This is a genomic window from Streptomyces anthophorae (assembly GCF_049310305.1).
Classification (GTDB): Bacteria; Actinomycetota; Actinomycetes; order Streptomycetales; family Streptomycetaceae; genus Streptomyces.
The window spans coordinates 9283291-9337229 of sequence record NZ_JBLWQQ010000001.1 but is presented as its reverse complement, the minus strand read 5'-3'; the positions used below and the strand labels follow the sequence as shown (position 1 = coordinate 9337229).

At 71.4% G+C, this 53939-nt stretch carries 58 protein-coding genes (2 of these 58 only partly in view); 21 read left to right on the top strand and 37 right to left on the bottom strand.

What is annotated here, in order from left to right; all coding sequences use genetic code 11:
• Positions 1–413 carry the 3' end of a LacI family DNA-binding transcriptional regulator gene (locus ACNYS0_RS42640; protein ID WP_422482314.1) on the top strand. The gene continues 565 nt to the left of window position 1, outside the view, so 413 of the gene's 978 nt are visible here — the last part of the coding sequence; the start codon falls outside the window, past its left edge; it ends in the stop codon at positions 411–413.
• Between the two features lie 12 nt (positions 414–425).
• Here the strand turns inward: ACNYS0_RS42640 and ACNYS0_RS42635 are convergent, their stop codons facing one another.
• The 5 genes from ACNYS0_RS42635 to ACNYS0_RS42615 are packed head-to-tail and all read right to left on the bottom strand — an operon-like array spanning position 426 to position 5201.
• Positions 426–1256 carry an MOSC domain-containing protein gene (locus tag ACNYS0_RS42635; protein ID WP_422482312.1) on the bottom strand — a complete coding sequence of 277 codons (831 nt, stop codon included), beginning with the start codon at positions 1254–1256 and terminating at the stop codon, positions 426–428.
• A gap of 14 nt (positions 1257–1270) precedes the next feature.
• Positions 1271–2257 carry an aliphatic sulfonate ABC transporter substrate-binding protein gene (locus tag ACNYS0_RS42630; RefSeq protein WP_422482310.1) on the bottom strand — a complete coding sequence of 329 codons (987 nt, stop codon included), beginning with the start codon at positions 2255–2257 and terminating at the stop codon, positions 1271–1273.
• A gap of 52 nt (positions 2258–2309) precedes the next feature.
• The gene (locus ACNYS0_RS42625; protein ID WP_422482916.1) at positions 2310–3092 is read right to left on the bottom strand and encodes an ABC transporter ATP-binding protein; all 783 of its coding nucleotides are present in this window, start codon (positions 3090–3092) and stop codon (positions 2310–2312) included.
• A 29-nt stretch (positions 3093–3121) separates the two neighbouring features.
• Positions 3122–3934 (bottom strand): ABC transporter permease, encoded by an 813-nt coding sequence (locus ACNYS0_RS42620; RefSeq protein WP_422482308.1) that lies wholly within the window; start codon positions 3932–3934, stop codon positions 3122–3124.
• Positions 3935–3953: 19 nt separating this feature from the next.
• On the bottom strand, positions 3954–5201 hold the full coding sequence (locus tag ACNYS0_RS42615; RefSeq protein WP_422482306.1) for an ROK family transcriptional regulator: 1248 nt from the start codon (positions 5199–5201) through the stop codon (positions 3954–3956).
• Between the two features lie 312 nt (positions 5202–5513).
• Between ACNYS0_RS42615 and ACNYS0_RS42610 the strand changes: the two genes are divergently transcribed.
• The 4 genes from ACNYS0_RS42610 (at position 5514) to ACNYS0_RS42595 (ending at position 8499) form a co-directional block, all read left to right on the top strand.
• Positions 5514–6836: a family 43 glycosylhydrolase gene (locus ACNYS0_RS42610; RefSeq protein ID WP_422482304.1), complete on the top strand. Its 1323-nt coding sequence runs from the start codon at positions 5514–5516 to the stop codon at positions 6834–6836.
• 109 nt (positions 6837–6945) lie between these two features.
• Positions 6946–7152, top strand: coding sequence for a DUF2180 family protein (locus ACNYS0_RS42605; protein WP_422482302.1), 207 nt, complete (start codon positions 6946–6948; stop codon positions 7150–7152).
• A complete protein-coding gene (locus ACNYS0_RS42600; protein WP_422482300.1) occupies positions 7152–7598 on the top strand; it encodes a Fur family transcriptional regulator in 447 nt (148 codons plus the stop codon). The genes ACNYS0_RS42605 and ACNYS0_RS42600 overlap by 1 nt, the downstream gene beginning before the upstream one ends.
• A 142-nt stretch (positions 7599–7740) precedes the next feature.
• A complete protein-coding gene (locus ACNYS0_RS42595; RefSeq protein ID WP_422482298.1) occupies positions 7741–8499 on the top strand; it encodes a class I SAM-dependent methyltransferase in 759 nt (252 codons plus the stop codon).
• Here the strand turns inward: ACNYS0_RS42595 and ACNYS0_RS42590 are convergent.
• The 4 genes from ACNYS0_RS42590 to ACNYS0_RS42575 form a co-directional block, all read right to left on the bottom strand.
• Positions 8480–9493, bottom strand: coding sequence for an MASE1 domain-containing protein (locus ACNYS0_RS42590; RefSeq protein WP_422482296.1), 1014 nt, complete (start codon positions 9491–9493; stop codon positions 8480–8482). The genes ACNYS0_RS42595 and ACNYS0_RS42590 overlap by 20 nt on opposite strands.
• A gap of 101 nt (positions 9494–9594) precedes the next feature.
• A complete protein-coding gene (locus tag ACNYS0_RS42585; protein WP_422482294.1) occupies positions 9595–10440 on the bottom strand; it encodes a PP2C family protein-serine/threonine phosphatase in 846 nt (281 codons plus the stop codon).
• A 104-nt stretch (positions 10441–10544) separates the two neighbouring features.
• Positions 10545–11984, bottom strand: a complete 1440-nt coding sequence (locus ACNYS0_RS42580; protein ID WP_422482292.1) for an MFS transporter — start codon at positions 11982–11984, stop codon at positions 10545–10547.
• A gap of 66 nt (positions 11985–12050) precedes the next feature.
• On the bottom strand, positions 12051–12560 hold the full coding sequence (locus ACNYS0_RS42575) for a nucleoside deaminase (protein ID WP_422482290.1): 510 nt from the start codon (positions 12558–12560) through the stop codon (positions 12051–12053).
• Between the two features lie 150 nt (positions 12561–12710).
• Here ACNYS0_RS42575 and cynR point away from each other — a divergent pair, with 150 nt between their 5' ends.
• From cynR to ACNYS0_RS42560, 3 genes are all read left to right on the top strand, one after another.
• Positions 12711–13652 (top strand): transcriptional regulator CynR, encoded by a 942-nt coding sequence (gene cynR / locus ACNYS0_RS42570; RefSeq protein ID WP_422482288.1) that lies wholly within the window; start codon positions 12711–12713, stop codon positions 13650–13652.
• An 87-nt stretch (positions 13653–13739) separates the two neighbouring features.
• Complete coding sequence (locus ACNYS0_RS42565) at positions 13740–13817, top strand: 50S ribosomal protein bL37 (protein WP_370443954.1); 78 nt, start codon at positions 13740–13742, stop codon at positions 13815–13817.
• Between the two features lie 177 nt (positions 13818–13994).
• Positions 13995–14321 carry a hypothetical protein gene (locus tag ACNYS0_RS42560; protein WP_422482286.1) on the top strand — a complete coding sequence of 109 codons (327 nt, stop codon included), beginning with the start codon at positions 13995–13997 and terminating at the stop codon, positions 14319–14321.
• 14 nt (positions 14322–14335) lie between these two features.
• On the opposite strand, the gene ACNYS0_RS42555 is transcribed toward ACNYS0_RS42560, so the two are convergent.
• On the bottom strand, positions 14336–15154 hold the full coding sequence (locus tag ACNYS0_RS42555; RefSeq protein WP_422482284.1) for a phytanoyl-CoA dioxygenase family protein: 819 nt from the start codon (positions 15152–15154) through the stop codon (positions 14336–14338).
• Between the two features lie 147 nt (positions 15155–15301).
• Here ACNYS0_RS42555 and ACNYS0_RS42550 point away from each other — a divergent pair, with 147 nt between their 5' ends.
• On the top strand, positions 15302–16201 hold the full coding sequence (locus tag ACNYS0_RS42550; protein WP_422482282.1) for a helix-turn-helix domain-containing protein: 900 nt from the start codon (positions 15302–15304) through the stop codon (positions 16199–16201).
• A 16-nt stretch (positions 16202–16217) separates the two neighbouring features.
• Here the strand turns inward: ACNYS0_RS42550 and ACNYS0_RS42545 are convergent, their stop codons facing one another.
• Both ACNYS0_RS42545 and ACNYS0_RS42540 read right to left on the bottom strand, forming a co-directional pair.
• The gene (locus ACNYS0_RS42545) at positions 16218–18170 is read right to left on the bottom strand and encodes an oxidoreductase (protein WP_422482280.1); all 1953 of its coding nucleotides are present in this window, start codon (positions 18168–18170) and stop codon (positions 16218–16220) included.
• Positions 18171–18249: 79 nt separating this feature from the next.
• Positions 18250–18828, bottom strand: coding sequence for a TetR/AcrR family transcriptional regulator (locus ACNYS0_RS42540; protein ID WP_422482278.1), 579 nt, complete (start codon positions 18826–18828; stop codon positions 18250–18252).
• Positions 18829–19103: 275 nt separating this feature from the next.
• Here ACNYS0_RS42540 and ACNYS0_RS42535 point away from each other — a divergent pair, with 275 nt between their 5' ends.
• Positions 19104–20627: a glycoside hydrolase family 18 protein gene (locus ACNYS0_RS42535; RefSeq protein ID WP_422482276.1), complete on the top strand. Its 1524-nt coding sequence runs from the start codon at positions 19104–19106 to the stop codon at positions 20625–20627.
• A gap of 2 nt (positions 20628–20629) precedes the next feature.
• Here ACNYS0_RS42535 and ACNYS0_RS42530 read toward each other — a convergent pair whose 3' ends face one another.
• Genes ACNYS0_RS42530 through ACNYS0_RS42520 form a run of 3 tightly spaced genes read right to left on the bottom strand, consistent with a single transcriptional unit; the run spans position 20630 to position 23657 of the window.
• The gene (locus ACNYS0_RS42530; protein WP_422482274.1) at positions 20630–21454 is read right to left on the bottom strand and encodes a carbohydrate ABC transporter permease; all 825 of its coding nucleotides are present in this window, start codon (positions 21452–21454) and stop codon (positions 20630–20632) included.
• Positions 21455–21459: 5 nt separating this feature from the next.
• On the bottom strand, positions 21460–22410 hold the full coding sequence (locus ACNYS0_RS42525; protein WP_422482272.1) for a carbohydrate ABC transporter permease: 951 nt from the start codon (positions 22408–22410) through the stop codon (positions 21460–21462).
• 14 nt (positions 22411–22424) lie between these two features.
• Positions 22425–23657 carry an ABC transporter substrate-binding protein gene (locus ACNYS0_RS42520; RefSeq protein WP_422482915.1) on the bottom strand — a complete coding sequence of 411 codons (1233 nt, stop codon included), beginning with the start codon at positions 23655–23657 and terminating at the stop codon, positions 22425–22427.
• Positions 23658–24024: 367 nt separating this feature from the next.
• Between ACNYS0_RS42520 and yicI the strand changes: the two genes are divergently transcribed.
• Positions 24025–26247: an alpha-xylosidase gene (gene yicI / locus ACNYS0_RS42515; protein WP_422482270.1), complete on the top strand. Its 2223-nt coding sequence runs from the start codon at positions 24025–24027 to the stop codon at positions 26245–26247.
• A 7-nt stretch (positions 26248–26254) separates the two neighbouring features.
• Here the strand turns inward: yicI and ACNYS0_RS42510 are convergent, their stop codons facing one another.
• The 3 genes from ACNYS0_RS42510 to ACNYS0_RS42500 all read right to left on the bottom strand — a co-directional run bounded on the left by ACNYS0_RS42510 (position 26255) and on the right by ACNYS0_RS42500 (position 28740).
• Positions 26255–27109, bottom strand: a complete 855-nt coding sequence (locus ACNYS0_RS42510; protein ID WP_422482268.1) for an aldo/keto reductase — start codon at positions 27107–27109, stop codon at positions 26255–26257.
• An 85-nt stretch (positions 27110–27194) separates the two neighbouring features.
• On the bottom strand, positions 27195–27956 hold the full coding sequence (locus tag ACNYS0_RS42505; RefSeq protein WP_422482266.1) for a sulfite exporter TauE/SafE family protein: 762 nt from the start codon (positions 27954–27956) through the stop codon (positions 27195–27197).
• 58 nt (positions 27957–28014) lie between these two features.
• Entirely contained in the window at positions 28015–28740 is a 726-nt protein-coding gene (locus ACNYS0_RS42500) for a GntR family transcriptional regulator (protein ID WP_422482264.1), read from the bottom strand.
• Positions 28741–29121: 381 nt separating this feature from the next.
• On the opposite strand from ACNYS0_RS42500, the gene ACNYS0_RS42495 reads away from it, so the two are divergent.
• Positions 29122–29862: a hypothetical protein gene (locus ACNYS0_RS42495; protein WP_422482262.1), complete on the top strand. Its 741-nt coding sequence runs from the start codon at positions 29122–29124 to the stop codon at positions 29860–29862.
• A 78-nt stretch (positions 29863–29940) separates the two neighbouring features.
• Complete coding sequence (locus tag ACNYS0_RS42490) at positions 29941–30594, top strand: dihydrofolate reductase family protein (protein ID WP_422482260.1); 654 nt, start codon at positions 29941–29943, stop codon at positions 30592–30594.
• Between the two features lie 28 nt (positions 30595–30622).
• On the opposite strand, the gene ACNYS0_RS42485 is transcribed toward ACNYS0_RS42490, so the two are convergent.
• A complete protein-coding gene (locus ACNYS0_RS42485; RefSeq protein WP_422482258.1) occupies positions 30623–31861 on the bottom strand; it encodes an NADH:flavin oxidoreductase in 1239 nt (412 codons plus the stop codon).
• A gap of 26 nt (positions 31862–31887) precedes the next feature.
• On the bottom strand, positions 31888–32481 hold the full coding sequence (locus ACNYS0_RS42480; RefSeq protein WP_422482256.1) for a TetR/AcrR family transcriptional regulator: 594 nt from the start codon (positions 32479–32481) through the stop codon (positions 31888–31890).
• Between the two features lie 147 nt (positions 32482–32628).
• Here ACNYS0_RS42480 and ACNYS0_RS42475 point away from each other — a divergent pair, with 147 nt between their 5' ends.
• The 4 genes from ACNYS0_RS42475 (at position 32629) to ACNYS0_RS42460 (ending at position 37175) form a co-directional block, all read left to right on the top strand.
• On the top strand, positions 32629–33597 hold the full coding sequence (locus ACNYS0_RS42475; protein WP_422482254.1) for an LLM class F420-dependent oxidoreductase: 969 nt from the start codon (positions 32629–32631) through the stop codon (positions 33595–33597).
• A gap of 7 nt (positions 33598–33604) precedes the next feature.
• The gene (locus ACNYS0_RS42470; protein WP_422482252.1) at positions 33605–34219 is read left to right on the top strand and encodes a cysteine hydrolase family protein; all 615 of its coding nucleotides are present in this window, start codon (positions 33605–33607) and stop codon (positions 34217–34219) included.
• A 175-nt stretch (positions 34220–34394) separates the two neighbouring features.
• Complete coding sequence (gene malX / locus ACNYS0_RS42465) at positions 34395–35987, top strand: maltose/glucose-specific PTS transporter subunit IIBC (protein WP_422482250.1); 1593 nt, start codon at positions 34395–34397, stop codon at positions 35985–35987.
• A gap of 3 nt (positions 35988–35990) precedes the next feature.
• On the top strand, positions 35991–37175 hold the full coding sequence (locus ACNYS0_RS42460; RefSeq protein ID WP_422482248.1) for a MalY/PatB family protein: 1185 nt from the start codon (positions 35991–35993) through the stop codon (positions 37173–37175).
• Between the two features lie 9 nt (positions 37176–37184).
• Here ACNYS0_RS42460 and ACNYS0_RS42455 read toward each other — a convergent pair whose 3' ends face one another.
• From ACNYS0_RS42455 to msrA, 3 genes are all read right to left on the bottom strand, one after another.
• Positions 37185–37367, bottom strand: coding sequence for a hypothetical protein (locus ACNYS0_RS42455; RefSeq protein WP_422482246.1), 183 nt, complete (start codon positions 37365–37367; stop codon positions 37185–37187).
• Positions 37368–37437: 70 nt separating this feature from the next.
• Complete coding sequence (locus ACNYS0_RS42450) at positions 37438–39165, bottom strand: MFS transporter (RefSeq protein ID WP_422482244.1); 1728 nt, start codon at positions 39163–39165, stop codon at positions 37438–37440.
• An 87-nt stretch (positions 39166–39252) separates the two neighbouring features.
• Positions 39253–39762 (bottom strand): peptide-methionine (S)-S-oxide reductase MsrA, encoded by a 510-nt coding sequence (gene msrA / locus ACNYS0_RS42445; RefSeq protein WP_422482242.1) that lies wholly within the window; start codon positions 39760–39762, stop codon positions 39253–39255.
• A gap of 252 nt (positions 39763–40014) precedes the next feature.
• On the opposite strand from msrA, the gene ACNYS0_RS42440 reads away from it, so the two are divergent.
• Both ACNYS0_RS42440 and ACNYS0_RS42435 read left to right on the top strand, forming a co-directional pair.
• Positions 40015–41379: an FAD-dependent oxidoreductase gene (locus ACNYS0_RS42440; RefSeq protein WP_422482239.1), complete on the top strand. Its 1365-nt coding sequence runs from the start codon at positions 40015–40017 to the stop codon at positions 41377–41379.
• Positions 41380–41515: 136 nt separating this feature from the next.
• Entirely contained in the window at positions 41516–41932 is a 417-nt protein-coding gene (locus ACNYS0_RS42435; RefSeq protein WP_422482237.1) for a 5-carboxymethyl-2-hydroxymuconate Delta-isomerase, read from the top strand.
• Between the two features lie 22 nt (positions 41933–41954).
• Here the strand turns inward: ACNYS0_RS42435 and ACNYS0_RS42430 are convergent, their stop codons facing one another.
• The 10 genes from ACNYS0_RS42430 to ACNYS0_RS42385 all read right to left on the bottom strand — a co-directional run bounded on the left by ACNYS0_RS42430 (position 41955) and on the right by ACNYS0_RS42385 (position 49308).
• Complete coding sequence (locus ACNYS0_RS42430) at positions 41955–43322, bottom strand: FG-GAP repeat domain-containing protein (RefSeq protein WP_422482235.1); 1368 nt, start codon at positions 43320–43322, stop codon at positions 41955–41957.
• Positions 43323–43416: 94 nt separating this feature from the next.
• Positions 43417–44013, bottom strand: a complete 597-nt coding sequence (locus tag ACNYS0_RS42425) for a bifunctional 4-hydroxy-2-oxoglutarate aldolase/2-dehydro-3-deoxy-phosphogluconate aldolase (protein WP_422482233.1) — start codon at positions 44011–44013, stop codon at positions 43417–43419.
• Positions 44014–44042: 29 nt separating this feature from the next.
• Entirely contained in the window at positions 44043–44306 is a 264-nt protein-coding gene (locus tag ACNYS0_RS42420; RefSeq protein ID WP_422428625.1) for an HPr family phosphocarrier protein, read from the bottom strand.
• Positions 44303–45406: a DgaE family pyridoxal phosphate-dependent ammonia lyase gene (locus ACNYS0_RS42415; RefSeq protein ID WP_422482231.1), complete on the bottom strand. Its 1104-nt coding sequence runs from the start codon at positions 45404–45406 to the stop codon at positions 44303–44305. The genes ACNYS0_RS42420 and ACNYS0_RS42415 overlap by 4 nt, the downstream gene beginning before the upstream one ends.
• Before the next feature lie 25 nt (positions 45407–45431).
• The gene (locus ACNYS0_RS42410; RefSeq protein WP_422482229.1) at positions 45432–46175 is read right to left on the bottom strand and encodes a DUF4310 family protein; all 744 of its coding nucleotides are present in this window, start codon (positions 46173–46175) and stop codon (positions 45432–45434) included.
• A 13-nt stretch (positions 46176–46188) separates the two neighbouring features.
• Positions 46189–46977 carry a DUF4311 domain-containing protein gene (locus ACNYS0_RS42405; RefSeq protein ID WP_422482227.1) on the bottom strand — a complete coding sequence of 263 codons (789 nt, stop codon included), beginning with the start codon at positions 46975–46977 and terminating at the stop codon, positions 46189–46191.
• 4 nt (positions 46978–46981) lie between these two features.
• Positions 46982–47317 (bottom strand): DUF4312 family protein, encoded by a 336-nt coding sequence (locus tag ACNYS0_RS42400; protein WP_422482225.1) that lies wholly within the window; start codon positions 47315–47317, stop codon positions 46982–46984.
• Positions 47314–47682, bottom strand: coding sequence for an SFCGS family glycine-rich protein (locus ACNYS0_RS42395; RefSeq protein ID WP_422428630.1), 369 nt, complete (start codon positions 47680–47682; stop codon positions 47314–47316). Before ACNYS0_RS42395 ends, ACNYS0_RS42400 begins: the two co-directional genes overlap by 4 nt.
• A 24-nt stretch (positions 47683–47706) precedes the next feature.
• Complete coding sequence (locus tag ACNYS0_RS42390; protein WP_422482223.1) at positions 47707–48102, bottom strand: hypothetical protein; 396 nt, start codon at positions 48100–48102, stop codon at positions 47707–47709.
• A gap of 45 nt (positions 48103–48147) precedes the next feature.
• Positions 48148–49308, bottom strand: coding sequence for an amidohydrolase/deacetylase family metallohydrolase (locus tag ACNYS0_RS42385; protein ID WP_422482221.1), 1161 nt, complete (start codon positions 49306–49308; stop codon positions 48148–48150).
• A gap of 181 nt (positions 49309–49489) precedes the next feature.
• On the opposite strand from ACNYS0_RS42385, the gene ACNYS0_RS42380 reads away from it, so the two are divergent.
• Positions 49490–50236, top strand: a complete 747-nt coding sequence (locus ACNYS0_RS42380) for an IclR family transcriptional regulator (RefSeq protein ID WP_422482219.1) — start codon at positions 49490–49492, stop codon at positions 50234–50236.
• 60 nt (positions 50237–50296) lie between these two features.
• Here the strand turns inward: ACNYS0_RS42380 and ACNYS0_RS42375 are convergent, their stop codons facing one another.
• The 3 genes from ACNYS0_RS42375 to ACNYS0_RS42365 all read right to left on the bottom strand — a co-directional run bounded on the left by ACNYS0_RS42375 (position 50297) and on the right by ACNYS0_RS42365 (position 51658).
• Entirely contained in the window at positions 50297–50581 is a 285-nt protein-coding gene (locus ACNYS0_RS42375; protein ID WP_422482217.1) for a hypothetical protein, read from the bottom strand.
• Between the two features lie 112 nt (positions 50582–50693).
• Complete coding sequence (locus tag ACNYS0_RS42370; protein WP_422482215.1) at positions 50694–51164, bottom strand: SsgA family sporulation/cell division regulator; 471 nt, start codon at positions 51162–51164, stop codon at positions 50694–50696.
• Positions 51165–51451: 287 nt separating this feature from the next.
• The gene (locus tag ACNYS0_RS42365) at positions 51452–51658 is read right to left on the bottom strand and encodes a hypothetical protein (protein WP_306321985.1); all 207 of its coding nucleotides are present in this window, start codon (positions 51656–51658) and stop codon (positions 51452–51454) included.
• A 130-nt stretch (positions 51659–51788) separates the two neighbouring features.
• Here ACNYS0_RS42365 and ACNYS0_RS42360 point away from each other — a divergent pair, with 130 nt between their 5' ends.
• Positions 51789–52262, top strand: a complete 474-nt coding sequence (locus ACNYS0_RS42360) for a peroxiredoxin (RefSeq protein ID WP_327665890.1) — start codon at positions 51789–51791, stop codon at positions 52260–52262.
• Positions 52263–52268: 6 nt separating this feature from the next.
• Here ACNYS0_RS42360 and ACNYS0_RS42355 read toward each other — a convergent pair whose 3' ends face one another.
• Positions 52269–53939 carry the 3' portion of an iron ABC transporter permease gene (locus ACNYS0_RS42355; RefSeq protein WP_422482213.1) on the bottom strand. Its footprint extends 384 nt past the window's final position, so 1671 of the gene's 2055 nt are visible here — the last part of the coding sequence; its start codon lies off the right edge, out of view; it ends in the stop codon at positions 52269–52271.

The following is a 53939-nucleotide window of genomic DNA, read 5'->3' as shown; positions in this document are numbered from 1 at the left end:
AGCGGCGGGCCGCGCTCACCGCGCAGGCCGCGGAAGCGGGCGCCCGCATCCATGTGCTCGGGCCGCTGCCGCCCACGTTCGACGCGGGGATCGAGGCCTCGCGGACCCTGCCCGATGCCGCCACGGCCGTCCTCGCGTACAACAGCTATCTCGCGCTGGGCCTGCTGCACGGGCTCGGTGCGACGGGGCGGAGCGTTCCCGGGGACATCAGCCTGGCGGCGGCCGACGACCTGAGCACGCTCGGCGCGACGACTCCGCCGGTGACCGCGCTGGATGTGCCGCTGCGGGAGGTCGGCACGCTCGCCGTCACCCGCCTGCACGAACTGGTCGACGGGCAGCGGCGCACGGTGACGTCCCGGGTGCCCGCGGCGCCGGTGCTCCGCGCGTCGACGGCGCCACCGCGGGTGTCCTGAGGGAGCGACCGCTCAGTGGGTCGACGCCGCCGGTGCCGCGTCCATGTCCACGTCCACGTCCACGTCCAGCGTGTCGCCGACCTTGATCCGGCCCGGTGTCAGCACGTCCGCGTACACGCCGAACAGGACGCCCCGCCCCAAGGTGCTCTGCCCCAGGCCCCGGTAGCCCTTGATCAGGGACAGCGCCCGCACTCCCCCGGAGCCGTCGACGGGATCGCGGTTCACCGCGCCGCACCGCTTCACCGGCCCCTCGACGCGCAGCACCGCACCGCCGACGCGCACCGTCCGGCCCTCCCACGTGTCCTCGACGTGGGCTGCGCCGCCGCCGAAGCCGAGCGTCATGCGGAAGCGTCGCCGGTCGACCGCGTCGAGGTCGGACCTGCGGGCCAGTTCGTCCACGGAGGCGTCTCCGAGGAGGGTGACGGGCCGCAGGTCCACGCCGCCGTTCTCGGCTTCGGGGCGCACCAGGCGCACCGGTTGTCCCACGCGCTCCGAGAAGAGCTCGGCCCACGGGCCCTCGACCACGCGGCCGGGCACCGTGTGGTGCCGGAAGAAGTCGACCTCCAGGGCGTCGCCGAGGCGCACCTCGCCGGTGACCTCGGAGCTGTCCGGGCATGTCACGGTCAGGGTCCTGGACTCGTCCGCGTAGTGGGCGATGTGTCCGGCCCAGGCCCCCGTGCGGGTCATGGACAGCAGGTCGCCCTCCGCGTCCACCATGAGGAAGGACCGGTCACCGACGACTCCCGTTCTCGTCAGCTCGACCTCGTCGCGCGGCACCACCCCGAGTCCCTTGATGGCGGTGGTCGACAACGAGGTGACCTGGAGTCCTTGAACGGGTGTCATGCGTCCGCGCTCCCCTACTTGGCATACGTCTCCGAGTACAGATCGGCCACGTAATACTTGCCCGGGTCGGTGTTGTCGTCCAGTTGCTTGTTACGGACGAAGAAGTCGCCGAGCTTCTTCAGCCACGTGTCCACTTCGCCGCTCTTGGTCTTGGCGACGAGGTCCTTGGTGGAGAGCGTCTCGACGTGGGAGGCGTCGGCCTTGGCCTGGGCCTCGGTGACCTGGAGCATCTTGGCGGTGAGGGCGATGGTCTCCTCGGGGTGGTCCTGGCGCCAGTCGTTGGCCTGCTGGAGGACCTTGATGACCTTCTTGTTCTTGGCCTCGGGCACCTTGTTACCGGCGACGAACGCGGTGGGGAAGGAGTCCTTGGTGTCCTTGGTGCTCGCTATCTCGTGCAGGCCGGGGACCTTCTTCTTGATGGTGTCGATGGCGGGGTAGAAGAAGCCGGCGCCGTCGATCTTTCCGGAGGAGAAGGCGGAGACGATGGTGGACGGGTCCATGTTGACCTTGGTGATGTCCTTCGTCGTCATCCCGGCCTTCGCCAGGGCGATGTTGAGGATCATGTCGCCGGAGGTGCCTTCGGGGACACCGACGCGCTTGCCCTTGAGGTCCTTCATGGACTTCATGCCGGGCTGCCCGATGACACGGTCGGCGTACGTGAGGGTGTCGATGGCGATGACCTTCGACTTGCCGGAGGCCGGGAGCCACATGGCGCCGGGCCCGATGTAGCCGTAGTCGAGGCTGTCGGCGCTGAGGGCCTGGATCTGCACGGGGCCGTTGTTGAACGCCTTCACCTTCGCGGTGAGGTCGGCCTTCTTCCACAGGCCCTGCTTCTCGGCGATGGCGAGCAGGCTGGCGCCGTTGTAGTCGGCGATGTAGCCGAAGCGGACCGTGTTGTCGTCCTCCGAGCCGCCACCGGAGCAGGCGGTGACGGAGAGCGTGAGCATCAGGGCGGCGGGCAGCGCCGTGAGAGTGGTGCGCCTGATCCTGCTTCTGGGCATGCTGGAGGTCCTCTCGGGGTGGTGCGCGGGAATGTGCGAGCGGGGGGGTGGGTCAGGCGGCGTTGGGGGGCGCGTCCTGGTGGTAGACCGAGGTCCACACCTCGTTGCGGATGCGCCGGAACTCGGGTGAGAGCCGGATCTGTTCGGTGCGCGGGTAGGGCAGGTCGACGTCGACGACGCGGTGGATGCGGCCGGGCCGCGCGGCCATGACGACGACGCGGCTGGCGAGGTAGACCGCCTCGTCCACGTCGTGGGTGATGAACAGGACGGTGCGCTTCTCCTGGCTCCAGGTCGCGAGCAGCTGGTCCTGCAACTGCACCCGGGTGAGGGCGTCGAGCGCTCCGAACGGCTCGTCCATCAGCAGGACTTGGGGGTCGACCGCGTAGGCGCGGGCGATGGCGCAGCGCTGTTTCATTCCGCCGGACAGCGTCTTGGGCAGGGCGTCGGCGAACTCGTCGAGGCCGACCAGCGCGATGGCCGCCTCGGCGCGGCGGCGGCGCTCCGCGGTGGGTACGGAGGCCAACTTGAGCCCGAATTCCACGTTCTGGCGAACCGTCAGCCACGGGAACAGCGCGTACTGCTGGAAGATCACGCCGCGGTCGGGTCCCGGTCCCGACACGGGGGTGCCGTCGACCAGGACGGCGCCCGAGTCGGGTTCCTGGAGTCCGGCGGCCATGCTCATCAGGGTGGACTTGCCGCAGCCGGAGGGGCCGACGACCGTGACGAACTCCTGGTCGGCGATGTCCAGGCTGATCCCGTCCAGCGCGGTGAAGGTGGCCCCCTTCAGCGGGAAGGTCTTCACCACGTCCCGAAAGCTGATCTTGCTGTCCGTCATCGTCGTCCCGTCGTGCGCTGTCGTGCCGTTCATCGACGCTCCTGCCAGCCGGTGAGGCGCCGTTCGGCCAGCAGCAACAGCCGGTCCATGAGGAGCCCGAGCACACCGATGGAGATCAGGGACACGAAGATCGTGTCCATTTCGAACCAGGTGGAAGCCTTCTGCATCCGGTAGCCCAACCCCTCCTGGGCACCGATCAGTTCGGCGGCGACCACGGTCGCCCAGGACGCGCCGAGGCCGATGCGCATGCCGACGAGGATGAACGGGGTGGAGGCGGGGACGACCACCTTGGCGAAGATGGTGCGGTCCGAGGCGCCGAGCACCCGGGCGGCGTTGATGAGTGTCCTGTCGACGTCGACGACCCCTTGGAAGGAGGAGACGACGCAGGCCATGAACGACGCCAGGAAGATCACGGCGATCTTCGGCACCTCGCCGATGCCGAGCAGCACCACGGCCAGCGGGATCAGCGCGAGCGGCGGGATGGTGCGGAAGAACTGGATGTACGGCTCGACCAGGGCGCGCACCGTCGGGTACCAGCCCATGAGGAAGCCGACCGGCACGGCCGCGAGCACGCCGAGGGCGTAGCCGAACAGGACGCGGCGCAGGCTGGCGAGGGTGTCGTCGGCCAGTGTGCCGTCGGAGATCATGGTGCCGGCCTTCTCGGCCACGGCCGCCGGTGTGGGCAGGTTCTCGACCCAGCCGAGCGCGGCGACGACGGCCCATACCGCGATTCCGGCCGCCACGGCGACGACGTTCAGGATCAGGGGTCGGCCGCGGCCGCGGCGCGGTGGCTGCCGCCGGGTCTCGGTGGTGGTCTTCTGAGCGGGGGTGATCACAGCCATGGTGTCCTCGCTGATGGCTTCACGCGTGCTCCTCGGAGACGGGCGGCGGGTAGTGGGTGAGCAGGGGGGATTCGTGGAGGACGAGGGCGATGCCGCCGAGTGCGCTGCCGGCCTCGCCGAGCGTCGCGCGGCGCAGGTCCACGTGGTGGTGGGCCATCGGCATCAGGTGCCGGCGCAGGGTGCGTTCGACCGGGTCGAGGAGAGCGGCGCCCGCCTCGGCGAGTTCACCGCCGACGACGATGACACCCGCACCGACGACATGGCAGACCGCGGCGAGCACCGTGCCGACGTCACTGCCGACGCGTTCCAGCACCGCCAGGGCCGTCGGTTCGGCGGCGGTGACCGCTTCGAGGAATCCGGCGAGATCCTGGGCGCGCCCGCCGGATTCGCGGTAGCGGCACAGGACGGCGTCGAGTGCGGCGCGGGTCTCCAGGCAGCCGGTTCCGCCGCACTCGCAGGTGCGGCCCATCGGATCCACGGTGATGTGCCCGAACTCGCCGGACAGTCCGTACCGGCCGCGGTGCAGGGCGCCGCCCACGACGAGGCCGCCGCCGACGCCGTGGGAGAGGCGCAGGTAGAGGACGTCGCTGCTGTCGGCCGCCGCGCCCCAGACGGCTTCGGCGAGGGCGGCGAGCCGGGTGTTGTTGTCCAGCAGGACCGGCACCCCGAACCGCTTGCGCAGCAGGTCGGGCAGGCCGTCGATGCCCTGGGCGTGGGCGTGTTCGCTGCCGGGGTCGGCGATCGGCCCGACCACGCCCACGCCGATGGCGGTGAGCGCGTCGAGGTGTACGCCGCGGGAGCGGCCCTGACCACCGGCCGCGCCCGTATCGGCAGCGGGCGGGCCGGTGGCCAGGGCGTCGAGGAGCCGTTCCGCGAGGTCGACGCGTTCGGGCCAGGAGAGGTCGGAGGCGTGCGACTGGCTCGCCGAACCGACCACTTCATGGGCGAAGTTGACGGCCGCCACGTGCACGGCGCGGCGCGCGAAGTCGATGCCGACCGCCTCGCCGGCGGCCGGGTTGAGGCTGAGTTTCTCCACCGGGCGGCCGCGCTTGCGCGTCTCGACCTGCGCGGGGGCGGCGACGACGGCGCCACTGCCCAGGAGGTCGGCGACGATGTCGTGGAGCGTGGTGCGGGAGAGCCCGCTGCGGGCGCCCAACTCGGCGCGGCTCAGGGGGCCCTGCTTGCGCAGCAGCTCGAGAACGGACTGCTCGTGGCCGCGCCGGAGCCGCGTCAGCGGGCCGTCGTGTTCGTGCATGCCGGACAGCATGTGAGGGTCGACGATTTTCGTCAATGAGTCGGACAGAAAAACTCGCGGCACCCCCTTCGGCAACACCGCTCCCCCACAACCGACTTGACCTGCGGCGATGTGAAGTCGATCCGCGCAAGGCCGGGCCGCGCCGCATCCGCGGAACGCCATACGACTGCAACATTCGCCGCTGACCAGCGCCCTCTTGAGTCCCTCTCGGCCACCGGCCCGCCGCTCTCGCGTTCATTTATGTAGGCGCTCTTGACTTAAATCGCGGCCACGCTGAAGCATGCTGCGCACACACCCGACCGACCAGCCGAGGAGCCACGCCTGATGACCCGGGAAGAGACGAACGCAGCGCACATCGGTCGCCGCGGAGTGCTGGCCGGCATCGCCGGAACCATGGGAGCGGTGGCGCTCCCCTCGGGTCCCGCGCTCGCGGAGCCCGCCCGCCGGGCCCCGGGCAGGCCGTACCCGCCCAACTGGCCCGCCCTCGAACCGTACGGGCTGGCGGACACCCGCGAGGACCTCTGGCCGCGCGAGGACAACTCCTTCGTCCTGCCGCTCGAACTGCGGCCCCGCGATGAAGAGTTGGGGCGCGTGTGGATGCGCGACACCTACGTCAACTGCTTCGTCGTCGACGGCCGACCGCTCTACGTGGCCACCGGCACGACCCGTGTGCCGGGCCTCTCGGCCGCCGGGCCCTGGAACGACGGCATCTTCGTGTGGACGGCGCCGTCGCTGCACGGCCCGTGGCGCCTCGCCGACACCACCGGCATCCGACCCGGGGCCGAGCGCGGCAAGGTGTGGTCGCCGGAGTTCGTGGACGAGAACCGGCCGGGGCGCACGGTCGTCGCGCCGTGGCAGGAGTACTGGCACGACGAGCAGTTCGGCAAGCGGGCCAACGCCTGGGCGCCCGAGCTGCACCGCTTCCGCGGCAAGTGGTACATCGTCGCGTGCATGGGCGACCACTCCCAACTGGTCGGCTCCTTCATGCTGGTGAGCGACGGCGGGGTCGAGGGCCCTTACCGGCTCGTCGAGGGCAATCTCGACAAGCCGTTCGGCGACGTGGTGCCCGGTGGTCCCGCGTTCATCAAGCCCGGCGCGTACCACCACATCGACGGCGGCCTGTACACCGAGGGCGACGACGCGTGGCTGGTGCTGCACAACCACGTCTACGCGAAATTCCGCGACGACATGGAGGACATCGTCCCGACGACGAACCTCCCGGCGTTCCGGCAGACCCCGTACTCCCCCGAGCCGTACCTGGAGGGCGCGTACGTCTTCAAGTACGGAGGCAAGTACTTCCTGGTGCACGCGGCGTGGGACCGCGCCTCGACGGGCGCCGACGGGGGCACGCGGCACGCCTACGACCCGCCGGGCACCGGCCGCACGCAGTACCAGTACGACGCGGTCGTCGCCGTGGCCGACCGTCTCGAGGGTCCGTACTCCAAGCGCTGGACGGCGGGTGTCGGCGCGGGGCACAACAACTTCTTCGAGGACCACCACGGAGGCCTGTGGGCGACGTTCTTCCGCAACCCCGCCTTCGGCTACTGGGCCGATCCGTCCCGTTCCGGCGACGCCGCGGTGGCCGGTGTCGTACGCCTGGAGTGGACGGGACCGAAGGGGAACCGCCTGTACGTGAAGCGGACCTAGATTGGACTCGATCCAAAGTGGGACGTACCGTAAAAGAAACCGAGGTACATATCAGCGCAGCCAGTGACGCCTGCCACCTCCGGTAACACATCACCACGGAGGCCCCCACATGGTCTGCTACGACTGCATCCAGGAAAACCGTCATGACTCGACCGGAATCGGCATCTGTACTCGCTGCGGCCTTGCCACGTGTCACGAGCACGCGCGCGTGCTCGCCACGCACGTCCAGCGGGCCAACGGCATGAGCCGCTCGACCAGCCGCCTCGCCGGGCGGCGCGTCGTCTGCCGCACCTGCCTGGCCGCCGAGGCCGCGTAGTGCCGGGCCTGGACGCGGGCGAGCTGCTCCGGGGCAGGGGGCTGCGCAGCACGGCGCAGCGGCGCGCCGTGCTGGCCGCGCTCCAGGGCCGGCCGCACGCGTCCGCGGCCGACCTGGAGGAGCGGATCAGGAAGGCGTCCGTGGGCTCCGCCGCGGGCCTGTCGCGCCAGGGCCTCTACAACGTCCTGGAGGACCTCACCCGGGTCCACCTCGTGCGGTGCATCGAGCCGGCGGGCTCCCCCGCCCGGTTCGAACTGCGCGTGGGAGACAACCACCATCATCTGGTCTGCCGCTCCTGCGGCCGCATCGAGGACGTGGACTGCGCCGTCGGCGCGGCCCCCTGCCTCGATCCGGTCGAGGACAGCGGCTTCACCGTGGAGGAGGCCGAGGTCACCTGGTGGGGGCGGTGCGCCGACTGCCGCCGCGCCTGTGAGCGGCCCGCCTGACGCACGGCAGGCGCCGCGCGCGCCTTGTGCACGCGCCCCATCCGGTGGCGCGATCTTCGTGGTTCCCGCCAGTCGGCCCCGGCGGCGCTCCGCGAGAAGACTGCTCGCGGACATGACCGAGCCCGTACGGGGAGGCAGCAGCGTGAGCACGAGCGCGGAGCAGCAGTACGACCGGATCGGCGAGGCCTTCGAGGGCTTCAAGGCCCTCCACCTGGCCCGCTATGTGGAGGTGCCCAGTTTCCTGGAACTGGTCGGCGACGTGACCGGCAGGTCCGTCGTCGACCTCGCGTGCGGCACCGGCTTCTACAGCCGTCTGTTCAGACGGCGCGGCGCCACCGACGTGTGCGGCGTCGACGTCTCCGCGGAGATGGTCGACGTCGCCCGTCGCATCGAGGGCGCCGATCCGCTCGGGGTGCGCTACGCCGTCGGGGACGTCGCCACGACCGATGTGCTCGGCGGGCACCGCTTCGACCTCGCCACGGCCGTCAACCTGCTCAACTACGCCGAGACGGTCGACGCGATGACGGCCATGTGCCGCACCATCCATGCCGCGGTGCGTCCCGGCGGCACGCTCTACGCCCTCAACCAGAGTCCCGACTACGACTTCGAGGGCCCGAGCCCCCGCCCGTACGGGTTCCACTGCGAACTGGAGGGCAGCCGTGTCGAGGTGGGTCCGCGGGTGCGTGTCACCGCGTTCCTCGACCCCGAGCCCGTCTCCTTCGTCGCCGGTCTGCCGCGCCGCGAGGTCTACGCCGAGGCGCTGACCCGGGCCGGTTTCACCGACGTCGCCTGGTCGCCGCCGGCCGTCTCGGCGGAGGGCCGCGCGGCCTTCCCCGCCGGGTTCTGGGACGACTACGCGGCCAATCCGCCCTTCGAGCTGCTCACCGCCCGTCGTCCGTGACCTCGGACGACCCGCCGGGGGCCTCGGGCGCGCGTCGGCCCGAGGACTCCGTCGGGTCCTCGCCCGCGGCGAGGTGTTCCAGGAGTTCGGCGAGCTCGTTGCAGGCACGCTGCACCGAGTGCCGGGTGGCACGCTGCTCCGTGACCAGCGCGGACAGCAGCAGCGCCGTCAGCGCGGCGGCTCCGTTGAAGGCCTGGAGCTTGGTCATGACCTCGATGTTGGACAGGTCGACGAACGTGCCCCGGTCCTCGTGCGCCGCGAACGTGGTGAGCACGGACGCGAACAGCGCGCAGAGCATGCTTCCGGCCAGCTCGAAGCGGAGCGCCGCCCAGATCAGCAGCGGAAAGACCAGGAAGAGCATGCTCGGCGAGCTGAACACGGCGTACGGGACGATCAGCAGGGACGCGATCCCCAGGCACCCGGCCTCGATCCAGCGCCGGGCGGGTATGCGCCCGGCCGACTGTCGACGGGGCAGGAACGTGCCCCGGGCCAGCACGAGCAGCATCGGGGTCACGAGCAGCACCCCCATGGCGTCGCCCACCCACCAGGCCAGCCACACGGGCAGGAAGTCCCCCGGGTCGAGCGATCCCGTCCACACCTGGGGCGCGACGCCGGCCGTCGCGCTGATCAGCATGGCGCCGAGCCCGCCGAGGAAGACCAGGCTCGTGCCGTCCCGCAGCCGTGACACTTCGGGGCGGAAGCCGACCCCCCGGAGCAGCAGAAAGGCGCACAGCGGCGCCGCGGTGTTGCCCGCGACGGTGACGATCGAGGTGAGTTCGGGGGTGGTGAGCGAGGTGATGACGAGGAAGGAGCCCAGCGCGATGCCGGGCCAGACCCACACGCCGAACACCAGCAGGGCGGCGAGCGCGAGGCCGGTCGGCGGCCAGATCGGGGTGACCACGACGCCCTCGACGCCGACCTGCCCGAGCAGGCCGAGGCGGCCTGCCGCGTAGTAGCAGGCAGCCACGGCAAGTGCCTTCAGGGCCATTTCCATGGCCGGCCGGAACCGCCGAGAAACCACCACAGCGCCATCAGACACTGACCGGGTCTCCTCGGCCACGCGAAGCCCTCCGCTCGTGTGGGTGCGCGGATGACTCAGACCGTCGGCGGGCGCCGCCCCGCGGCGCCGACGTCATGGCCGACGACGAGGACGGCGGCGTCGTCCTCGTGACCCACCGAGTCCGCCAGCTTCATCACTCCCGAGACGAGGGTGTCGACGCCGAGACCGGCCGCGGCGGTCACCTCGGCGAGCCGCCGCACCTGGCCGAGTCCGTCGTCGAGGTCGAGCGAGGGGCCCTCGACCACGCCGTCGGTGGGCAGCACGAAGACGCCACCGGTGGTGAGCCGATGGCACGCGACGGGGAACGTGGCACCCTCCAGCACGCCGAGCGGCGGCCCGCCCTCGGTGTCGTCGATGCCGGACCGGCCGTCGGCGGTGGCCCAGATGTGCGGGATGTGACCGGCCCTCGCGGTCTCCAGGGTGCCGCTGGCTGGGTCGAGCCGCAGGAAGGTGCAGGTGGCGAAGAGGTCGGTGTCCAGGGAGACGAGGAGGTCGTTGGTGCGGCCGAGCAGTTCGCCCGGGTCCCCGGTGACGGAGGCCAGTGCGCGCAGCACGACGCGGACCTGCCCCATGTACGCGGCCGCCTGGATGTTGTGCCCCTGGACGTCGCCGATGGACAGGCCGATGCAGCCGTCGGCCATGGTGAAGGCGTCGTACCAGTCGCCGCCGACGTTGAGGCCGTGGTTCGCGGGCATGTAGCCCACGGCGAGGCGGACGCCGTCGGGGCGGGGTAAGTCGCGGGGCAGCATGCCCCGCTGCAACGCCACCGCCAGTTCGACGCGTGAGCGCTGCAACTGCGCCAGCTCCCGCGCCCGGGCGGTGAGCGCACCGAGCTTGGTCAGCAGTGCCTGACCGTCCTCGAGGGACTCGCTGCGGAACATCGTTCGCCCCGTTCCAGGAGATTTTCCCCCACTGTGCCCGGGGTCCACCCCGGTCGCACGTCAGCGACCCGCGCGAGCGGTACCCCCGCTCCCTCTCCCCCGCGCTATTTCGCGGAGCCCCGAGGCCGGGCGAGCACCGCCGCACCGAGCGCGGCCAGCAGCAGGCCGACCAGCGGCCAGCGGACCGCGGTGGTGAAGCCGTGCAGCAGCGCGGTGCGGTGCGGGGCCGCGAAACCGGCGGCCGCGCCCGCGGCCACGGTGTTGAAGACCGCGGAGCCGATCGAGCCGCCGACCTGCTGGGCCGAGTTGAGGGCGGCCGAGGCGATTCCGGAGTCCTCGGGCGGAAGATGGGAGGTGGCGGTGGTCATCAGGGCGAGGAAGGTGGCGCCCATGCCCATGCCGAACAGGGCGAGGCCCGGCAGGATGCCGGTCGCGTAGTCGGCGTGCACCGTCAGGCGGCTGAGCCACCACAGGCCCGAGGCGGCGACGCACAGGCCGCTCACCATCATCACGCGGGCGCCGAACCGGGGCAGCAGACGCGTGCCGAGCTGTGTCGCGGTCAGCGTGGTGATCACGCTCAGCGGCAGGAAGCCGAGGCCGGTGCGGGCCGCCGACCAGCCGAGGACGGTCTGTAGGTGGAAGGTGAGGAAGAGCGAGAGGGACAGTTGCGCCGCCATCAGGCAGGCCCCCGCCACGAGGGCCGCGACCCGGGCCCGGTCGCGCAGCAGGCGCGGCGGGAGCAGTGGGGTGCGGGCCTTGCGCAGCCAGAGCGCGAAGAGGAGGAGCAGCACGAGGCCCGCCGACAGCGCCGCGACCACGGGCCGGCCCGTCCAGCCGCTGTTCTCCGCCGCGCTGAACCCGTAGACCAGCAGGGTCAGCCCGCCGCAGGCGAGCAGCGCCCCGGGCACGTCGAGGCGGCCTCGGGTGCGCGGCGCCGTGTCGGGCGGCATGAGCACACTGCCGGCGAGGGCCGCCCCGGCGAACAGGACATTGACGTAGAGGCACCAGCGCCAGCCCGCGGTCTCGGTCAGCACGCCGCCGAGGGTGACACCGAGGGCGCCGCCCGCGCCGCCGAGAGCGCCGAAGACGGCGATCGCCCGGCGGCGTTCTCGAAGGTCGGGGAAGGTCGTCGTGATCAGCGCGAGGGCGCTCGCGGCGAGCAGCGCGGCGAACACACCTTGCAGGGCGCGCGCCGCGAACAGCGTCCCGGAGCCGGGGGCCATGCCACCGGCCGCGGAGGCGACGGCGAATCCGGCCAGGCCGGTCAGGAAGACCCGCTTGCGGCCGACGAGGTCGGCGATCCTGCCCGCCAGCAGAAGCAGCCCGCCGAAGGCGAGCGTGTACGAGGTGATGGCCCAGGGTCGGGCCGCGTCGCTCATGCCGAGGTCGCGCTGCATGGAGGGCAGTGCGACGTTCACGATGGTCGCGTCCAGCAGGATCATCAGCTGGGCGAGCCCGAGCACCGCCAGGCCCCACCAGCGGCGGGGCGGGGCGGGCGGTGCCGGTGCGGCGGTGGCCGCGGCGGCGGCGCAGTCCTGTGTCATGTTGTGTGGTGGTCCGTGGTGTCCGGTTCCGTGGGGGCGGGGTGATCTTCGCACCCCGTCAGGGCGTCAGGCGCTGGTGGGGGCGCCGGGGACGCGGCGGTCGCCGCCGTTGCGCCGCTGCCACTCGCGGTAGACCTCGACGGCGTCGGCGTGCGGCTCGTAGGTCATCGGCAGCCGGCGCTCGTCCCAGTCCTTGGCGAACTCGCCGTAGAACGTGTCGAGCTCGAAGTACTTGCGGTCGTCCACGTAGTGCGGGGCGTAGGCGTCGCGGGTCGTGACGAAGACGACCTCGACGGGGCTGCAGTAGTAGAGCGCGGCGAGGCACATCGGGCACGGGTGGGCGAGCACGTAGATCGTGGCGTCGGTGAGGTGCTCGGTGCCCAGCTTGGTGCAGGCCTCGCGGATGGCGAGGATCTCGGCGTGGGCGGTGGGGTCGTTGGTCTGCGCGACCTGGTTGGGGCTCTCCGCGATGATCTCGCCGTCCTGGACGATGACGGTGGCGAAGGGCCGTCCTCCGTCGGCGACATTGGCGCGGGCTATGTCGATCGTGCGCTGGGCGAAGTCCTTGACGTCCATGGCGAGCCCCTTCTCGTGCCGTTCCCGGCCGGGCGCTCCCTCAGGAGCGGGCCGATGGATTCACCTTGCACCAACTGCATCTATAGGGTCAAAGACCTATTGGGGATGCGTTCTATTGGTGTTCTCTATACCTGCTTCTACGCTGGGAACATGTCCGTCGAACTGCGTCAGGTGCGCTACTTCATGGCCGTGGTCGAGCACGCCGGGTTCACCCGCGCCGCCGAGGCGCTGCGGATCTCCCAGCCGACCCTGTCCCAGCAGGTCAGACAGCTGGAGCGGAATCTGGGCGTGCAGTTGCTCGACCGCGGTGGGCGCACCGTGCGGGCGACCGACGCGGGGCGCGCGTATCTGGACCACGCGCGGCGCGCGCTGCGGGACCTGGCCGCCGGGGAGCGCGCCATCCATGACGTACGGGACCTGTCGCGCGGGCATCTGCGCCTGGGGGTGACACCGACATTCACCGCGTATCTGGTCGGGCCGCTGATCGCCGCGCTGCGGGAGAGCCATCCGGGCGTCACGGTCACCGTGCGGGAGCTGACGCAGGACCTGCTAGAGGCCGAGCTGCTCGCCGACGCGTGCGATCTGGGGATCGCCTTCCAGGGCGGCGAGCTGCCGGGGATCGCGGTGGAGCCGCTGTTCACGGAGAGCCTGAGCCTGGTCGTGGGAGACGGGGCCGATGCCGCCGGCGCGGCGGACGGGCCGTGGACGGCGGCCGACCTCGACCGGCTGCATCTCGCGCTGCTCAGCCAGGACTTCGCCACCCGCGGCCGCATCGACGCATACTTCGCCGAACACGGAGTGCGGCCCTTGATCGCGGTCGAGGCCAACTCATTGCAGACGCTGACCGACATCGTGCAGCGCACCGGCCTCGCCACCGTCCTCCCGGACCCGGTCACCCACGGCCATCCGCACCTGACGCCGCTGCCGGTCGACCCGCCGCTTCCCACGCGGACGGCCGCCCTCCTGCGGCGCGAGGACGGCTACCGGAGCGCGGCGGCGGACGCCTTCGCGGGGCTCGTGCGCGCGCACGTCGAGGCCCATCCATTCGGTCCGCCACACCCTCAGAACCATGTGACGCAGGACACACATTAAGCACGCATGATCACGGGTATGAGCCCGGGCGCTGCCTGGACAGATCCAGGGAGAACCACAAGAAACACCACACCCTGGGAGGTATCGATGTCCTCGAAGCGACGCCGTAAGAAGAAGGCCCGCCGCAAGAACGGCGCCAACCACGGCAGCCGTCCCCAGTCCTGACGACTGACGGCAGCGATACGGAGCGGGGCGGCGGAACACTTCTGCCGCCCCGCTTCCGTGTGTCGGGGTGCGCCGCACCGCGCCCCGACGGCACTGAACGCGTCCGCCGGGGCGCGCGTATCTCTGTGCGACGCATTGCTCACTACGCGCCCTGAGGCGTGGAGGAGGATCGTGGAGATGACGGAATCCGGCCGACCATCGCTGCACGCGCTGCCCGACGGCGAGGCTGAACTCGCCGTGGTGTTGCGCCTGACGTGGGAGGACGTCGCCGCGATCGGGCAGGAGGCGAGCAGGCTCGCCGCGCGGGCGCAGCGGACCGTGACGCTGGACGAGGCGGTGAGCCACCGGCTGCGCTCCCGGCCGCCCACCGCCTCCCACGCGAAACCCACCCAGGCCGCCTCGACGGCCCTGCCGGCCTTGGCCCCGAACGGGCACGCCCCGGGCGAGCAGGCACGCCAGGCCATCGACAAGATCAACGGCAGGCCGGGCCCCGACACGGCGTGAGGGGGGTGAACGCGTCAGTGCGGGGCCGGTGCGAACTCCGTTCCGCACGGGCCGCCGCCGGTGCTCTCCTGCGCCCGCACCGCGTGCCCGTCCATCGTCTGAAGGCCGTAGTAGCCGGCGATGCGTTCGGTGGACCGGCCGACGTAGTGGCAGATGAACGAGCGGCGGAAGCGGTCCGCTGTGCGGTTGGGGCCGGAGCCGTGGACCAGTGTGCCGTTGAAGAAGAGGACGTCGCCGGGCGCCATGTCGACGGGCTCGGGGACGAGACCGGGGGGCGGTGGCACGTACTCGCGCGCGAAGGACAGGCTCGCGTCGGCCTCCTCCGGACAGAACAGGTCCATCAGGTGCGTACCCGGCACCACTTCGAGTCCGCCGTTGTCCCGGTCGATGTGGTCGAGGGCGACCCAGGCGGCGATGCAGGTGCCGGGTTCGACCCGCAGATAGAAGTTGTCCTGGTGCAGGGCCTGCCCGCGGGCGCCGGGCGGCTTGAAGTAGAACATGCTCTGCGCGGCGAGGGGTTCCTCGCCGAAGAGTGTCTCCAGGATGCCCGCGAGGCGGGGGTCGAGGAGTCGGCGCCGCGCGAGGTCGTTGAAGCGGTGCGGCTGCATCACGCGGGGATGGGCGAGGAGTGGGTCGAGTTCGCCGTCGGCCGCTTGCGGCGTGGGTTCGAAGTGGCCGGGCACGGGGCCCGAGGCCTGCAACCGCATGAATTCCTCGGTCAGTTCGCGGGTCTCCGCGGGGCCGAGGAGGGCTCGGGCGATCGCGTAGCCGCGGGTGCGGAACCGCTCCTCGAAGGCGTCGGTGTCACGGGCGTCGAACTCGTCTGTCTGCACGGGGTGTTCCTCTCGGCCGTCGGGCGTCTCTTGAGCACACACGGACCGTGTGCTCAGCTGCTGCGCACGCGTGGTCCGCGCGGCGGCGGACTGATCCGAACCTACGGCCGGGGCGGTTGACACCGAATGACGGGCACCAGCGCACACATGCCTGAAACTGCTGTGGACACCCCCTCCCCGCCGGCCCAGATGCTCGTCGCCTCACGGTTCTCCCAGCCGGCCGACTACCGGGTGACGCGTACCGCGGGCGCCGCCAACTGGCTGCTGATGTGGACCGCCGAAGGGCGCGGCCAGGTAAGGGGCAGCGGCCCCTGGATCGCGCAGCGGCCGGGGGACCTCGCCGTGCTTCCGGCCCACCGTCGGCATGCCTACCGCACCGACCCTGCCCGACGTTCCTGGGGCGGTTGGTGGGTGCACTTCCAGCCGCGCGCGGCTTGGCCGGCCTGGCTGCGCGAACACTCCCGGGACGGTGGGGTGTACTGCGTGGCGGGGGTGCCCGGCGCGGCGCGCGGCCGGGTCGAGGCGGCCTTCCGTCGGTTGCACGCGGACGCGCGCTGGGCCGGCGGGGAGGCGCCGCCCGTACAGGATCCGACGGGTATCGCGGTCGCCTCCGCCGGGCCCGGCCGGGAACTGGCGCTCGGCGCGATCGAGGAGGTGCTGCTGCTGGCCACCGGTTCCACCGCCGCAGCGGGCCGGGCCGCCGCGGCGCTGCGCGATCCACGCGTGGTGCGGGCGGACGCGGTCATCGCCGCGGATCCGGGCGGCCCGCACACGGTCCGCTCCCTGGCGGGCCAGGTGGCCCTGTCCCCCTCACGGTTCGCGCACCTGTACGCGGAGCAGACCGGTCGTACGCCGATGCAGGCCGTGCGGGCCGCGCGGCTCGGCCACGCGCAACGGCTGCTTGACGCCACCGACCTGGACATCGGTCAGGTGGCGCGGGCCTCGGGTTTCGCGAGCCCCTTCCACTTCAGCCGGGCCTTCCGGGACCGCTTCGGGGTGCCGCCGAGCGCGTACCGGACGGGCGTCGCGCGGACCCCGTCCGGATGAACGGGCGCGCCGTGGGTCACACCGACGCCCCTGCTCTCAGCCCCTCGAGGACCGCCTCCTCCACCGACCGGGGGCTCACGCAGTCGCCGATCGCCACGGCGCCCGGGTGGTCCGTGAGGTCGGTGACGGGTGTGTGGCCCTGCGCGAGGACGACCGCCGCGATGCCGTCGAGGACCACGGGCTCTTCCGTCAGGGTGTGCTGAAGGTAGGCCGTGTCGTTGTCGGCGCCGTAGAGGCGGACGTTGGGGAGGACCTCGATCTTCGCGCGTACGGCCGCGGTGAGCATGGCCGCGCGCACGTACTGCTGGAGGTGCTCGCCCGCGGCGAAGCCCGTGACGCCCAGGGTGACGCGGCGGCCCTGCTGGGCGAGGAGGAGTGCCACGCCGAGGCCGACCCAGTCGCCGCGCCAGTCCGCGACGAGGATGCGGCCGCGCGGCGTACTGACGCCCCGGACGACCTGCCAGGCATCGAGGACCACCGGGTCGTCCAGGCGCTCCAGTTGAGGACGCAGTGGCTGGGCGCCGGTCGCCAGGATCACGGCGTCGGGTGCGGAGTCGGCGAGCAGGGCGTGGTCGACGCGGGTGTCGGTGACGATACGGGCCCCCGCGCGCCGGGCCTCGCCCTCCAGGTTGGTGGCCGCTCCCCCGAACTCCGCCCGGCCCGGCAGTTCCTGGGCGAGCAGGACCTGGCCGCCGGGGCGTCGACCGGCCTCGTACAGGGTCACGTCGTGTCCGCGTCCGGCGGCGACGGCCGCGGCCTTCAGGCCTGCCGGGCCGCCACCGACGACCACGACGCGCTTGCGTCGCGTGATCAGCGGCAGGGTGCCGAAGCTCACCTCGCGGCCCGTCTCCGGGTGCTGGATGCAGGAGATGGGGTGGCCCGACTGGAAGTGGCCGATGCAGGCCTGGTTGCAGCCGATGCAGGCGCGGATCTCCTCGATGTCCCCGCGTTCGGCCTTGCCTGGCATACGGGGGTCGCAGATCAGGGCGCGGGTCATGGCGCAGGCGTCGGCCTGCCCCTTGGCGATGATGGTGTCCGCTTCCTGGGGCTGGTTGATGCGGCCCGCGACCATGACCGGGACACCCACCGCCTCGCGTACGCGCGCGGCCATCGGCGCGGTGTAGCCGGCCGGGTGGGCCATCGGGGGCGCGATGTGCTGGGCCGCGGACAGGGTGGCCGAGCTTCCGGCGCACACCGACACATAGTCGACGAGTCCTTCCGCGTCGAGCCGGGCGGCGACGTCGCACACCAGCTCCGCGCCGAGCCCGTCGTGGGCGAGTTCGTCGCCGGAGATGCGCAGGCCGATGACGAAGTCGTCGGCGGCGTGCCGGCGTGCGGCCGCGAGGGATTCGCGCAGGAAGCGCAGCCGGGCGTCCGCACTGCCACCGTACCCGTCGGTGCGCCGGTTGACCTGCGGGTTGAGGAACTGGGCGGGCAAATAGCCGTGGCTCGCGACCACTTCGACGCCGTCGAGGCCCGCCGCACGCAGTCGCCGCGCCGCCTCTCCGTAGCCCTCGATCACCTCGTCGATCTCCACGCCGGTCATGGCGCGCGGCATCACGTGGAAGCGCTCGCTGGGCACGGCCGAGGGCGCCCAGGCGACGGGGGCGCTGCCGTCGGGGGACTCCAGGATCTCGCGGCCCGGGTGGAAGATCTGGCCGAAGACGGTGGCGCCGTGCCGGTGCGCGGCCTCGGCGAGGCGGGCGTATCCCTCGACGCAGGAGTCGTCGTCGGCCATGAGGACGTGCGAGGTGTAGTGGGCGCTCTCGTGCACGCCGCCGACCTGGACGACGATCAGGCCGACGCCGCCCTCGGCGCGCGCCGCGTGGTAGGCGACGAGCTCGTCGGTGACCTTGCCGTCGCGCACCAGGACCGTGTCGTGCCCGGACGACACGACGCGGTTCTTCACGCTCACGCCTCCGATCCGCAGCGGGCTGAACAGATGCGGAAACTGCGACTGCGACTCCATGCGGCCTCTCCGTCCCGGCGCACGCCGGCGCCCTGCGGTCCGTGCTTCAACTGCCTTGCGTGTCAGCCCTGTTCACACTTCAGCGCGCTCGGACTCCGAACATCGCGCGGGCCGTGCCGAGCAGCACGTCCGCGTACCGTTCCGGTGTCATGCCGCCCCCGGCCGCGACCGCCATGTCACAGCCGTCGACCAGCACGGCGACGGACGCGATGGCCGTGTCCACGGGGAGCGGGGGCGTGAAGTCCCCCTGGGCGACGCCGTCCTCGACGATGCCGGTCAACAGCGTGCGCCACTCCTGGTGCACGGACCGCACGCCGTCCCGCAGCCCGGGGTGGCGTGCGGCGCTCGCGCAGAATTCCGTCCAGGTCGCGCATCGGCGCTCCAACTCCGGGTCTCCGGTGAGGGCTTGGACGAGCAGCTCGAAGCGGTGCCAGGGGTCCGGCTCGTCGGCCGCCGAGGCCCGCCAGCGGGCGATCAGCCGCTCGATGGACCACTCGAAGGCCTCGCGGAAGAGGTCGTCGCGGGTGTCGAAGTGGTGCTGGAGCGCACCGATGGAGACTCCGGCGGCGCGGGCCACGTCCCGCAATCGGGCGGCGTCCAGGCCGCGTTCGGCCAGCACGCGCGCCGCCGCCCGCAGCACGTCCTCTCGGTCGACCACAGGCCCTCCCCGGCGTTGGCGAATGTCTCCGCGCTGTCCACCTCGCGAGAGAATAATAACGCATTATTGTGAGCCACCAGACAGTCCCTGCTTCCCCAATCCCCCTCAGAGACAGCCGTTTCACGCCGACCGCCCCGATACATCACATATGCGGCCTGTGGTAACTCCCCGCACTCCAGGGGCAGTTGTGAGCGGCCCCACACCGGGCGGACACACACCCGACACAGCACCTACGATGTGCCGCCGTGCCCCGCACCCGATCGTGAAGGACCCGCATGGCGCCCCCGTCCCGAGGCCCCGCCGGAAAACGGCGCAAGCCGCGCACCCCGCTCGCCGCGTGGTGGACCACGCGCGACTCAGCCGCGGCCGGAGTGTTCGGCCGCCGCACCGGTGCGTTCGTGGCAGGCGGCGCCGTGCTGGTCGCGGGCACGGTCGGTGGCGCCCTGCTGGCCACCGGCGGCGATGAACCGGCGTCGCTGACCGCCCGCTACCAGGGCACGGCCACCTCCCAGAGCGCCTTCACCGGCCGCTACGTGATCCACAACGGCGGCGGGTCGGCGGCACCCGACTGGAAGCTGTCCTTCACGCTGCCGAAGGGCGCCACGCTCTCCTCGCTGTCGTCCGCGCACTACGCGGTGAAGGGTCGGCACGTGACGGCCGAGGCGCGCCCCGGCGCCCCCTCGCTCGCGGCCGGGAAGTCGGTCACCCTCACCCTCAAGGCCCGCTCGACGTCCGGTGCGCACCCCACGCACTGCTCCGTCGACGGCACGCCCTGCACCATCGGCGCGATACCCGCCCCGAGCCCCGACAAGAGCACCTCGCCGGCGCCGAAGCCCTCGCACTCCCCACCGAAGAAGCACACCCCGAGGCCGAGCCACTCGGCCCCGCCGCCCAGGCCGGTCTCGTTCGCCCCGTACGTCGACACCTCCCTCTCCCCTGCCTTCGACCTGCCGCGGTCCGCCCGTGACACGGGCGTGAAGACCTACACCCTCGCCTTCGTGAAGCCCAAGGGCGACTGCACCCCGCAGTGGGGCAGGTCGACGCTCGACGGCAACCCGGTCACCGCCGAGCTCGGCGCACTGCGCTCAGCGGGCGGCGACGTACGTGTCTCCTTCGGCGGCCAGAGCGGCAACGAACTCGCCCGCACCTGCACGTCGACGCCCCGCCTCACCTCCGCCTACGAGAAGGTGATCGACCACTACGAGCTGACCAAGGTCGACTTCGACATCGAGGGCGACGCGCTGACCGACCGCGCGAGCGTGGACCGCCGCAACCGGGTCGTCGCGGCGCTGCAACGCCAACACCCGGGCCTGGACGTGTCGTTCACCCTCCCTGCGCTCCCCCGCGGCATCACCGCGGACGGTCTCTCGCTGCTGCGCAACGCCAAGAAGCACGGCGTCGACATCGGCGCCGTCAACGCCATGGCCATGAACTTCGGCTCCTCCCCCGCGCCGCACCCGCGCGGCCGCATGGGCGCCTACGCCATCGACGCGGCCGAGGCCACGCACGCCCAGCTCAAGCACATCATCGGCGGCTCCGACCGAGCGGTGTGGAACCGCGTCGCGGTCACCCCGATGATCGGCGTCAACGACATCGACGAAGAGGTCTTCACCCTCGCCGACGCCGCCGAACTCGGCAGGTTCGCCAAGTCCAGGGGCATGGCCTGGATCTCCCTGTGGTCGGCGACCCGTGACCATGCCTGCCCCGACGGCCCGGGCGGCCCGGCGGCGGCCACGTGCAGCGGGGTGGGTCAGTCGACCGGCGCGTTCATGAAGACGTTCGCGTCGCACCTGGGTTGACCTCACTTGATGGAGCCGCCGGTGATCCCGGCGGCGATGTACTTCTGGGCGAGGACGAGCAGGACGGCGGCCGGGACGGCCGAGAGGACGGACGCGGCCATGACCGAGCCCCAGTCGCCGACGTGTGCGCCGATGTACTGGTAGATGCCGAGGGTCACCGGCTTGACGTCGTCCGTCGTGTTCAGCGTGAGCGCGAACATGAAGTCGCTCCACGCGTACAGGAAGGAGAAGAGCCCAGCTGTGATCAGGGAGTTGCGGCTCATCGGCAGGACGACCTGGACGAAGGTGCGCAGCTTGCCCGCGCCGTCGGCCTCGGCCGCCTCGATGACCTCCTTCGGGATCGCCACCATGAAGGAGCGCATGAGCACGATGGCGAAGGGGATGCCGAGCGAGGCGTCGGCGAGCATCAGGCCGAAGTAGGAGTTGACCAGGCCCAGATCGACGTACGCGCTGTAGAGGGCGTTGGCGATGACGATGCCCGGCACCATCTGCGTGATGAGGGTGCCGAAGACGATGGTGCGGCTGCCGCGCAGGCGGAACTGGGCGAGCCCGTACGCGGCGGGCGCGGCGATGGCCAGGCAGATGGCGACGGCGCCGAGCGCGACGGCGAGCGAGGTGAGCAGGTGGCCGCCCTGCTCGGTGATCGCGGAGGTGAAGCCGGACAGGTCGAGCGACTTCGGGACGGGCGAGACCTCGAGGAGGCCCGACTCGGGCTGGAGCGCCGTGTTGATCATCCAGTACAGCGGGAACAGCATCACGCCGAGGATGACGATCCCGGCGACGGTGGCGCCCCAGCGGCGCCCGGACGTGGTGGTGGCGGTGGCCATGCCGGTCACTTCCCCTCGGAGCGGTTGGCCCGCAGATAGAACACCGCGAAGACGGCGGAGATGAGGATGAGGACGTTGCCGACGACGGCGCCCGCGCCGAAGTCGAGCTGGACGAAGGAGTTCTGGTACGTGAGGGTGCCGAGCGTCTGGGTGGCGTCGGCGGGGCCGCCGTCGGTGAGGGCGAGGATCAGGTCGAGGATCTTGACCGTCGACATGAAGCCCAGGACGAGCACGACCGTGATGACGGGCTTGAGCAGCGGCAGCGTGATCGAGCGGAAGGTGCGCCAGGCGGACGCTCCGTCGAGCGAGGAGGCCTCGTACAGCTCCTTGGGGACCTCCTGGAGGCCGCCGTAGAGGATCACCATGTTGAACGGGATGCCGATCCAGATGTTCACCATGATCACGGAGAACAGGGCCATGCCGGGGCTGGTCAGCCAGGGGGTGGCGCCACCGAGGCCGACAGTCTCGGCGAAGGAGTTGAGCACGCCGGTGTCCTGGTCGAGGATCCGGCGCCACACGATGCCGGAGACGACCATGGGGACGAGCCACGGCAGCAGGATCAGTGAGCGCAGGAACCCGTTCAGCGGGAACCGCCTGGTGAAGAAGACGGCGAGCGCGAGGCCGATGCCGAACTGGCCGATCAGCGAGCCGATCGTGAAGACGATGGTGTGCCACAGCGCCTTGCCGAAGAGGTCGTCGTGGAAGACCTTGCTCCAGTTGTCGGTGCCGTTGAAGGGGGACTTGCCGTCGAAGAACGTGGACGGTGAGAAGTCCTGGAAGCTCATCACGACGTTGCGGACGAGCGGGTAGCCGAAGAACAGCAGCATGAAGACGACGGCGGGGGCGATGAACCCCCACTGGCTGAGCCTGCGACGGCGCCTTGCGCGTGCCGGGCCGGTCTTCTCCTGAACTGCCGTGCGCTGGGCGGCGGGTGCGGTGGCCGTGGTGGTCGACATGGTGTGAGTCCCCCTCAGTTCCCGCTCGTGGCGCGGGTCTGCGCCTTCTTCAGCGCGGCCTCGCTGGACTGCCCGGTCAGCGCCGACTGGAAGGCGCTCTGAAGGGCGAGCGACACGGACGACCAGCGCGCTCCGACCTTCGCGGTGCGGGAGCGGGCGGTGGCCACCTGGTCGGCGAGCGCGTCGAGTTCGGGCACTTCCTTGCGCCAGGTCGCGGCGGCCTTCTCGTTGGCGGGGACCATCCAGCTGTTGCGGGCGTAGGTGATCTGCTCGCGCTCGGAGGACATACAGCGGATGATCTTCGCCGCGGTCCTCTGTCGCCCGGTGTCCTCGGTCTTCGGGACGGTGAGGACGGCGCCGCCGAGGGGGCCGACGGACTTCGCGCCGCGCTTCGGGACCGGGATCCGCGCGATGCCCCAGTGCAGGTTCTTCTTGGTGTTCAGCGTCTCCACCTGCCACGGGCCGTTGATCATCATCGCGGCGTTGCCGGCCATGAACTGGTCGTTGACGTCGGCCTGCGTCCAGTTGACGGTTGACTTGGAGAGCGAGCCGTCCTTGATGAGGCCCTTCCAGTAGTCGAGGGCGCCCGCGACCTTCGGCCCGGCAAGGTTCGTCTCGTCGCCGCCGTTGGACCACATGAACGGCGCGAACTGGAAGACACCGTCCTCCGCGCCGCCCGCGCTCAGCGCGATGCCGTACCGGCTGCCCCGGGTGAGCTTCTTCGCACTCTCCCGCATCTCGTCCCAGGTGGCGGGCACGTCGAGCCCGGCCTTCTTGAGGATGTCCTTGTTGTAGAAGAGGGCGAGGGTGTTCACCGTGCGTGCGGCTCCGTAGTACGTCCCCTTGTACGAGCCGAAGTCGACGATGCCCTTCGGGATGCCTTGCGTGGACAGGCCGAGCGAGCGCAGGTCGACCAGGCCGCCCGCCTCCGCGAACGTCGGCATCTCGGAGGCGTCGAACTGGATGACGTCCGGGAGCGACTTCGACGACGCCATGCGCAGCGACTTCTGCATGACCTGCGCGGCGGGCACGCTCTGCTGCTCGATGGTGAGGCCCAGCTTCGTGCCGCACCGCTTCAGCGTGGCGGCGTCCCAGCCGTGGTACGAGGCATCGGTCGAGGAGTTGAGGACGGTGAACACACCGGGGTCGCTCCCCGCGCCGCAGCCGGTGAGCGCCGCCCCGGCGACGAGGGCGGAGCAGGCGGTGAGTGCCGCGGTGGTGCTTCGGCCGCGCCGGCGGCGCGGCACGGCCGGTGGAAGTGCTGCTGTCACGGTGGATACCCAAGCCTTGAAGGGGTGGCCGGCCCCGACGGAACTCCCGTGTCCCGACGAGGTGTTCGCATCGCGCGGTACGGCTCCGGCCCGCGCCGCACACGCAGAGCGCGTTTTTGTTTTCCGCCATGACTAATACGTCATCAAGCGCTTCGACACCAGACCCCGCGACCGACTTCATCACTCGCGCACAGCCCGCCATCCCCTGTTGCACATGGATCGAATGGCTCATCGAAGCGCTTCGACAATTCCTGCCGCCAACCTCTTGATCTTTCGATGCCTGTGGGCTCAAATGCGGTGCAGTGGCGCCCTGCCCACGCACTTGCCCACCCCGAGGAAGATGATGAAGTTCACCGACGGCTTCTGGCTGATGCGCGACGGGGTCGAGGCCTCGTACGCCACCGAGGTCCGCGACCTGCGCGTCGACGCCGACCGCTGCACCGCGTTCGCCGCGGTGCAGCGGATCGAGCGGCGCGGCGACACCCTCAACTCCCCCTTGCTGACGGTCGATTGCTTCACTCCCGCCGAGGGCGTCATCGGCGTCCGTGTCACCCACCACGCGGGCAAGCGACGCCCGGGGCCCGACTTCCGACTGCCCGGCGAGGAGGCCGGCACGGGTACGGTGCGCCGCGACGGCACACGGGTCGAACTCTCCAGCGGCGCACTGACCGTGTGCCTCGACGAGGCCGCACCCTGGCAGCTGTCCTTCCGCGACACCGAAGGACGCGAGGTCACCTCCTCGGGCCGCAAGGGCACCGCCTTCCTGCGGACCGCCGACGGCGCGCACCACATGGCCGCGCAGCTGTCACTCGGTGTCGGCGAGCAGGTCTACGGCCTCGGCGAGCGCTTCACCCCGTTCGTCAGGAACGGCCAGGTCGTCGACATGTGGCAGGCCGACGGCGGCACGAGCAGCGAACAGGCCTACAAGAACGTCCCGTTCAGCCTGCACGTCTCCCCCGCGGGCGCCTACGGCGTGTTCGTCGCGCACCCCGGCAGGGTCAGTTACGAGATCGGCTCGGAGTCGGTCGGCCAGATGCAGTTCAGCGTCGAGGACCAGTCACTCGAGTACTACGTCGTCGCGGGGCCCACCCCGAAGGACGTGCTGCGCCGCTACACCGCGCTCACCGGCCGCCCCGCGCTGCCGCCCGCGTGGTCCTTCGGCCTGTGGCTGACGACGTCCTTCACCACGCAGTACGACGAGGAGACGGTGACGTCGTTCGTCGACGGGATGGCGGAGCGCGACATCCCGCTGAGCGTCTTCCACTTCGACTGTTTCTGGATGCGCGAGTACCAGTGGTCGGACTTCGCGTGGGACCCCGCGGTCTTCCCCGACCCGGAGGGCATGCTGGCCCGCCTCAAGGAACGCGGGCTGCGCATCTCCGTGTGGATCAACCCGTACATCGCCCAGAAGTCGGCCCTGTTCGAGGAGGCCGCGGCACACGGCTACCTGGTGAAGCGTGCCAATGGCGACATCTGGCAGTGGGACCTGTGGCAGGCGGGCATGGCGCTCGTGGACTTCACGAACCCTCGGGCCTGCGCCTGGTTCCGCGCGAAGCTCAAGGTGCTGCTCGACCAGGGGGTCGACTGCTTCAAGACGGACTTCGGCGAGCGCATCCCCACGGATGTCGTCTGGCACGACGGCTCCGACCCGGAGCGCATGCACAACTACTACACCCACCTGTACAACCAGGTCGTCTTCGACCTCCTGGAGAAGGAGCGCGGCCGCGGCGAGTCCGTCCTCTTCGCCCGCTCGGCGACCGCGGGCGGTCAGCAGTTCCCTGTGCACTGGGGCGGCGACTGCTTCTCCTCGTTCGGCGCGATGGCCGAGTCGCTGCGCGGCGGCCTGTCCCTCTCCCTGTCCGGCTTCGGCTTCTGGTCGCACGACATCGGCGGCTTCGAGGGCACCCCGGACGCGGCGGTCTTCAAGCGCTGGCTCGCCTTCGGTCTCCTCTCCTCCCACAGCCGCCTGCACGGCTCGTCCTCGTACCGGGTGCCGTGGGAGTTCGGCGACGAGGCGGTGGACGTCGCGCGGCAGTTCACCCGGCTCAAGCACCGCCTGATGCCGTACCTGTACCGGGCGGCGGCCGAGGCCCACACGACGGGCGTGCCACTGATGCGCCCGATGCTGCTCGACTTCCCCTGCGACCCCACGGCGCGCTCCCTCGACCGCCAGTACATGCTCGGCCCCGACCTCCTGGTGGCCCCGGTGTTCTCCGAGGCCGGCGACGTCGAGTTCTACGTCCCCGAGGGCACGTGGACCCATCTCCTCACCGGCGCACGGGTCGAGGGCCCGGCATGGCGCCGTGAACGGCACGGCTTCGACAGCCTGCCGCTGTACATACGGCCGGGCGCGGTCCTCCCGCTGGGCGCGGACGACTCCCGCCCGGACGGCGACTGGCTGACCGGGCTCACGCTCCTCGTCACACCGGGCGCGGAGGACGTCACGGTGACGGTGCCCGATCCGCGCGGAGGTGTCGCCGCGACGTACCGCGTGGTGCGCGACGGCGTGGACGGGCGGGCGATGGTCGAGGAGGGCGATGGAGGGGTGACGCTCCAGGAGCTCTGAGGAGCCGTCAGGGCCCGGGAGGTGCCCCCGGAGCGGCCAGTGCGTCGAGAAAGGCGCGGTGCTCCGGGGCCAGGCGCAGGCCTTCCGCGGCGAGGTTCTCCTCCAGGTGTCCGATCCTGGCGGTGCCCGGGATCGGGCAGACGACCGGTGAGTGGCCCAGGAGCCAGGCGAGCGCGACCTGGGTGGACGTCGCGTCAAGTGCCTTCGCCACGGCGGCGATGTCCGCCTCCGCTCCCGACTTCCCCCACGCGACGGGTCGCCACGGCAGGAACGCGATGCCCGCCGCCTCGCAGGCGGTGAGGACGGGTTCGTGTTCGCGGTCGAGCAGGTTGTAGCGGTTCTGGACGCTCGCGATGTCGACGATCCGCCGGGCCGCTTCGAGTTCGTCGACGGTGACCTCGGAGAGCCCGATCCGGCCGATCTTTCCCTCGCCGCGCAGGTCCCGCAGCGTGCCGAGCTGGTCCGCGAGCGGGGTCGCCGGGTCGATCCGGTGCAGTTGGAGCAGCTCGATCCGCTCGACCCGCAGCCGGCGCAGCGCCTGCTCCACCTGGTCGCGCAGCACGGCCGGGCGCCCGTCGAGCCGCCACTCCTCCTCGGGGCCGGAGCGCGCGATCCCGACCTTCGTGGTGACGAGCAGCCCGTCCGGGTACGGGTGCAGGGCCTCGGCGAGGAGTTCCTCGTTGGCTCCCCCGCCGTACATGTGCGCGGTGTCGATCAGCGTCACGCCCAGTTCGACGGCCCGCCGGGCGACCGCGACGGAGTTCGCGCGGGCGGGCCCCGGCTCGGTCGGCAGGTGCATGGCCCCGAACCCGAGCCGCCGTACGCCCAGATCTCCGCCGATACGAAACGTGCTCGATGTCATCCGCCCCTCCGTCCCTCGGCCAACACGGCAACGCCAACAGGGCAGTTGGCGGCGATCGGTGTGGTGCGGACAGGCCGCCACGGACTCAGTGCAGGGCCAGGAACGGTGCCGACGCGAGGAGGAAGGCCACCATCGCGTACTTGAGGCGGCGGGCCGGGAGGGCGTGTGCGATGCGCCAGCCGATGAGCACGCCGACCAGTTCCGGCACGCCCACCAGCGCCGCGAGCCGCCAGTCGACGGTGCCGTGCGCCACGTACGCCACCGTGCCCACGCTCGCGATCACGATCGACTGGGCCTGGGCGGCGGCCAGCGACGACAGGACCGGCAGCCCGGCCACCACGAGCAGCGGCACGCTCAGCATGGGGCCGCCGAGCCCGAAGAGGCCGGCCACGACCGCGACGACGACACCGATCAAGGCCGTGCGGCCCAGTGGGATGTGCGCGCGCTCGGCACCGTCCGCGGCGCGCCGGTCGCGCACCCACACGAGGATGCCGGTGACGACGACCGCGCAGGCCAGCAGGATCCCGAAGCCGCGCCCCGCGACCAGGGTGTTGCACAGCACGCCCAGCGGCGCCCCCACGAGGGCGGCACCGGCGAGCACGGCGGCGCAGCGCCGGGTTCCGGGGTCCCGGAACTGTCCCGAGCGGGCGTACGCCGCCGTGCCGAGCAGGCCCGTGGCGACGTGGGTGACGATCGCGGTGCCGGCCACGCCGGAGGGCGTGAGGCCCGAGAACAGGAACAGACCGATGGTCGGCAGCACCCCGCCGGGTCCGATGGCGGTGATCCCGATGCCGCCGAGCAGCCCGAACACCGCGAGGAGGACGAGGTGTGTCGTGTCGAGGTTCATGTCCGCTCCCACCCGCGCTGCCGGTCTCCTGGTCGTTCGCTTCGCACGTGCGGCTCCTTCAGTCCCTGGGCAGGACGGCTCGCAGGGCGAACCGGTCGGCGCGCACCCGCAGTGACTCGGCGTCGACCGGGCGGCCGTCCGCGAGCCTGGTCAGACGGTCGATGGTGAACAGCGCTGCGCCCTCCGCCACGTCCAGCAGGCGCGCGGTGTCCGGGTCGGCGGTGACGGCGTGCACGGTCACTTCGGCGCTGCCGAGGCGCGTACCGCTGGTCTCCTCGATGAGCGCGAACAGATCGCGGCCCGCCAGGTGGCGGTCGAGCAACGGGCGGCCGATGTCGGGGGCGAGCCAGGTCGAGTCGAGGGAGAGCGGGTCGGCGTCGAGTGATCGCAGGCGTTCGATGTAGACCGCCTCGGAGTGCTCCGGGAGGCCGAGGCGCTGTGTGATGGCGGGCGGGGCGTGCGGCACGACGCGTGCCTCGCGCACCTCGTTGGTGACCGCGCCGTACGCGGTCAGCTCCTCGGCGAGGCCCACCAGCCGGGAGAGCCCGTGCCCCGCCTTGTGCCCGGTCACGAGGGTGCCGATGCCGCGCCGCCGCGTCACGACACCCTCGTCCCGCAGCATGTTCAGCGCTTCGCGCACGGCGTTGCGGGTGGCTCCGAGCGAGTGGCCGAGGGCGCGCTCGTCAGGCAGCACACCCTCGTACGCCCCGTCGACGATCCCCTGCCGCAGCACGTCGGCGACGCGGCGTGCCCGGTCTGCCCGGGATCCGTCACGGTCTTCCATACCTGTCCCTTCTGTGCGGTGCATGTGACGGCAGACCGTACGCCCCCTCGTGTTTCGCGGGTGTTACGCCACCCCCTCCGACCTGCACAAACGCCTGACCTGCGGTGGAGTGGCGAGGAGGGGCCGCAACGCCGGTTCATCCGGGTGACACCGGGGTGTCGACCCGAGGGGCGCGAGGGTGAACTCCCGCGGCCCGTCAGCGGCTTCGGTGGCATCGGACGCAAGCCCTGTGCGCGTCAACACGCCAACTCCCTTACCGTAAAAGGTGACCGATCTGTGCTGACGTGCCACGCGGTGGGCACCCGGGTGAGTAGCATCCGGCCCTACAGCACACACGTACACACACCGACAGATCACTCCTTGCCACGAAAGCGAGCCACCATGTCGGACACCACGCCCCAGACCGAGCTCAAGGCCCGTTACGCCGACCGGATCCGCGACGACATCGCGCACAACGAGAGCGAGTTGAAGCGGATCAGCGAGGAAATCTCTTCGCTCCAGGCCGAGTTGGGCACGCTCGAAGAGAACCGCGCTCTCCTGGAGAGCATGTTGAAGTCCATCGGCAGCGGCGAACTGCCGCCCCTGCCGGTGCCCGCACCCGAGAAGGCGGCAGGCAAGGCGGCGGCCAAGGTGCCGCGCCAGAAGTCGCGGGACACGACGGCGCCGAAGCCCGCGCGGGCCAAGAAGACCCGCGAGAGCGCCGCGGCCCCCGCCAAGGCGGCCAAGGCCGCGAAGCCCGCCAAGTCCGCGGCGGCCACCAAGCCCAGCGCCCCCGCCGCCGAGAAGACCGCGCCGCAGGGCTCCACGCTGGTCGAGCTGATCGTGTCCCAGCTGGAATCCGAGACCAGCCCCCGGTCGGCCGCCGAGATCACGTCGACGCTTCAGAAGGCGCACCCCAAGCGGGAGTTCAGCACCAAGGTCGTCCGCAACACGCTGGAGGCCCTGGTCGCCAAGGCCCGCGCCGAGCGCACCCGGCAGCAGCGTTCGGTGTTCTACGTCGCCTCGTCCGGCGCCGACAAGGCCGCGAAGGACACCGCCGGCACCAGGGCCGGGGCGGACACCAAGGCCGGAGCGGACAAGGCGGTGGAGAGCAAGGCCGGGGCGAAGGGCGGCGCCGCGTGACACCCCGCCCGGCACCTGCGCGATGAGTCTCGTTCGCCGTGGCAGTCTCACAGTTGTCGATCACGCAGGAGGAGCCCCGTGAAACAGCAACTGCTGAAGGTCCAGAATTTCAACGTGTCCGCGGACGGGTTCGGCGCAGGTCAGGGCCAGAGCCTGGAGCGGCCGTTCGGCCACGCCGACCCCGGGCAGATGTTCGCCTGGGCCGGGGCCACGGCGAGCTGGCCCAATCGCACGGATCCGGGCGGCTCCCGCGGCCTCGACGACTATCTGACGCGGGACTACTCCCACAACATCGGCGCCGAGATCATGGGGCGCGGAAAGTTCGGGCCCCAGACCGGGCCCTGGCAGGACCACGAGTGGCGGGGGTGGTGGGGCGAGGAGCCGCCGTTTGGCACCCCGGTGTTCGTCATGACCCACCACACGCGCCCGTCGATCACCCTGTCCGACACCACGTTCCACTTCGTCGACGCCGACCCCGGCACCGTCCTCAAGCAGGCGAGGGTGGCGGCGGAGGGCAAGGACATCCGGCTCGGCGGCGGAGCCACCACCATCCGCGAGTTCCTCGAGGCGGACCTCGTCGACACGCTGCACGTGGCGGTCGCCGACGGTGTCACGCTCGGCTCCGGCGCCAAGCTCTGGGACTCCCCCGACGACCTTCTGGACCGCTTCCACCTCGATGTCGTGCCGAGCCCGACGGGCGCGGTGCGGCACCACCTGTTCTGGCGGAAGTGACGCCCTGCGCGCGGGCAGTGTCAGCTGTTCAATGGCCCCGCGCGTGGAAGGGTTCCGGCTCGATCAGGACGCAGCGCGTGCCGGTGTAGATGGTGGGCATGCAGCGGTTGCAGTGGATGCACAGCGAGTGCGTGGGCCGGTCGGCCGCACGGTCCTCGGCGAAGCGCTTGATGAGGCCGGGTTCGCGCAGCAGCGCGCGCCCCATCGCCACGAACTCGAAGCCCTCCGCCATGGCCTGTTCGGCGGTCTCACGGTCCGCGATGCCGCCGAGCAGGATCAGCGGCAGCCTCAGCGCGGCCCTGAACTGGCGCGCCGAAGGCAGCAGATACGCCTCCTCGTAGGGATAGGCGCGGATGAACTTCTTTCCGACGCGCTCGATGCCGAACCTCTGGGGCTGGGGGAACGTGGCCGCGAACTGGCGCACGGGCGCGCCCCCACGGAACAGGTACATGGGGTTCAGCAGGGAGCTGCCCGCGGTGAGTTCGAGCGCGTCGACGCTGCCGTCGGCCTCCAGCCAGGCGGCGGTGCGCAGGCTCTCGTCGAGCCAGATGCCGCCGGAGACACCGTCGTCCATATTGAGCTTGGCGGTGATCGCGATCTCGTCGCCGACCTCGTCGCGGACCGCGCGGGCCACGCCCCGGGCCACCTTGGCCCGGTTGGCGAGGCAGCCGCCGTACTCGTCCTTGCGCTTGTTGAGTTTCGGGCTGAGGAAGGAGCTGGCGAAGTAGTTGTGGCCGAGGTGGATCTCCACCGCGTCGAATCCGGCCTCGACGGCGGTGCGGGCCGCGCGGGCGTGGGCGCGGGTGACGCGCGCGATGTCGTCGCGGGTGGCCGGGCGGGCGAAGCGGAAGGACTGGAGGTTCAGGAAGCGGCTGGGGGCGAGCGCGGGCAGTCCGTTGGAGGCGGGGTCGGCGACGGGTCCCGCGTGGCCGATCTGCGCCGAGACCGCGGCGCCCTCCGCGTGCACGGCCTCGGTGAGCCGGCGCAGGCCGGGCACGGCCTCGGGCCGCATGTGGATCTGGTCGCGTTCGGTGCGGCCCTCGGGGGCGACGGCGCAGTACGCGACGGTCGTCATGCCGACGCCGCCGGCCGAGGGGCGCCGGTGGTACTCGATGAGTTCGTCGCTGACCAGGGCGTCGCGGGTGACACCTTCGAAGGTGGCCGCCTTGATGACGCGGTTACGGAGGGTGAGGGGCCCGAGGCGCGCGGGGGCGAGCAGATCGGGAGCGGGCCCGGTGGTGTCGCGGGTGGAGTCGGCTGTGCTCATGGCTGTGCAACTCCTCAACTGTCGGTTCACGGACGGGCGTCGAGGCCCGCCGTGACGAAGGCGATGACCGTGTCCGCCGGGGGACGCGGGGTGCCGCCCAGCTCGGCGGTGGCCAGCTGCGGCTCCCCGTAGAGCTGGAGCAGCAGGTCGAACGTCATGCGCAGGCGGTGCCCCGCCTCCGCCCTGGAGAGCTCGGGCCGCGCGGCGCACAGCAGCTCGCGCCACGGGCCGTGCCCGAACCACCGCTCGTCAAAGGGGAGTTCGCGGCGGCGCAGCACGACACGGGCGAGCAGGTGCAGCAGCATGCGGCCGTGCGGGGTCCGGGTCAGCTCGTCGAGCGGCCGCACCAGTACCTCGACGAACTCCTCGACGCGGGGTGTCCTTCCGTCGGCCGCCTTGCGCTCCACGTCGGCGAGCGGCCGCGCCCACAGCGGGCCCAGCCGGCTTTGCAGCAGCGCGGCGACCAGGTCTTCCTTGGTGCCGAAGTGGTAGTGGACCGCGGCCGGATTCATGCCCGCTTCCGCGTTGACCGCGCGGACCGACACCTGCTCGTACCCCTTGGCGAGGAAGAGCCGTTCGGCGGCGTCCAGCAGTGCCGCCCGCGTGGTGTCGGTGGGCATGCGCGCAGGAAAGCACGGGGCGGCACACTTTTCAATCAGTGATGGAAACAGTGCTGAAAACAGTGGTGGAAACAGTGGTGGACAATTTCCCGTCGAGCAGAATCGCCCAAACTGTTAGATATCGCTCCGACAGGGAACGCGGTGACCATGGACATCGGATACACCTTGATGACCGAGCAGGCGGGACCGTGCGAGCTGGTGGGTCACGCGGTCGGGGCCGAGGAGACGGGGTTCGACTTCTCGGTGACCAGTGACCACTACTTCCCCTGGCTGCGTTCCCAGGGCCACTCCCCGTATGCCTGGAGCGTGCTCGGGGCGGTCGCGCAGGCGACGTCGCGGCTGCCGCTCATGACGTACGTGACCTGTCCGACCTTCCGCTACCACCCGGCTGTGGTGGCGCAGAAGGCGGCGACGATGCAGCTGCTCTCCGAGGGCCGTTTCCGCCTCGGGCTCGGTTCCGGGGAGAACCTCAACGAACACGTGGTGGGTCAGGGCTGGCCCGCGGTGGATGTGCGGCACGAGATGTTCGAGGAGGCCGTCACGATCATCCGCGCCCTGTTCGAGGGCGGGCACGTCACGCACCACGGCAGGCACTACGACGTGGACTCGGCCCGTCTGTGGGATCTGCCCGAGACCGCCCCGCCGATCGGCATCGCCGTGTCGGGCGAGCAGTCCTGCGCGCTTGCGGGCCGCCTCGCCGATCTGCTCATCGCCACCGAGCCCAAGGCGGACCTCCTGGCCGCCTTCGAGCGGCACGGCGGCGAGGGCAAGCCGCGCATCGGCCAGCTGCCCGTCTCCTACGACCCCGACCGCAGGGCCGCGGTCGCCCGCGCGCACGAGCAGTTCCGCTGGTTCGCCGGCGGCTGGAAGGTCAACGCCGAGCTGCCGCACCCCGATTCCTTCGAGGGCGCGACCCAGTTCGTAAGGCCCGAGGACGTCGCGGAGTCGATCCCGTGCGGCGACGACGTGGAGGAGTTCGTGAAGGCGGCGCGGCCCTTCGCCGACGCCGGATTCACCGGTCTCGCGCTGGTCCAGATCGGCGGCGACCAGCAGCGCGGCTTCCTCGAGTGGTCCGAGGAGAAGCTGCTGCCCGCCCTGCGCGAGGCCTTCGGATGAGCCGGCGATGACCGAGCGCACGCCCGCCCCGTCGGCCGATGGCTCGGCGCTCGTCGTGATCGACATGATCAACACCTACGACCACGACGACGCCGAGCTGCTGCTGCCCGCGTCCCGCGCCGTCGTCCCCGCCGTCGTGGAACTGCTCGACCGGGCGCGCACCGCCGGGGTGCCGGTGATCTACGTCAATGACAACTTCGGCGAGTGGCGCTCGCACCACGGCGAACTGGTGGAGGCCGCGCTTGCCGGTCCGCACGCCGAGCTGGTGGAGCCGCTGCGCCCCGACGGCGACTCCCTCTTCGTCGTCAAGGCCCGCCACTCGATCTTCTACGAGACCCCGCTCTCGTACCTGCTGTGGGAACTGGGCGTCGGGCACATCGTGCTGTGCGGCCAGGTCACCGAGCAGTGCGTGCTCTACTCGGCGCTGGATGCGCACATCCGTCATCTGCGGACCACGGTGCCGCACGACGCGGTGGCCGCCATCCATCCGGAGCTCGCGAGCGCCGCGCTGGAGATGATGCGGCGCAACATGGGCGCGCACATCGTGGCGGCCTCGGAGGTGGCCTTCACGGACCAGGGGCCTCGTGACGGATCGGCGAAGGGGCGGGCCCCTACGCCGTAGACAGGGCCCGACCTGCTGTGATCTCATCCGTTGCAGCGGATCGGACACCCTCGACGCTGCTCGACGGGCGATCCCTGTGTGTGGCACGTGACCCGACCGCTCGCGTCGGCTCGTGACCCCTGTGGGCCGGCTCCCGCACGCCTCCCGCACAGGTCCGAAAGACGACACACCTCCCATGCACAAGACCAAGGCCGCGCTCTGGGAGTTCCTCCAGAGCCTCGGCAAGACGTTCATGCTCCCCGTGGCGCTGCTCGCGTTCTGCGGCATCATGCTGGGCATCGGCTCCTCGCTCTCCAGCGAGGCCGTCACCGGCAATCTGACCTTCCTTCAGGGCCAGGGCTTCCACCTGGTCTTCACGTGGATGGCCAATACCGGCCAGGTCGCCTTCCAGTTCCTGCCCGTGATGTTCGCGATGGCCATCCCCCTCGGGCTCGCCCGAGAGGACAAGGGCGTGGCCGCGTTCTCCGGCTTCGTCGGCTACGCCGCGATGAACCTCGCGGTGAACTTCTTCCTCACCGCCAAGGGTGTGGACTTCGACGACGCGAAGACCATCGCCCACTACGGCATCGCCGATGTCATCGGCATCCAGTCCATCGATACGGGACTCCTCGGCGCGGTCGCCGTTGGCATCGTTGTCAGCTTGCTTCACCAGCGGTTTCGTACTCAGCGGATGCCCGACGCGCTGGCCTTCTTCGGTGGTCTGCGCTTCGTGCCGATCATCTCCGCGCTGACACTGAGCGTGCTCGGCCTGCTCATCCCGCTGGTGTGGCCAACGTTCAACGGCTGGATCACCGACCTGGGCCGCGCGATCGGTCACGCGGGGGTCTTCGGACCGTTCTTCTTCGGCATGGGCGAGGTGCTGCTGCGCCCGGTGGGCCTGCACCACATCCTCGTCGCCATGTTCCGCTTCACGGACGTCGGCGGCTCCGGCGCGGTGTGCGGGGACCAGGTCTCCGGCGCGCTGAACATGTTCTACGCGCAGCTCAACTGCTCGAAGCCGCCGACGGCCGCCGTCACGGACGCGACCCACTTCCTGTCGCAGGGCAAGATGGCGGCCTACCTCGGCGGTCTGCCGGGCGCCGCGCTCGCGATGTACCACTGCGCCCGCAAGAGCATGCGTCCCGAGATCAAGGCGCTCCTGGTATCCGGTGTCGTGGCCTGTGTCGTCGGCGGCATCACCGAACCGCTGGAGTTCCTGTTCCTGTTCATCGCGCCGTGGCTGTACTTCCTGCACGCGGTCCTCGTCGGCCTCGGCTTCCTCGCCGCCGCCGTTCTCGGGGTGTTCATCGGCAACACGGACGGCAATGTCATCGACTGGCTCGTCTTTGGAGTGCTGCAAGGGACGACCACCAAGTGGTATCTGGTGCCGGTGATCGCCGCCGTGTGGTTCGCGGTCTACTACTTCCTGTTCCGCTGGGCGATCGTGCGCTTCGACCTCAAGACGCCCGGCCGCGAGGAGGAGACGGCCGAGGACCCGAAGGACGCGGCGGACGAGTCCGGTGCGCCCCGCGAGCTGGTCGCGGGGAAGTACGACGCGGTGGCGATCCTCGATGCGATCGGCGGCGCGGACAACATCACCTCGCTCGACAACTGCATCACACGGCTTCGGCTGACGGTCGAGGACGCGGAGCGCGTGGACGAGCCGCGTCTGAAGAAGCTGGGCGCCGTCGGCGTCGTGAAGCTCGACGCGCACACCGTGCAGGTGGTCATAGGCCCGCAGGTGCAGTCCGTGAAGGACGCCATCGCCACGATGGTCCCGGTGGGCTGAGCCGTGCGAGACCCCTCCCCCGGCTCCGCCGGCTCCCCCGTCTACGAATTCGACACGGTCGTCGACCGGCACGGCACCTGGTGCACGCAGTGGGACTACGTCGAGGACCGCTTCGGCGTGCCGGACCTGCTGCCGTTCACGATCTCCGACATGGACTTCGAGACGGCCCCCGAGGTCCTGGCGGCGCTGCGCACCCGGCTCGAACACGGCGTCCTCGGGTACTCCCGCTGGCGCCACGAGGACTTCCTGTCCGCGATCGTGGACTGGTACGCCGCCCGGCACGACGCCCCCGTGGACCCGCAGTCCATCGTCTACGGCCCGTCCGTCATCTACCAGGTCGGGCAGCTGCTGCGCCTGTGGTCGCGGCCCGGCGACGGTGTCGTGACGCACTCGCCGACCTACGACGCCTTCCCCAAGACGGTGGCCGCGCACGAACGGCGGCTGCTCACCTGCCCGTTGGGCGACTGGGCGGAACTGGAGCGGCTGCTGGCGCTGCCGGACACCTCGGTGCTGCTGCTGTGTTCCCCGCACAATCCCACCGGTCACGTCTGGACGGCGGCGGAGCTGGACCGCATGGCGGACCTGTGCGCGCGCCACGGTGTGGCGGTCATCAGCGACGAGATCCACTCGGACCTCGCCCACCCGCCGGCCGTGCACCGGCCGTGGACGCTGCACGCGGTCCCCGGTACCCGGTGGGCGGTCGCCACGTCCGCGTCGAAGTCCTTCAACATCCCGGCGCTGACCGGAAGTTACGGCATCGTCGGGGACCCCGGCACTCGGGACGCGTACCTGCACCGGCTCAAGGAGGCCGACGGTCTGTCGTCCCCCGCGGTGCTGTCGGTCGTCGGCCACATCGCGGCCTACCGGGAGGGCGGCGCATGGCTGGACGCGCTCGGCACGTATCTGCGCGGCAACCTGTCCTACGTGGCGGAGCGCCTGGCCGAGGCGTTCCCCGAACTCGCCTGGACGCCGCCCGAGGCCGGCTACCTCGCCTGGATCGATCTGCGCCCCCTCGGCATCGACGAGGAGGCGCTCCAGCGTGAGCTGGTCGAGCGGCAGCGGGTGGCGATCATGCCGGGCACCGCGTACGGCGCGGCCGGCCATGTGCGGCTCAATGTGGGCTGCCCGCGCTCCAAGGTGGAGCGCGGGGTGAGCGCCCTCATCGACGGCGTACGCGCGATCCGCTGAGAATCGGGCTCAGCGCACGAGTGCGTAGATGAGCCAGCCGAGGAGGAACAGCACCACGATCCCGGTCAGGATCGCGGTGCCCTTCCCCGGTTGCCCGCGCAGCTCCTGCTCGAGCTCCTTCTCCTTGATGAAGGCCTTCGTGTCTTCTTCGGTGCGTGTGCGCACCCACTGGCCACTTGACGGTCCGAACATCCCCGTACCTCCCCGTTGTCAACTGATCCTTCGTCTCACCGAATCGCGGCGGATCAAACGTGGCGGCGGCTCAGGCCCCGGCGCCGCGCAGTTCGGCAAGGGCCGCCGCCGTCAGCGGGCGCGGCGGCGAATCCGTGCCGGTGCCGACGAGGACGACGGTGCAGGCGCAGGCGTGGGTGAGCGCGGTGGTGAAGCTGCCGTCGGCGAACTGGGCGAGCGGGCCGCGCGGCGAGTGCCCGACGGCCACGACGCGCGCGCCCGCCTCCGCCGCGTGCCGGGCCAGCGCACGGCCGGCGGCGGCGTGGTCTCCGACGCTGTTGAGCACCTGCCCGCCGGCGGCCACGCCCTGCCCCGCGAGCCGGTCGAGGTGGTCCTGCACGGCGGCGCGGGCCTGGGCCAGGTCCTCGGCGTCGGCGGCCTGGTCGTCGACCACGGCGGTCTGCCGGACGTGCACGACCTCCAGCGGGCTGCCGGTGTCCCGGGCGAGGCGCGCGGCGGCGTCGACGATGGCGGGCGCCCGGTCGTGGTCCCCGACGGCGACGACGACGCGCGGGTCGGAGCCTCGGGCCACGGCGCCCACGGGCGTGAGCGACGGCTGGACCGGCTCTCCCCCGCCCAGGTCCGCCTCGGCCCGCAGCAGCAGCCGGTGCCCGCTGGCGAGGACCGGGATGGCGAGGAGGAAGGTGAGCGCGGCCAGGTAGAAGGGCACGCTGAGGTCCATGGCGTCGGCCAGCCTGCCCGCGACGTACGGGGCGAGGCCGCCGCCGATGAAACGCAGGAAGCCGTACGCGGACGAGGCGACGGGCCGTTCCACCGGCGAGACCAGCATGACGGCCTGCGTGGTGAGCGTGTTGTTGATGCCGATGAAGGCACCGCTGACGACGACCGCGACGATCACCACGGTCGGCGTCGAGACCCCGGCGGCGATGACCGCCATCACGACGCCGAGGCAGAACAGATTCGCGTAGAGGACGGCCGCGGTGCCGTAGCGGGCCTGAAGGCGCGGGGCGAAGTAGACGCTGAACAGGGCGACGAGGAGCCCCCAGCCGGTGAAGACCAGGCCGAGCCGGTGGGCATCGAGTTCCATGGGGTACGGCGCGTACCCGAGCATCGTGAAGAAGCCCCAGTTGTAGAGCAGCGCCATGACGCCCATGGTCAGCAGTCCGCGGTGGCGCAGCGCCTTGAGCGGGGCGAGGGGCGACGTGATCCTTTTGGGCCTGGGCAGGTCGGGGACGAAGGCGATCGTGGCGATCAGCGCGATGGCCATCAGGACGGCGACGCCGAAGAACGGTCCGCGCCAGCTGATCGCCCCCAGCTCGCCGCCGAGCAGCGGTCCGACGGCGATGCCGAGGCCGAGCGCGGTCTCGTAGAGGATGATCGCGCCGCCGAAGCCGCCGCTCGCGGACGCGACGATGACGGCCAGGGACGTGGCGATGAAGAGCGCGTTGCCGAGCCCCCAGCCGGCCCGGAAGCCCACGATGCCGTTGATGGAGCCGGTGGCTCCGGCGAGCGCCGAGAAGACGACGATGACGCTCAGGCCGATGACGAGGGTGCGCTTGGCGCCGAACCGGCTGGAGAACCAGCCGACGACGAGCATCGCGACCGCGGTGACGATGAGATAGCTGCTGAACAGCAGGGACACCTGGCTGGGCGTGGCATGCAGGCTGTCGGCGAGGGCGGGCAGGATCGGGTCCACGAGACCGATGCCCATGAAGGAGATGACGCAGGCGAACGCGACGGCCCAGACGGCCTTGGGCTGCTTGAAGGGGCTCGTGGTCTTCGACTCCCGCTTATGCATGCAGCCATCATGTATTTACGTGTACACGGAAACAAGATGCCTGCGGGCACCACTCCCGACAGGGAATGGTGCCCGCACGGCGAAGGCTCAGGCGGCCCGCTTCGGCAGCTTCCAGTTCGGCCGCGGGAAGTGGCAGGTGTAGCCCTCGGGGTAGCGCTCCAGATAGTCCTGGTGCTCCGGCTCGGCCTCCCAGAAGTCACCGACCGGCTCCACCTCGGTCACGACCTTCCCGGGCCACAGGCCGCTCGCCTCGACGTCCGCGATGGTGTCGACGGCGACCTGACGCTGGGCCTCGTCCGTGAAGTAGATCGCGGAACGGTAGCTGCGCCCCAGGTCGTTGCCCTGGCGGTCCTTGGTGGTCGGGTCGTGGACCTGGAAGAAGAACTCCAGCAGGTCCCGGTAGGTGATCACCGACGGGTCGAAGACGATCTCGATGGCCTCGGCGTGGTCGCCGTGGTTACGGTATGTGGCGTTCGGGGTGTCACCGCCGGAATAGCCCACCCGCGTCGACAGCACACCCGGCCGCTTGCGGATCAAGTCCTGCATTCCCCAGAAGCAGCCGCCCGCCAGCACGGCCCTCTCTGTTACCTCCGACATACGTCACTCCCTGCGCTACCTGATGACACGACGAGCAGATCCAACAGGTCCAACAGACCGCGACCCACAGATCTTCCAGCTTAGGCCGGGCCCCTCAAGCGAAGCTATCGACCCCCATAAGGCAGCCTTATGTGCCCATAGACCGGACCCGCCTACTTTCTAAGGCTTGCCTTACTTTAGGCTTCCCCTCAAGCACTCGTGGCCCGACCAGCACGTACGGACCATGGGAACCACTCGAAGGGAACCTGAACCATGCCTCGCCCCCTGAGGGTCGCCATCGTCGGAGCCGGCCCCGCCGGCATCTACGCCGCCGACGCCCTGCTCAAGTCCGAAGCGGCCTCCGAGCCGGGGGTGTCCATCGACCTCTTCGAGCGCATGCCGGCCCCGTTCGGCCTGATCCGCTACGGCGTCGCACCCGACCACCCGCGCATCAAGGGCATCGTGAAGGCCCTGCACCAGGTTCTCGACAAGCCGCAGATCCGCCTCTTCGGCAACGTCGACTACCCGCGCGACATCGACCTCGACGACCTGCGCGCCTTCTACGACGCGATCGTCTTCTCCACCGGCGCCACGGCGGACCGGGCGCTCGACATCCCGGGCATCGAGCTCGACGGCTCCTACGGCGCCGCGGACTTCGTCTCCTGGTACGACGGTCACCCCGACGTCCCGCGCACCTGGCCGCTGGAGGCCGAGAAGGTAGCCGTCCTCGGCGTCGGCAACGTGGCGCTCGACGTCGCGCGCGTGCTCGCGAAGACGGCGGACGAACTGCTGCCGACCGAGATCCCCGCCAACGTGTACGAGGGCCTGAAGGCGAACAAGGCCCTGGAGGTCCACGTCTTCGGCCGTCGTGGCCCCGCGCAGGCGAAGTTCAGCCCCATGGAGCTGCGCGAGCTCGACCACTCCCCGTCCATCGAGGTCATCGTCAACCCCGAGGACATCGACTACGACGAGGGCTCGATCGCCGCCCGCCGCAGCGAGAAGCAGACCGACATGGTCGCCAAGACCCTGGAGAACTGGGCGATCCGCGACGAGGGCGACCGCCCGCACAAGCTGTTCCTGCACTTCTTCGAGTCGCCGACCGAGATCCTCGGCGAGGACGGCAAGGTCGTCGGCCTGCGCACCGAGCGCACGGAGCTGGACGGCACCGGCAACGTCAAGGGCACCGGAAACTTCACGGACTGGGACCTCGGCGCCGTCTACCGCGCGGTGGGCTACCTCTCCGACGAACTGCCCAAGCTGCCCTGGGACCTCAAGTCCGGCACCGTCCCGGACGAGGGCGGCCGGGTCATCCAGGAGAACGGCGAGCACCTTCAGTCGACGTACGTGACCGGCTGGATCCGGCGCGGCCCCGTGGGCCTCATCGGGCACACCAAGGGCGACGCCAACGAGACCGTCGCGAACCTGCTCGCCGACCACGCGGAGGGCCGCCTCCAGGAGCCGGTCTCGCCCGCCCCGGAGTCCGTCGAGGAGTTCCTCGGCGAGCGCGGCATCCGGTACACGACCTGGGACGGCTGGTACAAGCTGGACGCCGCCGAGAAGGCGCTCGGCGAGCCCCAGGGCCGCGAGCGCGTGAAGCTCGTGGAGCGCGAGGAGATGCTCGACGCCAGCGGGGCGTGACACGACGGGTGAGGGCTCGGCCGCCTTCGGCCGGGCCCTCACCCGTACCCGCGGGTTCGAGGCACGAGACGTGACGGGATAAAGTGGCGTTCAGGTAGATGTAAAACCCACTCACCTTGTCCGCCACGGAGGCGCCGTGCCTCAGATCACCGTCGACTACTCGCCCCGACTCTCCGACACGCTCGACCGGCGCGCCCTCGCCACGGAGCTGCACGCCTTGGTCGTCGAGGGGTCCGGCTCGCGCGGCACCTGCAAGACGTTCTTCCGCGCCGCCACGGAGACGTACGTCGTCGGCAGCGAGCACGACGACGTGCCGGTCGTGCACGTGGAGGTGGCGCTGCTCCCGGGGCGCAGCGAGCGGACCATGACACGCCTTTCGCAGCGGATCCTGGCGCTGCTCCTGGAGCACGTGCGCGCGGACTCCGGTCCCGACGTGGTGTGCTCGGTCGAGGTGCGTCCCCTGGCGGCGTACAGCCTGTACCCGACGCGCCGCGAGTGGAGCGCGAGGACGGGTCCCCGCCCCGAGCACCGCGGGTGCACACCGGCCGCCTAGGGCCTGTCGTTTGGATCAGGCCCTAGCGCGGAGGCCGCGCCACCTTCCTGACGTCGAACGACTCCAGCCGTTCGCCCGAGCCGTCGACCACCCGCCAGGCATCGCCCTGCGCCAGGACCAGCTCGTCGCGGCCGTCGCCGTCGAGGTCGGCGGCGGTCTTCAGGCGGCCCGCCCCCGGCAGCCGGCGCCACGGCCGGGAGCCGAGTCCCGCCGATCCGCCGCGCAGCACCTCGACGCGGTCATGGCCGCCCACCCGGTCGTCGTCGCTGCGCACCGCGAGGTCGTCGCAGCCGTCGCCGTTGACGTCCGCGGCCATCAGGTCGATGCCGAAACCGCCCTTGCGGGTCCCTCCGTCGAAGACGACCGGGGCCTCGGGCGCCCTGCCGTAGCGGATCGTCACCTTTCCCTTGCGGTCGCGGGGTGCGAACTCGTCGTCCATCGGGATGCCGCTGTCGCCGAGGGCGATGTCGGGCCTGCCGTCGCCGTCGAAGTCGCCGACCGCGACGTTCTCGCCCGTCGGCAGCCGTTCGGCCCGCGCGGCCAGGCCGCTCGCGGTGTCGGATCCCCCGGCCAGCAGTGTGGGATGTTCCGGTTCGCCCACGTCGTACACCAGAAGATCGGTGGCCCCGTCGCCGGTCATGTCCGCCGCGACGAGCCCCAGACCGACGACGGCGTCGGCCGAATCCGTGTACGGGTCGGAGCGTTCGGTGATCCGCGCGGGCCTGCCGTCGCGGGTGAACGGGCCGCTCAGGACCACGAGGTGACGCTTGTGCAGGCCGGTGCGGTAGGTGGCCAGGTCGGCGTGGCCGTCGCCGTCGAAGTCGCCGGTCACCGGCGGGTCCTCGTAGGCGTCGTTGCCCCTGCTGATCCGTACGGGCTGCCCCTTGCCGATGTGCGGCAGCGAGACGCGGGCGGCCTTGTGAGCGGGGTCCGGACCGTGGGCGCCGCCCCACTGCACATGGGCGCTGCCGCCCGCCACGAGGTCGAGCGGGCCGTCGCCGTCCAGGTCGGCGAGGACCGGAGGGGACTCTTCGTAGGTCATGGCATCGTGCTCGGGCAGGTCGAAGTCCGTGGGCGTGAACACCGTGCGGTCGTCGGCCCGCGCGCCGTGCAGCAGGGCGATCCGGCCGGTCTGATAGACGTCGCCGTTGCTCGCCGGGACGCCGAGCGCCAGGTCCCGGCGGCCGTCGCCGTCGAGGTCCGGTGCGGGCCTGCCCGAGTTCTTGGCGGCCGCCGCCGAAGCCTCGCAGGCGCTGTCCGGGACGGGCGGGTACCCCTCCTGGTGACGGGCGCCCGTGGCGGTGCCCAGGAGCAGCGCGGTGGCGAGCAGGCCGATGCCCGGTCGCCACCGCGATCCGCCTCGGGGTGGTGTGGCCGGCTCGCGTGTCATGGGGCCACTACAACGGATGCCCTCGCCCGGTATCCAGTGCCATGATCACCCTGTTACACCCATGCGACATCGGCGTCGCACTTCGCAGCGTTCGTCAGCGCGCGACGCGTTCCTTCAGCCGCGCCACATTGGCCGCCACGTCGCCGCGGGTGAGGTCGCTGCCGATGCTCACCGTGAAGGCTCCCGCGGCGAGCCACGTGGCGGCGTCGTCCACGCTCACACCGCCGGTCGCCATGATCCGGGCGCCCGGCAGCACGGAGAGCACCGACTTCAGGTAGGCGATGCCTCCGACATGGCCGGGGAACAGCTTGGCGACGCCCCGGTCCGCCGCGGTGCGCAGCTCGCTGGGCGTGAGGCCGCCCTCGACCAGGAGCCGGCCCGCGGCGTCGGCGACCGGACGCACCTCGGGCACCTGGAACGGACTCACCAGGAAGTTCGCACCGGCGGCCAGGGCGCGTTCGGCGATGTCGGGCGAGGTGACGGTGCCGAGGCCGAGCGTCACCTCGGGGAACTCCTTGGCCCAGGCCATGACGAGGCCCTCCCACCCCGGGGTGGTGGCGGTGAACTCGAAGGCGGTGAGGCCGCATTCGACGAGGGTGCGGGCCACCGCGTCGGCGGTGTCCGCATCGGCCTCGCGCACGGTCGGGGTGACGCGCGCGGCGCGCAGGGCGTCGATGACTTCGGCGTGCATGGGTGTCTCCGGTCGGGTACGGGCCGTGGTCATGCCGGGGCCGCGATCTCGGCGAGCGCGTCCAGGGTCGACTCGGCGTCGGCCCCGCTGGCGCGCAGCACGATGGCGTCGCCGCAGCGGATGTTGAGGGTCATGAGCGACAGGACGCTGCGGGCGGGGACCTCGTGGCCGTCGTCCCGTGCGACGGTGACGTCGGCCGCGGCACGGGCGGCGATCTGGGCGAAGGCGGTGGCGGGGCGGGCGTGCAGTCCTGCCTCCTCGGTGACCACGAGGCGGCGTTCGACGACGGTCATCGGTTGTTCTCTCCGTCCAGCAGTGCGGTCAGCCGGTCCACCAGCTGGTTCTCTTCGTCGGGGTTCATGGGGCGCGGGTCGATCGCGAGACGTCCCGTGGCGGCGTGATGGTCCCTCAGGTACACACCGACCGCGGCGAGTTCGGCGGCGAGAGCGGCCGCGTCGCGGCCCGCGGCCTCGGGGTCCACGGTGAGTTCGGTGCGGTGAATGTCGCGGCCCGCCTCGTCGCCGACGACGCGGGTGGTGAGGCCCGGCAGGTCCGCGAGGCGCGCGGCGAGCTTCTCCATGCGGGTCCGGTGCCCGCCGCCCGGGGCGGTGCCGTACTCGCGCAGCGCCTGGACGAGGCCGAAGAGCGTCTCCTTGCCGACCTTCATCGGGCGGGCGACGCCGCCGTACTGGGCCCGGCACGCCGCCATGCGCGCGGCGCTGCCGCAGATCATCCCGGACGTGGGTCCGCCGACGGCCTTGCCGCCGCTGTAGATCACGAGGTCGGCGCCGGTGGCGGGCCAGCGGCGCAGCTCGCCCTCGGCGGCGGCGTCGACGATGACCGGGAGGCCGTGGGCGCGGGCCACCTCGATGGTCTCGGCAAGGGACACCATGCCTTTCTGTACGGCGTGGTGGGACTGGACGTACAGCAGGGCCGCGGTGCGCGGGCCGATCGCGCCGGCCAGGTGCTCGGCGCGCACCTTGTTCGCGGAGCCGACCTCGACGGGGCGGCCGCCGCCGAGCGCGACCATCTGCCGTACGGGCGCGCCGAAGTGGACGGAGTGGCCGCGCGGCAGGATCACCTCGCAGGGGGCGTCGCCCGCGTCGGGCAGGGCTTCGATGCGGGACACGTCGGTGCCCGCGATGACCGCGGCGACCGCGATGGCGATGCCGGAGGCGGCGCCCGTGGTGGGGCAGCCGTCCTCGGTGCCGGTGGCGCGGGCGATCTCGCGGCCGACGGCGACCATCAGGTCGTCCATGACGACGTGGTGTCTGGCGGCCTCGCCCATCGCGGCGACGACGCCGTCGCTGAGGACACTGCCGCCCAGCGCCGTCATCTTGCCGCTGGCGTTGATGGCCGGCGGTGTGCCGAGGTCGTGGTGGAGAGAGTGCACGGTGTTTCCTAAGGCCTGGGGGCGGTCACTTGCCGGGAATCGGGAAGAAGAGGCCCGCGATCATCGCGCCGATGATGGCGCCGCCGGTCAGCGGCTTCTGCCACTTGTAGAAGAGGGCGGCGCCGATGGTCGAACCGATGCCGACCGGCAGGGACGCGGTGGCGGCGGAGATGATGACGAGCGGGCCCAGATAGCGTCCGGCGGAGTTGCCCGCGCCCATCATCACGTCGGCGCCGAAGGTGGAGGTGCCGCCCGTCGAGTTCACGGTGGCCCGCCGGATGGCGAGGATCGCGATGCCGATCAGGCCGCCGAGGAGGGCGCCCACCGGGATCGCGAGCCAGAAGTGCTCGAGCGGGGCGGTGAATCCGGCGCCGAGCAGCATGGCGGGGATGCCGATGCCGACGCCGGTCTGGAGGGAGCCGCCGATGTCGAGGATGCCGACCATGGGCCCCTCGATGACGCGGGCGAAGAGGAAGCCCGCGCCGAAGGCGGCCGCGGCGCCGTAACTGCCGTTCTCCATACCGGCCTTGAGCATGGAGGCGACGGCGACGTCGCTGAACACGCCGGTGTGGTAGACGTAGTACAGGTGTGTACCGGTGAAGATGCCGGCGGCCAGGCAGGCCACGAAGACGGGGAAGGCCCATTCGGCGAGCCAGAAGCTGCCCTCCCCCGGGACCTTGGACAGGAAGCCGCCCTTGGACTGCTGCTCCCCCGATCCGGAGTTCTGCGCCGGTATGCCGCCCGAGGCGGCGGTTGATGTCTCGGTCATGTCGCTGCCTGCCTCACTCGGGCTTGGTGCCGGTCACGTCGTGGAAGTGCGCGAGCCAGTGCGGGATGTGCACGTTCAACTGCTCGAGCAGGGTGAGGTCGGCGCCGCGCAGGACGGTGCTGGCCGCGAACAGCGTGATGACCACACCCGCGAGGGACTTGGTGACCTTCGTCCAGCCGAGGTCGTCGACGCCCTTGCCGATGACGATGCCGAGCACGATGCCGGGCACGGCGTTGCCCATCACGAGGTGGCCGAGGCCGCCGAGGACGGTGCCCCAGGCTCCGGCGCGCCGGCCCGCGTCGACGGCGGCCATCCAGAAGATGATCGGCATCACGGGGTTGATCAGCCACTCCGACGCCGGCCCGAGCACCTTGGCCGCGACCTCCTGGAGCGAGTGCGGGATCGAGGCGGCGGTGGTGTTGAGCAGGGTGACGAGGACCATGCCGACGGCGGTGCCGGTGATGGCCATGCGCCGGGGGTTGTGCAGGGTCTCGGCGAGCCTGCGATTCTTGATCATCGCGACCGATGCGGTCCAGTGCGGCACGATGCGGTGGTCCACGTCGGAGGTGAGCGCACCGGTGCCGACCGCGCTGGACCAGGCGTTGAACAGGAAGCCCAGGCCGAACGAGAAGTGCGCGACCGGGTCGTTCTGACAGGCGTTCAGTTCGCCGAGCGTTCGGAAGGCGCCCATGCCCTGGACCTTCGGCGCGTGGAACATGCGGGCCACGCCCGCGGAGGCACCGAATCCGATGAGTCCGCCGATGACGAGGGACTCCAGCAGGACGGTGAGGGTCTCGTTCATCGGGTCACCTCATGTGCAGGGCGTGCTGGACCGGCGAGAGCCGCTCCTCGCGCACCGCGAAGTCGACGGATTCGAGGTCGAGGGAGGCCACCTGCACCTCGACGCGCAGGGTGAGTTCGAAGCGCTGACGGGTGCGGGGGAAGAGGAGCCCGAGGAAGCGTTCCGTCCAGCGGTGCTCCACGGCCGAGACCACTTCGAGTTCGAGGGGCTCGACGCGGAAGCACACGCCGTCGGTCAGCTTGTCGACCGACGACTGGACCTGCCCGATGGCGGTGGCGAACGCCTTGTCCCTGGTGGGTCCCGAGCCGGTGAGCCGCAGGGTGTGGCGGCGCTGCTTCACGAGGCGTCCTTCCCCAGCTTCTTGAGGAGCGCCTCGGTCACCTTGAAGCCCAGTTCCTCGCTGTCGAGGAAGCCGAAGCCGAGGACGGTGCGGCCCTGCTCGACGGCGGTCACCCCGGCCTGCGCCGAGCGCATGCCGAACTCGATCTCGTGGCCGTACTTGGCCTTGGCGGTGACGGCTCCCGCGCCGCCGCTGCCACAGAAGGAGATGCCGAGCGCGGCGCCCTCCGCGGCCATCACGTCGCCGACCTTCATGTCGGCGCCGGGGCCCGCGATGAGGACGGGCTCGCCGCCCGCCGCGCGTACGCCGTCGGCGACGGCCTGGCCCTTGCCGAGCCGGTGTCCGATCACGATCTTGACTGTCATGGCGGTGCTCCTTGGTGGGTGGGGTCAGGCCTGCGGTGTGGACTGGTGCTGGAGCTGTGCCGCCGCCTCGAAGTGCAGGGCGAGCAGCAGGACTTCGGTGTCCCCGGCGAGGAATTCGCGTGGGGCGCAGTAGGTGTCGATGAGGGTGCGGGCGGACACGATGCGGTCGGCGCGCAGTTCGGAGGCGAGTGCCGGGTCGAGCGGGTCGAGGTGTTCTGAGGTGCGCACGCGGCGGACGAAGGCGAGCGCGTGCACGGCGAGGGCGAGCATCCGGGTGTCGTCGAAGACGATCCCGGCGACCTGCGCGTGGGCCCGGGCGATCGGCAGGAACTCCGCCAGGTCGGCCCGGTCCTCGTCGGTGACGGGCTGCGAGGTGTCCTGGACGGCCGTCGCGAGCCGTTCGATCAGGGGCGTGCTCATTCACGGGCCTCTCGGTGATTCGGTGGAGCGGTCGGTGGGCGGGACTCAGCCGGTGGCGGCCTTGAGGGGGTGGAGGCGTCCGGCACGCACCGTCGCGACCGCCTCCAGGTGGGTGTGGGTGGTACGGGTGCGGCCCTCGGCGTCGGTCAGGGCGAGCGAACCCTCGGCGAGCCTGAGCAGCGTCAGGTCGGCGGCGGCGCCGACGCGCAGGGTGCCCAACTCCTCGTCCAGGCCGAGGACTTGCGCGGGGTGCAGCGTGGCGCACCGGATCACCTGGTGCGGCGACAGGCCGAGCGCGAGCAGCTTGTTGAGGGTGGTGACAAGGGAGTGCACCGGGCCCTCGACATTGCCCACGTGCACGTCGGTGCTGATGGTGTGCGGGTTGAAGCCGGCGGCGAGGGCGCGTTCGGCGGTGGCGAGGCTCAGGCTGGCGCTGCCGTGGCCGATGTCGAGGCGCACTCCGCGTGCGACGGCCCGGCGCGCGGCGTCCTCGCTGCCGAAGAGACCGCCGGGCTTGCCGTGGAAGGCGTGCGTGACGACGTCGCCCTCGCCGAGCAGGTCCAGTACATCGGCGAGGCGCGGCGGCTCGTTGCCGACGTGCACCATCACCGGCCGCCCGACGCGCGCGGCGACCCGCTTGGCGGCCTTCAGGGGTGCGAGGCCGCTGTCGCCGAGAACGGAGCAGCTCATCCGCACCTTGATGCCGCGCACCCGGTCGGGGTGTTCGCGCAGCAGCTTCTCGGTCGCGGCCTCGTCGATGTCACCGGGGCCGCCCGCGAGTTCGGTGCGGCCGTGGACGAGCCCGTGCCGGGAGATGTTGAGCCAGCTCAGGACGCGGGTCCCGGCGGTCTCGACAACGTTGCCCTGGAAGTCGTCCCAGTGGTCGCTGCCGCAACTGCCCGCGTCGACCACGGTGGTGACACCCTGCTGGATGCCGACCGTGTCGGCGGGCACACCGAGCGAGGTGCGGGGCGCGTAGACGTGGGTGTGCAGGTCGATCAGGCCGGGCGCCACGAGCAGGCCCGTGGCGTCGACCCGCTCGTCCGCGGTCAGCGTGCCGGGCTCCCCCGTCGCGACGATCCGGCCCCCCTGTACGGCGAGGTCACCCGCGTAGGGCTCCGCGCTCAGCGGGTCGGCCAACAGCCCGCCCGAGACGACGAGATCGAATCGTTGCGGACCTGCGGAAGGAGCTGCGTGCACGGCCATGGACGGCGACCTTTCCCCGGCATGAAAGTGGTGCGTACGACGACGGGCGCAGCGCGGCGCGGCTGGCGCACCACCGCTGCTGGACACCCGAGTTGAAGACCCGAGAACGTTCCGTGGAGTAGAATGGCGTTCCGCTCGGCGGATCGAGTGGAAACATAGCCCGCGTCTCCTCGGAGGGTCAATGGAAGCGAGCAAGCCCGCGAATTCCGTCGTCAAGGCGCTTCGAGTGCTGCACGCCGTGGCGCGTTCGGACGGACCGCACCGGCTCGGCGACATCGCGGAGCGCTCCGGCGTCTCCAAGGCCAGCACGCACCGGGTCCTCGCCACGCTCGTCGAGGAGGGGTACGCGGCCGCCGACGGCGAGGGCCGTTACGGCTGTGGCAACCAGCTGCGCGCGATGGCCGCGCAGGTGCTGGCCGACGACGCGGTCGGCATCGACGCCGTGCTGCGCGCGCTGCAACAGCGGCTCGGGCAGGCGGTGCACCTGGCGGTGCCGAGCGGGGACCACGCGACGTACACGCACAAGGTCGACCCGGGCCACGCCTACCGGATCGCCACCGACGTGGGGGCGCCGCTGCCGCTGCACGCGACCGCCGCGGGCAAGGCGCTGCTGTCCCATCTGCCGGCCGAGGAGGCCGCCGCCGTCCTGGATCGCACCGGGCTGCCCGCCCGCACCTCGCACACGCACACCGACAGGGCGGAATTGATCAAGGAGTTGGCCGCGATCCGCGACGCCGGGTACGCCACCGACTACGAGGAGGCCGACGCGTCGATCTGCTCGATCGCGGCCCCGGTCCTCGACGCGGACGGCACACCGGTCGGCGCCGTCTCGGTCTCCTCGCTCACCTTCCTCGTCACCGAGGAGCAGCTGGCCGGGTTCGCACCGGCGGTGCGACAGGCGGCGCAAGACGTGTCACGGCGTCTGTGACGCCACACCAGGGCCCTTCCGCACCAGGTGCGGAAGGGCCGGGTTCAAGGGTGCCGGGGCTCAGGCGGCGCATCCGCACTGGCCGCAACAGCCCAGCCAGCGGCGCAGGGCGGTGTGCACGGCGTCCGGGAGCGAGCTGAGCTGTTCGATCGCCTCCGTGTCGCCGGGCGAGGGCGCGACACCCGAAGCGGTGAGCACCGCGTGCAGTTCGAGGCGGCGCATGTCCTTCGGGTCCACTCGGGAGGGAAGGCGGTGCGCCGGGTCCGGCGGGGCCAGCAGCCAGTCGTCGGCCCAGTCGATGGCGCGCATCTGCTCGTCGTCCAGCCCGGTCGTGATGGTGTGCATGCCGGCCTCCTTGGTGGCGTACGCCGTTGTCTCGAAGGCAGAGAGCGCTCGGGGCCGCGCACCGGTTGCGGAAGGACCGCAGGATCACACGAAGGGCGCAATGCGCGGGTTATCACGCATTTCCGGCCCCCTCCGCCGAGCCTCCCTCGTCGAGGAACAGCTCCAACTCCCGGTCCATCGCGCCCTGATCGGCCTCCGCCCCGAACGGCACGAGGGCGTGACTGCGCTCCAGGTACGTGAGCAGGGCGCGGTGCCCCATCACGAAGCGGACCAGCTCGCCGGCCCGCGCGCCGCGGACCTCGATCTCCACGCTCAGCGGCGCGCCCTCCTGCGCCACGGGCCGCACCGTGACGTCACCGATGCCCGCCGTGCCGGTGAGCCCGGCCGAGAGCAGATCGCGGGACAGCGCCCAGCTCCCACCGCGCGCCTGGCTCTCGGGCACGACGACACGGACGACCAGGGGGTCGTCCGCGCTGTACCGCAGCTGAACCTCGCATGCGAGCCGCTCGCCGTCCGGGTAGGCGAGAACTCCCGCAGCCAGCGCCTCCAGGCGCCCGTACGTGTGCCGTTCGTCAGGGCTCACCCTGACCCACCTCATCCCTGCTGTCGCACCTGCGCGGGAGCGCTCCTCACTCCTTGCCCCGCGCCCGGCGGCACCGCCCGGTACGTGGGGTCGCCCGGCCCATCACCGCTCCCGCCGGACTGTGCTGTCATGCCATCGCCCGACAAGGGCGACATTCCAAAACCTAGGCCAAGGGGCATACACCGAGTGGCATATGCGTCAATGACCCGACGGCCTTCACAACCAGTTCGACGCGAAGGGCCGGCACCGCAGAAACGTTCGACCGCACCGCTCCCCCGCGACGGCGGTCAGACGTCGTCCTCCGCTCCGGGCAGGTGGGTGTCACCGTCCGACCAGTGGTTGATCCAGCCACAAGCGCCGCACGCGTAGCGGCCGTTGATGCCTGCCACCACGGTTCCGCAGCCACCGCACTGCTTCTCGGTGACCTGCTGCCCGGAGAGGAAGGCGGCAGCGGCCACTGCCGTCTCCACGTTCTGGTCATGCGACACGTCCATGAGCCGCCCCTACCCAGCTCGCACCGGCTCAACATCCCTGGGGCACATTCTGTTCGGTACCACTTACCGTCCGGTATACGTGAACGGCACACGCGTCTACCGTCGCGCACCGTCGAGCCCTGGAGGCCCCATGCCCACGTCCGCCCGGATCCAAGCCGGATCCGTCGTCGAGGACTTCACCCTGCCCGACGAGACCGGGGCGCCGACATCGCTGTCGTCGCTGCTCTCCGAGGGGCCGGTCGTGCTCTTCTTCTACCCGGCCGCACTCACCCCCGGCTGCACCGCGGAGGCCTGCCACTTCCGGGATCTGGCGGCGGAGTTCGCCGCGGTCGGCGCGCGCCCGGTGGGGATCAGCTCCGACGCCGTCGAACGCCAGCGGGAGTTCACGCAGCGGCACACCCTCGGGTTTCCACTCCTTTCGGACCCGGAGGGCGAGGTGCGCGGCCGGTTCGGCGTGGCGCGCGGGTTCGGGCCGCTGCCGACCAAGCGCGCCACGTTCGTCATCGGCACCGACCGGCAGGTGCTCGAGGTGGTCCGCAGCGAGTTCAGGATGAGCGCGCATGCGGACCGGGCCCTCGAAGTGCTCCGTACGAAGGCGGGCTGACAGGCCCTAGCGTCGCCCGCGGACCAGCAGGTACACGAAGTACGGCGTGCCGACGACGGCCGTCATCAGGCCCGCGCCCAGCTGGGCCGGGGCGATGACGGAGCGTCCGAGCAGGTCCGCGACGCAGACGAGGGCCGCGCCCAGGAGCATCGCGACCGGCACGACCCGCACGTGCTTGCGCCCCACCAGGGCGCGGGCCGCGTGCGGCGCCACGAGACCGACGAACCCGATCGTGCCCGCGGCCGCGACCGCCGTGGCGCTGAGCAGCACGCTGAGCACCAGGAAGCCGAGGCGTCCGCGCGCGAGGTCGAGGCCGAGGAGGCGGGGCGTGTCCGCGTCGAGGGAGACGAGGTCGAGCTCCCTCCGCCGGGCGACCGCGGTGACGGCGCCGACGACGAGCACGGCAGCGACCGGCAGCACGTCCGAAAAGCCGCGCCCGTACGTCGACCCCGACAGCCACACCAGGGCCTTGGTCGCGCTGAACCGGTCGGTCAGCACGATCAGGAGGCTGATCAGGGCCGCCGTCCCCGACGCGGTGCCGACGCCGACCAGGACGAGCCGGCTCTGCTGGAACCCGCCCTTGGCCGCGAGTCCGAAGACGACGGCGGAGGTCACGGCGGCTCCCGCGAACGCCGCGCCCGCGATGCTCCACGAGCCCGCGCCGGGCACCGTGGTGACCAGCAGGACGGCGCCGAGCGCGGCGCCGCCGGAGACCCCGAGGACGCCGGGTTCGGCGAGCGGATTGCGGGTCACGGACTGCACGAGCGTGCCCGAAAGGGCGAGCGCCGCGCCCGCGAACAAGGCGGCCAGGACGCGCGGCACCCGGGTGTCCAGGACGAACGTGATGGCCTGACCGGCCTGCCCGCCCGCCCAGTTGACGACGTCGCCGAGGAGCAGGCTGCTGTCTCCGAGGAGGACGCCCGCGACGGCCGTGCCGACCAGCACCGCCGTCAGCGCGACCACGGTGACCGCGAAGACCTTGCGGCTCGGGATGCGCATCCGGTCCGGCGGCGCGGCCGCGTCCCCGTCGCGCAGCCGCAGCGCCATCACGACGAGGAACACGGCGCCGACGACGCTGGTGACCACGCCCGTCGGCACGGTGACCGCCACCTGGGCGGAGGCCACGGCGCGCAGCAGCAGGTCGGAGCCGAGCACGAGCGCGGCGCCGACGAGGCCGGCGACGGGGATGCGCACCCGGTGCCGTACGAGCGCACGCACCCGGCGGGCCACCGGCCTGACCAGGGCCGGGGCGCACAGGCCCACGAAGCCGATCGGTCCGGCGAGGGTGACGGCGGCCGCCGAGATGAGCGCGGCGAGTACGACGGCGGTGACGCGGGTGCCGCGCACCGGGATACCGAGGCCGCGCGCCGCGTCGTCCCCGAGGGCCAGCCCGTCGACGCGGCGGGCGAGCAGCACCAGGCCGATGAGCGCGGCACCCACAAGGGGCGCCATGCGGGCCACTCCGGCGAAACCGTTCTGGGCGATGCTGCCCTGGTTCCACTGGTAGAGGCCCTCGGTCTGTTCGGGGAAGAGCAGGATCAGCGACTCGGTGGCGGCGCTCAGGCCAAGAGCGAGAGCGCTGCCCGCGAGGACCAGGCGGACGGTGGTGGCGCCGCGTCCGGCGAGGCCGAGCACGACGGCGGCCGCGGCGAGTCCGCCGACGAAGGCGACCGCGGA

Coding starts and splice junctions, on each gene's coding strand:
- ACNYS0_RS42505 (WP_422482266.1), bottom strand. CDS start 27,956: ATGAACCTCGACACGACACACCTCGTCCTCCTCGCGGTGTTCGGGCTG.
- ACNYS0_RS42530 (WP_422482274.1), bottom strand. CDS start 21,454: ATGGCCACCGCCACCACCACGTCCGGGCGCCGCTGGGGCGCCACCGTC.
- msrA (WP_422482242.1), bottom strand. CDS start 39,762: ATGTCGGAGGTAACAGAGAGGGCCGTGCTGGCGGGCGGCTGCTTCTGG.
- ACNYS0_RS42425 (WP_422482233.1), bottom strand. CDS start 44,013: ATGCACGCCGAAGTCATCGACGCCCTGCGCGCCGCGCGCGTCACCCCG.
- ACNYS0_RS42620 (WP_422482308.1), bottom strand. CDS start 3,934: ATGGCTGTGATCACCCCCGCTCAGAAGACCACCACCGAGACCCGGCGG.
- ACNYS0_RS42525 (WP_422482272.1), bottom strand. CDS start 22,410: ATGTCGACCACCACGGCCACCGCACCCGCCGCCCAGCGCACGGCAGTT.
- ACNYS0_RS42605 (WP_422482302.1), top strand. CDS start 6,946: ATGGTCTGCTACGACTGCATCCAGGAAAACCGTCATGACTCGACCGGA.
- ACNYS0_RS42450 (WP_422482244.1), bottom strand. CDS start 39,165: ATGCATAAGCGGGAGTCGAAGACCACGAGCCCCTTCAAGCAGCCCAAG.
- ACNYS0_RS42565 (WP_370443954.1), top strand. CDS start 13,740: ATGTCCTCGAAGCGACGCCGTAAGAAGAAGGCCCGCCGCAAGAACGGC.
- cynR (WP_422482288.1), top strand. CDS start 12,711: ATGTCCGTCGAACTGCGTCAGGTGCGCTACTTCATGGCCGTGGTCGAG.
- ACNYS0_RS42365 (WP_306321985.1), bottom strand. CDS start 51,658: ATGGACGTGTCGCATGACCAGAACGTGGAGACGGCAGTGGCCGCTGCC.
- ACNYS0_RS42560 (WP_422482286.1), top strand. CDS start 13,995: ATGACGGAATCCGGCCGACCATCGCTGCACGCGCTGCCCGACGGCGAG.
- ACNYS0_RS42440 (WP_422482239.1), top strand. CDS start 40,015: ATGCCTCGCCCCCTGAGGGTCGCCATCGTCGGAGCCGGCCCCGCCGGC.
- malX (WP_422482250.1), top strand. CDS start 34,395: ATGCACAAGACCAAGGCCGCGCTCTGGGAGTTCCTCCAGAGCCTCGGC.
- ACNYS0_RS42380 (WP_422482219.1), top strand. CDS start 49,490: ATGGAAGCGAGCAAGCCCGCGAATTCCGTCGTCAAGGCGCTTCGAGTG.
- ACNYS0_RS42410 (WP_422482229.1), bottom strand. CDS start 46,175: ATGACCGAGACATCAACCGCCGCCTCGGGCGGCATACCGGCGCAGAAC.
- ACNYS0_RS42455 (WP_422482246.1), bottom strand. CDS start 37,367: ATGTTCGGACCGTCAAGTGGCCAGTGGGTGCGCACACGCACCGAAGAA.
- ACNYS0_RS42390 (WP_422482223.1), bottom strand. CDS start 48,102: ATGAGCACGCCCCTGATCGAACGGCTCGCGACGGCCGTCCAGGACACC.
- ACNYS0_RS42590 (WP_422482296.1), bottom strand. CDS start 9,493: ATGGAAATGGCCCTGAAGGCACTTGCCGTGGCTGCCTGCTACTACGCG.
- ACNYS0_RS42495 (WP_422482262.1), top strand. CDS start 29,122: ATGTCGGACACCACGCCCCAGACCGAGCTCAAGGCCCGTTACGCCGAC.
- ACNYS0_RS42500 (WP_422482264.1), bottom strand. CDS start 28,740: ATGGAAGACCGTGACGGATCCCGGGCAGACCGGGCACGCCGCGTCGCC.
- ACNYS0_RS42420 (WP_422428625.1), bottom strand. CDS start 44,306: ATGACCGTCGTCGAACGCCGCCTCGTGGTCACCGAGGAGGCAGGACTG.
- ACNYS0_RS42375 (WP_422482217.1), bottom strand. CDS start 50,581: ATGCACACCATCACGACCGGGCTGGACGACGAGCAGATGCGCGCCATC.
- ACNYS0_RS42545 (WP_422482280.1), bottom strand. CDS start 18,170: ATGGAGTCGCAGTCGCAGTTTCCGCATCTGTTCAGCCCGCTGCGGATC.
- yicI (WP_422482270.1), top strand. CDS start 24,025: ATGAAGTTCACCGACGGCTTCTGGCTGATGCGCGACGGGGTCGAGGCC.
- ACNYS0_RS42470 (WP_422482252.1), top strand. CDS start 33,605: ATGACCGAGCGCACGCCCGCCCCGTCGGCCGATGGCTCGGCGCTCGTC.
- ACNYS0_RS42385 (WP_422482221.1), bottom strand. CDS start 49,308: ATGGCCGTGCACGCAGCTCCTTCCGCAGGTCCGCAACGATTCGATCTC.
- ACNYS0_RS42510 (WP_422482268.1), bottom strand. CDS start 27,109: ATGACATCGAGCACGTTTCGTATCGGCGGAGATCTGGGCGTACGGCGG.
- ACNYS0_RS42475 (WP_422482254.1), top strand. CDS start 32,629: ATGGACATCGGATACACCTTGATGACCGAGCAGGCGGGACCGTGCGAG.
- ACNYS0_RS42575 (WP_422482290.1), bottom strand. CDS start 12,560: ATGGACGTCAAGGACTTCGCCCAGCGCACGATCGACATAGCCCGCGCC.
- ACNYS0_RS42405 (WP_422482227.1), bottom strand. CDS start 46,977: ATGAACGAGACCCTCACCGTCCTGCTGGAGTCCCTCGTCATCGGCGGA.
- ACNYS0_RS42395 (WP_422428630.1), bottom strand. CDS start 47,682: ATGACAGTCAAGATCGTGATCGGACACCGGCTCGGCAAGGGCCAGGCC.
- ACNYS0_RS42610 (WP_422482304.1), top strand. CDS start 5,514: ATGACCCGGGAAGAGACGAACGCAGCGCACATCGGTCGCCGCGGAGTG.
- ACNYS0_RS42430 (WP_422482235.1), bottom strand. CDS start 43,322: ATGACACGCGAGCCGGCCACACCACCCCGAGGCGGATCGCGGTGGCGA.
- ACNYS0_RS42630 (WP_422482310.1), bottom strand. CDS start 2,257: ATGCCCAGAAGCAGGATCAGGCGCACCACTCTCACGGCGCTGCCCGCC.
- ACNYS0_RS42550 (WP_422482282.1), top strand. CDS start 15,302: ATGCCTGAAACTGCTGTGGACACCCCCTCCCCGCCGGCCCAGATGCTC.
- ACNYS0_RS42615 (WP_422482306.1), bottom strand. CDS start 5,201: ATGCTGTCCGGCATGCACGAACACGACGGCCCGCTGACGCGGCTCCGG.
- ACNYS0_RS42480 (WP_422482256.1), bottom strand. CDS start 32,481: ATGCCCACCGACACCACGCGGGCGGCACTGCTGGACGCCGCCGAACGG.
- ACNYS0_RS42360 (WP_327665890.1), top strand. CDS start 51,789: ATGCCCACGTCCGCCCGGATCCAAGCCGGATCCGTCGTCGAGGACTTC.
- ACNYS0_RS42535 (WP_422482276.1), top strand. CDS start 19,104: ATGGCGCCCCCGTCCCGAGGCCCCGCCGGAAAACGGCGCAAGCCGCGC.
- ACNYS0_RS42585 (WP_422482294.1), bottom strand. CDS start 10,440: ATGTTCCGCAGCGAGTCCCTCGAGGACGGTCAGGCACTGCTGACCAAG.
- ACNYS0_RS42485 (WP_422482258.1), bottom strand. CDS start 31,861: ATGAGCACAGCCGACTCCACCCGCGACACCACCGGGCCCGCTCCCGAT.
- ACNYS0_RS42580 (WP_422482292.1), bottom strand. CDS start 11,984: ATGACACAGGACTGCGCCGCCGCCGCGGCCACCGCCGCACCGGCACCG.
- ACNYS0_RS42625 (WP_422482916.1), bottom strand. CDS start 3,092: ATGACGGACAGCAAGATCAGCTTTCGGGACGTGGTGAAGACCTTCCCG.
- ACNYS0_RS42635 (WP_422482312.1), bottom strand. CDS start 1,256: ATGACACCCGTTCAAGGACTCCAGGTCACCTCGTTGTCGACCACCGCC.